General features: G+C 43.1%; 38 protein-coding genes, 2 tRNA genes, 5 rRNA genes and 1 pseudogene (2 of these 46 cut by a window edge). 30 read left to right on the top strand and 16 right to left on the bottom strand.

The features are described from left to right. Together P4S60_RS15155 and rrf (P4S60_RS15150) are read left to right on the top strand one after the other, a co-directional pair. Positions 1 to 1,016, top strand: a 23S ribosomal RNA gene (locus P4S60_RS15155) (it extends 1,868 nt beyond the left edge of the window). A 124-nt stretch (positions 1,017 to 1,140) separates the two neighbouring features. Then, positions 1,141 to 1,255 (top strand): 5S ribosomal RNA (rrf, locus tag P4S60_RS15150). 643 nt (positions 1,256 to 1,898) lie between these two features. On the opposite strand, the gene P4S60_RS15145 is transcribed toward rrf (P4S60_RS15150), so the two are convergent. From P4S60_RS15145 to hslR, 3 genes are all read right to left on the bottom strand, one after another. Then, positions 1,899 to 3,437: a phosphoenolpyruvate carboxykinase gene (locus P4S60_RS15145; RefSeq protein WP_337116484.1), complete on the bottom strand. Its 1,539-nt coding sequence runs from the start codon at positions 3,435 to 3,437 to the stop codon at positions 1,899 to 1,901. A 276-nt stretch (positions 3,438 to 3,713) separates the two neighbouring features. Further along, on the bottom strand, positions 3,714 to 4,559 hold the full coding sequence (hslO, locus tag P4S60_RS15140) for an Hsp33 family molecular chaperone HslO (protein WP_063701894.1): 846 nt from the start codon (positions 4,557 to 4,559) through the stop codon (positions 3,714 to 3,716). 12 nt (positions 4,560 to 4,571) lie between these two features. Beyond that, positions 4,572 to 4,994 carry a ribosome-associated heat shock protein Hsp15 gene (hslR, locus tag P4S60_RS15135; protein WP_105174426.1) on the bottom strand — a complete coding sequence of 141 codons (423 nt, stop codon included), beginning with the start codon at positions 4,992 to 4,994 and terminating at the stop codon, positions 4,572 to 4,574. A 207-nt stretch (positions 4,995 to 5,201) separates the two neighbouring features. On the opposite strand from hslR, the gene gspC reads away from it, so the two are divergent. The 13 genes from gspC (at position 5,202) to P4S60_RS15070 (ending at position 17,295) form a co-directional block, all read left to right on the top strand. Then, positions 5,202 to 6,143 carry a type II secretion system protein GspC gene (gene gspC / locus P4S60_RS15130; protein WP_337116483.1) on the top strand — a complete coding sequence of 314 codons (942 nt, stop codon included), beginning with the start codon at positions 5,202 to 5,204 and terminating at the stop codon, positions 6,141 to 6,143. A gap of 22 nt (positions 6,144 to 6,165) precedes the next feature. Continuing rightward, a complete protein-coding gene (gspD, locus tag P4S60_RS15125; protein ID WP_337116482.1) occupies positions 6,166 to 8,229 on the top strand; it encodes a type II secretion system secretin GspD in 2,064 nt (687 codons plus the stop codon). Further along, a complete protein-coding gene (gene gspE, locus P4S60_RS15120; protein WP_337116481.1) occupies positions 8,222 to 9,787 on the top strand; it encodes a type II secretion system ATPase GspE in 1,566 nt (521 codons plus the stop codon). The genes gspD and gspE overlap by 8 nt, the downstream gene beginning before the upstream one ends. A 2-nt stretch (positions 9,788 to 9,789) precedes the next feature. Then, entirely contained in the window at positions 9,790 to 11,025 is a 1,236-nt protein-coding gene (gene gspF / locus P4S60_RS15115; protein ID WP_337116479.1) for a type II secretion system inner membrane protein GspF, read from the top strand. A gap of 78 nt (positions 11,026 to 11,103) precedes the next feature. Continuing rightward, positions 11,104 to 11,523, top strand: a complete 420-nt coding sequence (gene gspG / locus P4S60_RS15110; protein ID WP_063701906.1) for a type II secretion system major pseudopilin GspG — start codon at positions 11,104 to 11,106, stop codon at positions 11,521 to 11,523. A gap of 55 nt (positions 11,524 to 11,578) precedes the next feature. Next, on the top strand, positions 11,579 to 12,178 hold the full coding sequence (locus P4S60_RS15105) for a prepilin-type N-terminal cleavage/methylation domain-containing protein (protein ID WP_063701909.1): 600 nt from the start codon (positions 11,579 to 11,581) through the stop codon (positions 12,176 to 12,178). Continuing rightward, positions 12,178 to 12,552, top strand: coding sequence for a type II secretion system minor pseudopilin GspI (gene gspI / locus P4S60_RS15100; protein ID WP_054554845.1), 375 nt, complete (start codon positions 12,178 to 12,180; stop codon positions 12,550 to 12,552). Before P4S60_RS15105 ends, gspI begins: the two co-directional genes overlap by 1 nt. Beyond that, positions 12,552 to 13,223 (top strand): type II secretion system minor pseudopilin GspJ, encoded by a 672-nt coding sequence (gene gspJ / locus P4S60_RS15095; RefSeq protein WP_119854194.1) that lies wholly within the window; start codon positions 12,552 to 12,554, stop codon positions 13,221 to 13,223. Before gspI ends, gspJ begins: the two co-directional genes overlap by 1 nt. Before the next feature lie 2 nt (positions 13,224 to 13,225). Continuing rightward, on the top strand, positions 13,226 to 14,221 hold the full coding sequence (gene gspK, locus P4S60_RS15090) for a type II secretion system minor pseudopilin GspK (protein WP_337116478.1): 996 nt from the start codon (positions 13,226 to 13,228) through the stop codon (positions 14,219 to 14,221). Then, positions 14,218 to 15,429: a type II secretion system protein GspL gene (gene gspL / locus P4S60_RS15085; RefSeq protein ID WP_337116477.1), complete on the top strand. Its 1,212-nt coding sequence runs from the start codon at positions 14,218 to 14,220 to the stop codon at positions 15,427 to 15,429. The genes gspK and gspL overlap by 4 nt, the downstream gene beginning before the upstream one ends. After that, entirely contained in the window at positions 15,426 to 15,899 is a 474-nt protein-coding gene (locus tag P4S60_RS15080; RefSeq protein ID WP_337116476.1) for a type II secretion system protein M, read from the top strand. The genes gspL and P4S60_RS15080 overlap by 4 nt, the downstream gene beginning before the upstream one ends. A 3-nt stretch (positions 15,900 to 15,902) precedes the next feature. Next, the gene (locus P4S60_RS15075; protein WP_337116475.1) at positions 15,903 to 16,661 is read left to right on the top strand and encodes a type II secretion system protein N; all 759 of its coding nucleotides are present in this window, start codon (positions 15,903 to 15,905) and stop codon (positions 16,659 to 16,661) included. A 19-nt stretch (positions 16,662 to 16,680) separates the two neighbouring features. Further along, positions 16,681 to 17,295 carry a YecA/YgfB family protein gene (locus P4S60_RS15070; protein ID WP_337116474.1) on the top strand — a complete coding sequence of 205 codons (615 nt, stop codon included), beginning with the start codon at positions 16,681 to 16,683 and terminating at the stop codon, positions 17,293 to 17,295. Here the strand turns inward: P4S60_RS15070 and P4S60_RS15065 are convergent. Then, positions 17,292 to 17,495 (bottom strand): hypothetical protein, encoded by a 204-nt coding sequence (locus tag P4S60_RS15065; protein ID WP_167659207.1) that lies wholly within the window; start codon positions 17,493 to 17,495, stop codon positions 17,292 to 17,294. The two genes, P4S60_RS15070 and P4S60_RS15065, sit on opposite strands and share 4 nt — an antisense overlap. Next, positions 17,495 to 17,854: a hypothetical protein gene (locus tag P4S60_RS15060; protein WP_054564062.1), complete on the bottom strand. Its 360-nt coding sequence runs from the start codon at positions 17,852 to 17,854 to the stop codon at positions 17,495 to 17,497. Before P4S60_RS15060 ends, P4S60_RS15065 begins: the two co-directional genes overlap by 1 nt. Positions 17,855 to 18,131: 277 nt before the next feature. On the opposite strand from P4S60_RS15060, the gene ccoG reads away from it, so the two are divergent. The 5 genes from ccoG to P4S60_RS15035 all read left to right on the top strand — a co-directional run bounded on the left by ccoG (position 18,132) and on the right by P4S60_RS15035 (position 22,427). Continuing rightward, positions 18,132 to 19,562, top strand: a complete 1,431-nt coding sequence (gene ccoG, locus P4S60_RS15055) for a cytochrome c oxidase accessory protein CcoG (RefSeq protein ID WP_337116473.1) — start codon at positions 18,132 to 18,134, stop codon at positions 19,560 to 19,562. A gap of 65 nt (positions 19,563 to 19,627) precedes the next feature. Further along, positions 19,628 to 20,602, top strand: a complete 975-nt coding sequence (locus P4S60_RS15050; RefSeq protein ID WP_337116472.1) for a serine/threonine protein kinase — start codon at positions 19,628 to 19,630, stop codon at positions 20,600 to 20,602. Between the two features lie 30 nt (positions 20,603 to 20,632). Next, positions 20,633 to 21,256 (top strand): thiol:disulfide interchange protein DsbA/DsbL, encoded by a 624-nt coding sequence (locus P4S60_RS15045; RefSeq protein WP_287205662.1) that lies wholly within the window; start codon positions 20,633 to 20,635, stop codon positions 21,254 to 21,256. 18 nt (positions 21,257 to 21,274) lie between these two features. Continuing rightward, positions 21,275 to 21,913 carry a thiol:disulfide interchange protein DsbA/DsbL gene (locus tag P4S60_RS15040; protein WP_063701933.1) on the top strand — a complete coding sequence of 213 codons (639 nt, stop codon included), beginning with the start codon at positions 21,275 to 21,277 and terminating at the stop codon, positions 21,911 to 21,913. A 58-nt stretch (positions 21,914 to 21,971) separates the two neighbouring features. Beyond that, positions 21,972 to 22,427, top strand: coding sequence for a DUF523 domain-containing protein (locus tag P4S60_RS15035; RefSeq protein ID WP_337116471.1), 456 nt, complete (start codon positions 21,972 to 21,974; stop codon positions 22,425 to 22,427). A gap of 2 nt (positions 22,428 to 22,429) precedes the next feature. Here P4S60_RS15035 and trmA read toward each other — a convergent pair whose 3' ends face one another. Next, positions 22,430 to 23,527 carry a tRNA (uridine(54)-C5)-methyltransferase TrmA gene (gene trmA / locus P4S60_RS15030; protein ID WP_337116470.1) on the bottom strand — a complete coding sequence of 366 codons (1,098 nt, stop codon included), beginning with the start codon at positions 23,525 to 23,527 and terminating at the stop codon, positions 22,430 to 22,432. 164 nt (positions 23,528 to 23,691) lie between these two features. On the opposite strand from trmA, the gene P4S60_RS15025 reads away from it, so the two are divergent. After that, positions 23,692 to 24,807 carry a DUF5610 domain-containing protein gene (locus P4S60_RS15025; protein WP_337116469.1) on the top strand — a complete coding sequence of 372 codons (1,116 nt, stop codon included), beginning with the start codon at positions 23,692 to 23,694 and terminating at the stop codon, positions 24,805 to 24,807. Positions 24,808 to 24,873: 66 nt separating this feature from the next. Continuing rightward, positions 24,874 to 25,667: pseudogene (gene murI, locus P4S60_RS15020) on the top strand (glutamate racemase). Here the strand turns inward: murI and P4S60_RS15015 are convergent. After that, positions 25,630 to 26,109 carry an RNA recognition motif domain-containing protein gene (locus P4S60_RS15015; RefSeq protein ID WP_105174436.1) on the bottom strand — a complete coding sequence of 160 codons (480 nt, stop codon included), beginning with the start codon at positions 26,107 to 26,109 and terminating at the stop codon, positions 25,630 to 25,632. The pseudogene murI and the gene P4S60_RS15015 overlap by 38 nt on opposite strands. A 617-nt stretch (positions 26,110 to 26,726) precedes the next feature. On the opposite strand from P4S60_RS15015, the gene P4S60_RS15010 reads away from it, so the two are divergent. The 5 genes from P4S60_RS15010 (at position 26,727) to rrf (P4S60_RS14990) (ending at position 31,954) form a co-directional block, all read left to right on the top strand. Beyond that, positions 26,727 to 28,267 (top strand): 16S ribosomal RNA (locus tag P4S60_RS15010). Between the two features lie 76 nt (positions 28,268 to 28,343). Continuing rightward, a tRNA-Ile gene (locus P4S60_RS15005) sits at positions 28,344 to 28,420 on the top strand. A gap of 44 nt (positions 28,421 to 28,464) precedes the next feature. After that, a tRNA-Ala gene (locus tag P4S60_RS15000) sits at positions 28,465 to 28,540 on the top strand. A 289-nt stretch (positions 28,541 to 28,829) separates the two neighbouring features. Next, positions 28,830 to 31,713: ribosomal RNA gene (locus tag P4S60_RS14995) — 23S ribosomal RNA — on the top strand. Positions 31,714 to 31,839: 126 nt separating this feature from the next. Further along, a 5S ribosomal RNA gene (gene rrf, locus P4S60_RS14990) occupies positions 31,840 to 31,954 on the top strand. Together the 16S, 23S and 5S rRNA genes with 2 tRNA genes alongside form the textbook arrangement of a ribosomal RNA operon. A gap of 633 nt (positions 31,955 to 32,587) precedes the next feature. Here the strand turns inward: rrf (P4S60_RS14990) and P4S60_RS14985 are convergent. The 7 genes from P4S60_RS14985 to cysG form a co-directional block, all read right to left on the bottom strand. Then, entirely contained in the window at positions 32,588 to 33,850 is a 1,263-nt protein-coding gene (locus tag P4S60_RS14985; protein WP_337116468.1) for an aromatic amino acid transport family protein, read from the bottom strand. Between the two features lie 153 nt (positions 33,851 to 34,003). After that, entirely contained in the window at positions 34,004 to 34,195 is a 192-nt protein-coding gene (locus P4S60_RS14980) for a hypothetical protein (protein WP_055022144.1), read from the bottom strand. A 172-nt stretch (positions 34,196 to 34,367) separates the two neighbouring features. Further along, on the bottom strand, positions 34,368 to 35,138 hold the full coding sequence (cysQ, locus tag P4S60_RS14975; RefSeq protein WP_337116467.1) for a 3'(2'),5'-bisphosphate nucleotidase CysQ: 771 nt from the start codon (positions 35,136 to 35,138) through the stop codon (positions 34,368 to 34,370). A 3-nt stretch (positions 35,139 to 35,141) separates the two neighbouring features. Then, a complete protein-coding gene (cysC, locus tag P4S60_RS14970; RefSeq protein ID WP_337116466.1) occupies positions 35,142 to 35,738 on the bottom strand; it encodes an adenylyl-sulfate kinase in 597 nt (198 codons plus the stop codon). 144 nt (positions 35,739 to 35,882) lie between these two features. Beyond that, complete coding sequence (gene cysN / locus P4S60_RS14965) at positions 35,883 to 37,307, bottom strand: sulfate adenylyltransferase subunit CysN (RefSeq protein ID WP_337116465.1); 1,425 nt, start codon at positions 37,305 to 37,307, stop codon at positions 35,883 to 35,885. Continuing rightward, positions 37,307 to 38,206, bottom strand: coding sequence for a sulfate adenylyltransferase subunit CysD (cysD, locus tag P4S60_RS14960; protein WP_337116464.1), 900 nt, complete (start codon positions 38,204 to 38,206; stop codon positions 37,307 to 37,309). The genes cysN and cysD overlap by 1 nt, the downstream gene beginning before the upstream one ends. A gap of 35 nt (positions 38,207 to 38,241) precedes the next feature. After that, entirely contained in the window at positions 38,242 to 39,663 is a 1,422-nt protein-coding gene (gene cysG / locus P4S60_RS14955) for a siroheme synthase CysG (RefSeq protein WP_337116463.1), read from the bottom strand. A 272-nt stretch (positions 39,664 to 39,935) separates the two neighbouring features. Here cysG and deoC point away from each other — a divergent pair, with 272 nt between their 5' ends. From deoC to P4S60_RS14940, 3 genes are read left to right on the top strand one after another with little or no spacing between them, the layout of a single operon-like run. Then, positions 39,936 to 40,679, top strand: coding sequence for a deoxyribose-phosphate aldolase (deoC, locus tag P4S60_RS14950; RefSeq protein WP_337116462.1), 744 nt, complete (start codon positions 39,936 to 39,938; stop codon positions 40,677 to 40,679). Next, positions 40,669 to 41,169: a hypothetical protein gene (locus P4S60_RS14945; protein ID WP_119854184.1), complete on the top strand. Its 501-nt coding sequence runs from the start codon at positions 40,669 to 40,671 to the stop codon at positions 41,167 to 41,169. The genes deoC and P4S60_RS14945 overlap by 11 nt, the downstream gene beginning before the upstream one ends. A 19-nt stretch (positions 41,170 to 41,188) precedes the next feature. Next, positions 41,189 to 42,037: an SPFH domain-containing protein gene (locus P4S60_RS14940; protein WP_337116461.1), complete on the top strand. Its 849-nt coding sequence runs from the start codon at positions 41,189 to 41,191 to the stop codon at positions 42,035 to 42,037. Between the two features lie 40 nt (positions 42,038 to 42,077). Here P4S60_RS14940 and P4S60_RS14935 read toward each other — a convergent pair whose 3' ends face one another. Both P4S60_RS14935 and P4S60_RS14930 read right to left on the bottom strand, forming a co-directional pair. Then, complete coding sequence (locus P4S60_RS14935; protein ID WP_337116460.1) at positions 42,078 to 43,211, bottom strand: CsgG/HfaB family protein; 1,134 nt, start codon at positions 43,209 to 43,211, stop codon at positions 42,078 to 42,080. A gap of 125 nt (positions 43,212 to 43,336) precedes the next feature. Then, a protein-coding gene (locus P4S60_RS14930) for a two-component regulator propeller domain-containing protein (RefSeq protein ID WP_337116459.1) crosses the window boundary here: on the bottom strand, positions 43,337 to 43,800 show its 3' end. Its footprint extends 3,475 nt past the window's final position; the window shows 464 of its 3,939 coding nt (coding positions 3,476–3,939); its start codon lies beyond the right edge, outside the window — the gene reads right to left on this strand; its stop codon occupies positions 43,337 to 43,339.

Raw genomic sequence — 43,800 nt, 5'->3', positions numbered from 1 at the left:
AAGCCCCGGTAAACGGCGGCCGTAACTATAACGGTCCTAAGGTAGCGAAATTCCTTGTCGGGTAAGTTCCGACCTGCACGAATGGTGTAACCATGGCCACGCTGTCTCCACCCGAGACTCAGTGAAATTGAAATCGCAGTGAAGATGCTGTGTACCCGCGGCTAGACGGAAAGACCCCGTGAACCTTTACTACAGCTTGGCACTGAACATTGAACCTACATGTGTAGGATAGGTGGGAGGCTTTGAAGCAGAAACGCTAGTTTTTGTGGAGCCGTCCTTGAAATACCACCCTTGTAGTTTTGATGTTCTAACGTTGGCCCCTTATCGGGGTTACGGACAGTGCCTGGTGGGTAGTTTGACTGGGGCGGTCTCCTCCCAAAGAGTAACGGAGGAGCACGAAGGTTGGCTAAGTACGGTCGGACATCGTACGGTTAGTGTAATGGTAGAAGCCAGCTTAACTGCGAGACAGACACGTCGAGCAGGTACGAAAGTAGGTCATAGTGATCCGGTGGTTCTGAATGGAAGGGCCATCGCTCAACGGATAAAAGGTACTCCGGGGATAACAGGCTGATACCGCCCAAGAGTTCATATCGACGGCGGTGTTTGGCACCTCGATGTCGGCTCATCACATCCTGGGGCTGAAGTCGGTCCCAAGGGTATGGCTGTTCGCCATTTAAAGTGGTACGCGAGCTGGGTTTAGAACGTCGTGAGACAGTTCGGTCCCTATCTGCCGTGGGCGTTTGAGAATTGAGAGGGGTTGCTCCTAGTACGAGAGGACCGGAGTGAACGAACCGCTGGTGTTCGGGTTGTCATGCCAATGGCATTGCCCGGTAGCTACGTTCGGAACTGATAAGCGCTGAAAGCATCTAAGCGCGAAGCAGGCCTCGAGATGAGTTCTCACTAGACTTTTAAAGTCTCTGAAGGGCCGTTGAAGACTACAACGTTGATAGGCAGGATGTGGAAGTGGTGTGAGCCATTAAGCTAACCTGTACTAATTACCCGTGAGGCTTAACCATACAACGCCAAACGCGTTTTATGACAGCGTAACAGACAGAAGTTAAGTTACTAAAGTAGACATTTACTTGATATCAGAATTCCGAATTTTAGTTAATTGCCAAGGCGATTAACAAACCAAATTTGCTTGGTGACAATAGCGTTTTGGACCCACCTGACCCCATGCCGAACTCAGTAGTGAAACGAAACAGCGCCGATGATAGTGTGGCATTTGCCATGTGAAAGTAGGACATCGCCAGGCTCCAAATAAGAGAAAGCCCGATTCGAAAGAGTCGGGCTTTTTTGCGTTTAAGCTATCAGCTTTCACCCAGGTAGGTTGGGTAGAGCGCGACGAAACCCAACGAGTTAGCGAGTTGCTAGTTAGCAAGGGTAAAGTCGAACAGTGGGGTTGTTTAGTACAGAGTCACCCTCAGCAACAACCCCCTGTAGGAGGCATTTCAGTGCCGAATAGACAAGAGACATCAGACGTCAGATAATAGATGTTAGTTGATCTACCGGGTTGCTAGGTAACTAAGTCACCCTCAGCAACAACCCCCGTAGGAGGCACTTCAGTGCCGAATTCAGACCATAACAAACACATTCACGACTAAAACCATACCTACAAGTACACTTTACCTAGAGCCTAGAGCCTAGAGCCTAGAGCCTAGAGCCTAGAGCCTGAGGGAGACGCAGCACCAAACAACCCCATTGCAAGGCTGATAGCTCTGTGTTGGGTTTCACTTAGCTCTACCCAACCTACGCCAGACCTTAAAACTTTACTCTTTCTAACTAACTAGCTAACTTGCTAACTTTACTCTCGCAACTTGTAACTCATCAACTCATCAACCAAAAACAAAAACGCCAGCATTTAGCTGGCGTTTTCTAATCTGAAGGTAAGCTTGTTATTAAGCTTTTGGACCTGCTGATTTGATTGCTTCTGAAACATCGTATTTAGCGAAGTTTTCAGTGAAGTCAGAGGCTAGTTTGTTTGCGTATTCTGCGTACTTCTCTTTATCTTCCCATGTGTTGATTGGGTTAAGAAGTTGGCTGTCTACACCTGGAACTGCCACTGGTACATCTAGATTTAGAACGTCGATGTGTTGCGTTTCAACATCAGCAAGTTTACCTGATACGATTGCGTCAACAACAGCACGTGTTGTTGGGATATCGAAACGTTGACCAGTACCGTAAGGGCCACCTGTCCAACCTGTGTTCACTAGGTATACTTTAGCGCCAAATTCACGTACACGCTTCATTAGAAGCTCTGCGTAAACGCCAGCAGGACGTGGGAAGAACGGAGCACCGAAACATGTTGAGAATGTAGACTCGATGTCGCTTGTTGAACCGATTTCAGTTGAACCTACTTTCGCCGTGTAACCGCTTAAGAAGTGGTATGCAGCTGCTTCTTCAGTTAATACTGAAACTGGAGGTAATACACCGCTCACATCGCATGTTAAGAATACAACGGCTTTTGGCTCGCCAGCACGGTTTTCTACTTTACGTTTTTCAACGTGCTCTAGAGGGTAAGCTGCGCGGCTATTTTGTGTAAGGCTTGTATCATGGAAATCTGGTACACGGTTTTCGTCAAGTACCACGTTTTCTAAGATTGTACCAAAGCGAATTGCATTCCAAATAACTGGTTCGTTCTTTTGCGAAAGATCGATACATTTAGCATAACAACCACCTTCGATGTTAAATACGCTACCTGGTGCCCAACCGTGCTCGTCATCACCGATAAGGAAACGAGTAGGGTCTGCAGATAATGTTGTTTTACCTGTACCAGATAGACCGAAGAATAATGCTGTATCGCCTGCTTCACCTACGTTTGCAGAGCAGTGCATTGGTAATACACCTTTTGCAGGAAGTAGAAAGTTCTGTACAGAGAACATTGATTTCTTCATTTCGCCAGCGTAGCGCATACCAGCTAGTAGTACTTTACGTTGTGCGAAGTTGATGATTACTGTGCCGTCACTGTTAGTGCCATCACGCTCTGGGTCACATACAAATGACGGTACGTTCATTACCTGCCACTCAGGGAAGTCTGAAGTATTGTATGTTTGTGGTTCGATAAACATGTTTTTGGCAAAAATATGGTGCCATGCAGTTTCTGTCGTTACAACAACTGGTAAATAGTGCTCAGGATCAGCGCCAACTTCTAGGTGAGAGATGAAGTGGTCGTTGCTTTTCACGTGTTCTTCAACACGTGCCCATAACGCATCAAACTTGTCTGCATCGAATGGGCGGTTTACGTTGCCCCATTGGATTTCGTTTTCAGTGCTTGGCTCTTGAACAATAAAACGATCTTTTGGAGAGCGGCCAGTGCGTACACCGGTTTTAGCAACAAAAGCACCATTAGCGGCTAGAGTCCCTTCGCCACGACGAATAGCGTGTTCGACAAGTTCAGCTGCTGTAAGATCAACAAAACTAGTAGCGTTTGCAGTCATGTTTATACCTAAATTGTGAGAGATTGAACGGGATAGCTCTGGGGTTCTTAGTTTTCCCTTTTGCTAAAATAATAGTAACAGAAGGATTAGGGATATTCGAGTGCCTGAAGGGCTTAAAAAGGCATATATTTGGCAAAAAACATGAATAATTTCAATGATACCGGTGTCATAAAATGACGCATTTTCATGACACCGGTATCATTAATTTTGAAATTTTTTTAATAAAAAAGCCGCACTGATGGCGGCTTTTAATATAATAACATTTATTATGATGTATTAATTAAATATGGCTTTAATATCTTGCTCATTGAAGATGTAATCTTTTAAGCAATAATGACAGCTAATTTTTACTTCACCATTGGCTTGTACATCAGCTAGTAATTCGTCTTGACCAACATTCACCAACGCAGCAATTGTTTTGTCTCGGCTACAGCCACAGCGGAAACTAATAGACTGTGGCTCGAATAACTGAGGATTATCTTCATGGTACAGTCGAGTTAACACAGTGTTTGCATCTAAACCTAGTAACTCTTCATCTTTAATTGTGTTGCTAATCGCTTCTAGATGAGTGAAGTCTTCTACCGACTTTTCTTTATTAACCGGTAATACTTGTAAGAATAAGCCAGCTGCTTTTGCTGTGTCTGCTGTTACTTCTGTTGCAAACCAAAGACGTGTTTTTAACTGTTCCGATTGCTCAAAATAGTTTTCAAGGCATTTATCTAAGCTATCATGCTCTAACGGTACAATACCTTGGTATCGTTCACCCTTAGTTGGCGTAATTGTAATAACCATATAGCCATTACCAATTAAGTCTTTTATTGAGCTTCCTGTCACTTCACCTTGTAGACGTGCGATGCCTCGCATGTTTTGTTTATCGTCACCATTAATTACGGCATATTTAACTGGGCCATCGCCTTGTAGTTGAACGGCGATTTCACCTTCAAACTTTAATGTGGCCGTTAATAAGCAAGTAGCAACAAGCAATTCACCTAATAGGGTTTGCACTGGTGCTGGGTAATTATGGTTTGCGATCATCTCTTGATAAGTATTTTCAATTTGTACGAGTTCACCACGTACATCGAGCTGATCAAATATATAACGATGAAGTAAATCTTGTTGCATGAGTTGCATTACCTAACTTGATTTCATTTTTAACAGTTCACGTCTTTGCTTTTTATCTGGTTTACGATCAGGGTGTGGAGCAAAGAAGCTGTTGTTCTTACGGGCGATAGCATTTGCTTCGCGTTTCTCAATACTTGCTTGAGTTTCTTGGTATAAGGTTTGTGCAATGGGGGCGCCTTGACGTTTTTCAAGGATCTTTTCAATTGTCACCACCTTTTCGTCGACCCCTTGTAGCAGTTTTACCACTGCACCCAGTTCGACTATTTTGCTGGGTTTAGTACGTTGACCATTATAATGTACTTTGCCGCCTTGCACCATGTCTCGTGCTATTGAACGGGTTTTATAAAAGCGTGCAGCCCATAACCATTTATCAAGGCGCACGCTTAATTCGTCTTGTTTGTCTTGCGACTTATTAGTGTTACCTTTTGACACAATTGTGCTCTTTTAAAGCTGCTTATATATAGGCAAAATTTACCATGAAACTTAATCATAAATAAACAGTCGTAGTAATTCCTTGCAGCCCACTTTTCGTCGAATTTACCTCATTTACAAAGTTTAATATAAGCGCGCTTGTTGAATGAAAAATGAAAAGGTACTATAGGCCAGCTATCAAGCAGTAAATTAAAAAAAGAATTAGAGTTTATGGATCAACACTTACAACAAGTTAAACAGTTTTTGAACGGCTTACCTCATGCCAAGCTAAGTGCATTTGTAGTGCTGTTAGTTGTTGTTTACATTGCTTTTTTGTCATCTAGATTGTTTTGGCTGGTGTGGCCTGAACCCGACTCAAAGGCGTTGCCCTCCACGGGCGTCAATACCCTAGCTAAACGCGCTGAGACAGTCAGTTCTCGCCAAATAATTGAGCAAAATCTATTCGGCAAAGTCGTTGTCGAAACTAAAAAACCCGCGGCAAAACAAAACCAAGTTATTAACAACGCCCCTGAAACACGTTTAAGTATTAATCTAACCGGTATTGTTGCCGTAAGCCAAAATGACCAAGCGGGTCTTGCAATTATTGAGTCGCAAGGTAAGCAAGAGACGTATGTGGTGGATGATGCAATTTCTGGAACACGTGCCAAGCTTGCTCAGGTTCTGCCTGACCGAGTGATTTTAGATGTTAGTGGGCGTTTTGAAACCTTAATGCTTGATGGTCTCGATTTTACAAAAACAGTTTCTATGCCTGTGTTGGCAGAGCGTGAAGAGTCAGGGTTAACTGAAGGCCCGCAGCTTGATGAGAATAATGAAATTAATGCGACCGAAGATGAAGAAGTAAAAGAAGCGCTTATCGAAACGCGTGAGGAAGTATTAGACGATCCCGGTAAATTATTTGACTATATTCGCGTCTCTCAAGCGATGGTTGATGGTGAGTTAGTAGGGTATCGCTTAAGCCCAGGTAAAGATCCTGCTTTATTTAAGCAGATGGGATTAATGAATAATGATTTAGCTATTGCGATTAATGGCTATCAATTAAATGATTTGAAACAGGCAATGTCAGCAATCAACGAATTACGTAATAGTACTGACGCAAGTATCACTATCGAACGCGATGGTGAGCAAATTGATGTTCAATTTAGCCTGCAATAACTAGCTTTGGAGTTTTTATAGAATGGTTCACGCGCTACACCTCACAAAAATCAAAAAAGGGTTAGCAAAATATGCAGCGCTTTTTTTATTAACAGGATTATCGCTTTCAGTATCTGCTGTTGAATATGCGGCTAACTTTAAAGGCACTGATATTAATGAGTTTATTAATATCGTTGGTAAGAATTTAAATAAAACCGTGATTATTGACCCGAATGTGCGCGGCAAAGTAAACGTGCGCAGCTACGAGTTAATGGATGAAAAGCTTTATTATCAGTTCTTTTTAAATGTACTTGAGGTTTATGGTTATTCAGCTGTTGAAATGGATAACGGTATTCTTAAAATTGAAAAAAGTGCAGATGCGAAAAAATCAAACGTGCCACTGATCACCGAAGATAATCAAGCCAGTGGCGATATGATGGTGACACGTGTTGTACGTGTTAAAAACGTAAGTGTGCAAGAGCTAGGTCCATTAGTACGTCAATTTAGCGATCAAAAAGATGGTGGTCATGTTGCCAACTTTAATGCTGCTAACGTAATGATGTTAACGGGTCATGCTGCTTCAGTTAACCGCTTAGTCGAGATTATTCGCTCGGTTGACCAAGCTGGTGACAAGCGTGTTGATATCGTAAAGCTTAAATTTGCCACAGCGGATGATGTGGTGTCTGTTGTTGAGAACATCTACAAAGATAGTGGCAAGGGCAGCATTCCTGAGTTTTTGATTCCTAAAGTAGTCGCAGATGGCCGAACTAACAGTGTTATTGTCAGTGGTGAAGCGCAAGCACGTACTCGTGCTGTTGAATTGATCAGTCGCTTAGACGGTGAATTAGAAAACCAAGGTAACACTAAGGTTATCTACCTTAATTATGCAAAAGCAGAGGACCTTGTAAAAGTATTACAGGGCGTAAGTAAAACTCTGGCAGAAGATGCACAAGGTGGCGCGACTAAAACACGTACGCGTAGTAAAGGCGAAACCAGTATCGAAGCGCATCCTGATTCAAACTCGCTCGTTATTACTGCACAACCAGATACTATGCGCTCGCTTGAGCAAGTCATTGAGCGTCTTGATGTTCGTCGCGCGCAAGTACTTGTCGAAGCTATTATCGTTGAGGTATTAGAAGCTGACGGTATCAACTTAGGCTTGCAGTGGATTTCAGAGCAAGGCGGGATGATGCAGTTCAACAACGGCACAACAGTGCCTGTTGGTTCGTTAGCTGTTGCAGCTGAACAAGCGCGTGATAAAACGATTGAAGGCACTGTAGTTGGTACTGAAACTGGCACTGTGACAAGCACCACTGAAACACAAGAAGGTGACTTAACAGCACTTGCTTCACTGCTAGGCGGTATTAACGGTCTAGCAATGGGTATTGTGAAAAACGACTGGGGTGCAATTATCCAAGCCGTTTCAACCGATACTAACTCTAATATTCTTGCAACCCCGTCTGTAACGACCATGGATAACGAAGAAGCATCAATGATTGTTGGTCAAGAAGTACCTATTATCACTGGTTCGCAAACAGGCTCAAATAACGCCAACCCATTCCAAACAGTTGAGCGTCAAGAAGTAGGTGTGAAGCTAAAAGTAACACCACAAATTAATGATGGCTCAGCAGTTCAATTAACGATTGAGCAAGAAGTTTCAAGCGTAAGTGGTGCTACAGCGGTTGATATTTCAGTAAACAAACGTGCAATTAAAACTACGGTTATGGCTGATGATGGCGGCATGGTTGTACTAGGCGGCTTGATTGATGAAGACGTGCAAGAAAGTGTGTCTAAAGTGCCATTGTTAGGTGATATTCCGGTACTTGGTCATTTATTCCGTTCAACCAGCACCAGTAAGCGTAAACGTAACCTGATTGTCTTTATTCGTCCTACCATTGTGCGCGATGGCATTAGCATGAATAAATTAAGCCACTCGAAATATAACTTTATTCGTGGCGAACAACAAAAACAAAAAGAAGATGGTATTGATTTAATGCCGTTGACGGATGCACCAATCCTTCCTGAATGGAATGACGCCTTGGTATTACCGCCAACGTACGAAGAATACCTGAAACAACAAAACGCGAATGAGCGCAACGATGACTAATGCAATTACAGAAATCAATGACGAGCTAGCATCCGACACGCCAGCAAATCATGATGAGCTGCTAACAAGTGATGATCTTGTTAGCTTGCCGACTAAGCGTTTGCCGTTTTCGTACGCGCGTCGTACCGGTGTGCTGTTAGGTAAAGATCAAGATAACTGGACTGTATACTACCGTGGTGAGTTAGACGTTGATGCTTTACTAGAGGTGCGTCGTATCGCAGGTCATGGATTTGCGTTAGAGCAATTGCCTGACGATAAGTTTGAGCTATTACTTGAAGCCTCATACCAGCGAGATAGCTCTGAAACACAGCAAATGATGGAAGATATCGGTAACGAGGTCGATTTGTTCTCGCTTGCAGATGAATTACCGCAAACGGAAGATCTCCTTGCTGGTGATGACGATGCACCAATCATCAAGCTGATCAACGCGATGCTGAGCGAAGCAATTAAAGAAGGTGCTTCAGATATTCATATCGAAACCTTTGAGCAAGAGCTGGTGATTCGCTTTAGGGTTGATGGCGTACTAAAAGAAGTATTAAAGCCGAACCGTAAACTCGCTTCATTGTTAGTGTCGCGTATTAAGGTTATGGCAAAGCTAGATATTGCTGAGAAACGTATCCCGCAGGATGGTCGTATTAGTTTACGTATTGCTGGTCGTGCTGTTGATGTGCGTGTATCGACGATGCCATCAAGCTTTGGTGAGCGAGTCGTACTGCGTTTATTAGATAAGAACAACGCACGCCTGAACCTTGAAGATTTAGGTATGACGGAGCGTAACCGTGAATTGTTCGCTGATTTAATCAGTAAGCCGCACGGTATTATCTTAGTAACCGGTCCAACAGGTTCAGGTAAAAGTACCACCTTGTATGCGGGTATGAGCCAAATCAACTCTCGGGATCGCAATATTCTTACTGTTGAAGATCCAATCGAGTACGAGATCCCAGGTATTGGTCAAACTCAGGTAAATACCAAAGTTGATATGACCTTTGCCCGAGGCTTACGTGCCATTCTTCGTCAAGACCCTGACGTCGTAATGGTTGGTGAGATCCGTGACCTTGAAACAGCGCAAATTGGTGTGCAAGCGTCATTAACTGGTCACTTGGTTATGTCGACACTGCATACGAATACAGCGGCCGGTGCTATTACGCGTATGGAAGACATGGGCGTAGAGCCTTTCTTGCTTTCATCGTCGTTATTAGGTGTATTGTCACAACGTCTAGTGCGTACATTATGTAATAGCTGTAAAGAAGGCCACGTTGCTGATGAGCGTGAGTGCCAGCTACTGGGTGTAAACCCTGCTGAGCCGCCAACAATTTATCGTGCAGTTGGTTGTGAAGAGTGTAACTTCAATGGTTATCGCGGTCGAACAGGTATTCATGAGTTACTCGTTGTGGATGAAACAATTCGCGAAATGATCCACAACGGTAAAGGCGAGCAAAGTGTTGAGAAATACATTCGCAAACACAGCCCGAGTATTCGCCAAGATGGCTGTAATCGTGTCTTAGCAGGTCGCACAACCTTAGAAGAAGTCTTGCGTGTAACACGTGAGGAAGGTTAATCATGGCAGCATTTGAGTACCGTGCCCTTGATGGTAAAGGTAAAGAGAAAAAAGGCATTCTTGAAGCCGATACGGTAAAGCAAATACGCCAAACATTGCGCGATCAAGGTCTCATGCCTTTAGAAGTTGTCGGCGCGGCTGAAGGCGAAAAGCAAACAAAAGGGGCGAAGAGCTCTTTATTTGGAAGCTTCTTCAAGCCAAAAATTTCGACTTCTGATTTGGCGTTGATCACCCGTCAACTAGCAACTTTGATCCAGTCAGCTTTACCGGTTGAAGGGGCTGTCATGGCGGTGGCCGAGCAGTGTGAAAAGCCGCGTTTAAAGCGTATGCTGATGGCTGTACGTTCAAAGGTTGTCGAAGGTTATACCTTAGCGGATGGTATGAGCGAGTTTCCGCATGTATTTGATGATTTATATCGTGCCATGGTGGCAGCTGGTGAAAAATCGGGTCACCTAGACCAAGTTTTAAATCGTTTAGCAGATTATACGGAACAACGTCAGCATATGCGTAGTCAAATCACACAGGCGATGGTGTATCCGACCATTCTTGTGGTGTTTGCTATTGCGATTGTCTCTGTATTATTAGGTACCGTGGTGCCAAAAATCTTGAAGACCTTTGAAAAGTCGAAACAAGTATTACCATGGACCACCGAATGGGTAATGGCTGCGAGTAATTTTGTACAAAATTACTGGTTTATAAGTTTAGTCATTATAACCGTGTTAGCAGTGGCCATTAAGCAAGCGCTTAAGCAGCCGCATATTCGTTACTGGTATGACGAAAAAGTGCTTCATTTACCGGGTATTGGTAAGGTTGCACGGGGTGTTAATACGGCACGTTTTGCGCGTACTTTAAGTATTTTATCGTCAAGCTCAGTGCCGCTACTTGAAGGGATGCGTATTTCAGGTGGTGTACTGGTTAACGAGAAAATGAAAAAGTCGGTGCAAGATGCGGCAACGCGCGTAAGTGAAGGGGCGAGTCTACGTGCCGCACTTCAGCAAACCAAACTTTTCCCACCTATGATGCTACATATGATAGCCAGTGGTGAAAAATCAGGTGAACTTGAGCAGATGCTTGAGCGTGCGGCTAATAACCAAGATCGTGAGTTTGAGAGCATGGTAAACGTGTCTCTGAAACTATTAGAGCCCGCGATGATTGCTTCAATGGCGGTAATTGTATTGTTTATTGTTATGGCAATACTCCAGCCGATTATGGCAATGAATAAGGCTGTAGGTCTTTAAATTAGGGAACACTAGAGCAATTAGCAGCTAACACTGCCGCTCTATAATAAATTTTTGAAGAAAGTTAGAGGTATTTTTGTGAACAAACAGTCAGGTTTCTCATTACTAGAAGTCATGGTAGTACTGGTTATCATCGGTATGATCATGTCAATTGTGGCGCCAAATATCATGGGTCAGCAAGAAGAAGCTGCAATCGATAAAGCACATTTAGATATTCAACAGATTGAAGATGCGTTAAGCCTATACAAGCTTAAAAACAAAGCGTATCCAACCACAGAGCAAGGCTTAGAAGCGTTAGTAACTAAAACGAGCATTGAGCCGATTCCAAAGCGTTTCCCTGACGGTGGTTTCCTTGAGAAGTTACCAGAAGATCCATGGGGTAACCCTTATCAGCTGATCAGCCCGGGAGAAGTAGGCAAAATCGATATTTTCTCAATGGGTCCTGATGGTGAAGCGGGTACTGATGATGACATCGGTAACTGGGATGAAGAAAAGTAATAATGCCTAAATTCAGCCAACTGAACAAAGCTTATACACAGCAAGGCTTACTATTATGGTAAGCCTTGGTCGTTTGCGTTTAGCTGGCCGTGCTAAGCACGCCAAAGGGTTTAGCCTCATCGAAATTTTAATGGTGCTCGTGGTGATTGGTTTTGTCACCAAAATGGTTGCCTATAGCTTTGATGGTGGTGCAGAAGAAGAGCTAGAAAAACAAGCGCTCAGATTACATACCACAATTAATATGGCGTCTGAGTTTGCGATTTTAAATCAGGTTGAGCTGGGTTTTCATCTTGACCAAGATACCTTTGAATTTTTAGTTTTTGACGGTGATAAGTGGGTTACGTTTGACCGTGAAAAACTGTTTGCCCCGATTAAGGTTGATGAGCGCTTTAAGCTTACGCTTAACCTTGATGATTTAGCCTGGGCACAAGATAACTTGCTAGAGCAGTCAAACTGGCGAGAGTTAATGAGCGGTGGTGACGAAGACAGCCTACTTGAGCTACAAAAGCTCAAAATACCGCAAGTACTTATTTTATCTTCTGGCGAAGTCAGTGCATTTCAATTGGTTTACGAGCTTAAAGATGAGCGTGAACCGCAGTATTTTATCGAGGGCGAATTTATGGCTCCGGTAAAGTTTCGAATGGAGCCTGAATAATGAATAAGTCAGCAGGTTTTACTTTACTCGAAGTGATGGTTGCATTGGCTATTTGTGCGATGGCTGGTATTGCTGCAATGCAAGCAACCGGTGAGCACATCAATCATCTTTCGTCGATTGAAGAACAAACTTATGCCTCTTGGGTCGCTGAAAACGTGATGGTTGAACAACGTGCCAAAGGCGATAAATGGACAGGTAAAAGTGGTGTTAAAGGTACTGAAACACTCGCTGGCTTTGAATGGTATTGGCGTCAGGACGTGGTTCCTACTGCTGATAAAACCTTTGTAAAGGTAACCATCAACGTGTTCGCTGATGAAAAGCTTGAGTACCCAGTATATGAGCTTTCTACTTATTTAAATAAAGGTGATAAGTAGTGAAGCAACGCGGTTTTACTTTACTTGAAGTCATTATCGCCATGGGTATTTTAGCCTTTGTGGTGCTATCGACCCATCAAATTCTAGATTCGACGACTAAAGCGAAAGATGCCTCAGATGAAACGATTGCTGAGTTGAATGGGTTACAAACCTTGTTTCGATTAATGGATCAAGACTTTAGTCAAATGACTAAACGTCAGGTGCGTAACGAAGCCGGTGATTTTCAAGAAACGTATATCTTGGCTGGGCGCTATGTTCTTGATAGTCAGTACGATGGTATTGGTTTTGTACGTGATGGTTGGGTTAACCCAATCAATTTATTGCCGCGTTCTGAACTGCAAGCGGTTGGTTATCGCGTTATAGATGACAAACTTGAACGTGTTTACCGTGTCTATGTTGACCAATTAGATAACATGGAGCCGCGCTCACAAGTAATTTTAGAAAACATCGAAGATCTAAAATTTGAATTCTTAGATGATAAAGATGAGTGGCAAGAACAGTGGCAAATTAAGGCGCTGCCAAAAGCAGTCGCAGTCACCATTCAAAAAATGGAGCAAGAGCCAATTCGTCGCGTATTCCTCGTGCCTGGAGAGGGCAAAGTGACGGCTCAAACAAATGATAGCAATCGCGGTTCAAGTGGTAATAGTGATGATGACGGAACAGGTGGCTAGTGATGACCGTTATTAAACGCTCAAAAGGTGCAGCGCTTGTTATTGTGTTATTTATTGTGGCGCTTGCGGCTATGCTCGCCGTTGAAATGAGCGCTAATTTAATGGTGCAAGTGCAGCGAAGTAGTAACATTCAAAATCATCAACAGGCAAAATGGTATGGCTTTGCAGCTGAAGAGTTGGCCATTAAAGCGTTGAAACAAACAAAAAAAGATGATCCGGATAAAACCCATCTTGGGCAAATTTGGGCACAACAAGGTGGCGTACCTTATCCTGTTGATAATGGTACCTTGAGTGGCACAATCACTGACTTACAGGCATGTTTGAACTTAAATGCACTGCATGTAAAGCCCGATCAACAAACAGATCCTAATAATAAAACGAATCCAGCACATAAGGCATTGTTGGCGTTATTAGAAAATATTGAAGACTTGCCTACGGACGAGTCTGAAGAAGCGATGGCCGATAGCGTGTTTGATTGGTTAGATGCTGATAGCATTACCTATCGCTCAGGTGCTGAAGAAGATGAGTATTTATCACGAAAATACCCATACATGACCGCAAATAGTTATTTTGCCTCAACTTCAGAGCTTCGTTTAGTAAAAGGCTTTAACCCACTTGTAATGGAAAAAATCTTACCATTTGTGTGTGTCATTCCAGGTAGTGAATTATTACAAATAAACGTGAATACTCTGCCTGTAGAAAGCGCCATTATATTAAGCTCGCTTATTGATGGCTTAAGTCTTTCAGGGGCTGAAGCAGTATTATCATCACGCCCTCAAGATGGCTATGATGATTTAGAAGCATTTTTTGAAGAGGTTAATCAACAAGGCGCACAAAATGTGAAAGCCGTTGAAGGCCTATTCAGTATCAACAGTGAATATTTTAAACTACAAACGCAGGCTGAATTTGCAGAACTGCGTTTTTCGATGACCACCTTACTCCATGCCACTAATGGTACAGTAACGATACTGGCGCGAAAATTTGGAGGCGTACAGTGACAGAAATATTGTTGATCCGTACGGGTCAAACATTAAAAGACAGCCTTAATTGGCTAATTTACTCACCAACAGAACAAGAAATTATTGCCAGCGGCGAAATCGCCAATGCATCACAACTTGGTGAGCTCACAGAAAAAGCGCAATCACGGGAAGTAGTCGCGTTATTACCAAGTGATCAAGTACAACTAAAAACAGTCGCTTTGCCAACAAAGTGGAGTCGCAAGCTAGAGCAAGCACTTCCTTACATGCTAGAAGAAGAAATAGCGTGTGATGTTGATGATTTATTCATAGCGATTGCAGAGCCAACACTCATTGATGAGAAGCATGCGATTAATATCGCGATGACCGACCGTGAATGGTTCGAGCAATGGTTAGCTGAATTTAATGAGCATGGTATTGAAGTCTACAAAGTTCTGCCGGATGCTTTATTGTTACCTGATGTTGAGGATAACACTCAGTTACGCGCTATTGAGCTGAATGGTCAATGGTTATGTAAGCATGGTAATTGGCATATTGCTGCTGTAGAAACAAATTGGCTCGCTGGTTATTTAACTGCATTAGGCAATCCACGTGTGGCACACTTTAGTCCTGCAACGGGTTTTCCTGATACGGTTGAGCTAACTGCTCAGACGGATCAATACGATTTACCACTAGCCTTATTTGCCAAACAATTACCTGAGGTGAAATTCAACCTTCGCCAAGGTGTTTATCAGCTTAAGAAAAAGTCAGCAATTTGGTGGGGCTATTGGCAAAAAGCCGCTATTGCAGCAGGTGTGGCATTAGTATGCAGTGTCGGTGTTAAGTCGCTAGAGCTTTATAAGTTAAATAGCCAGCTTGAAGCGGCAAAAGCCGAAGTGGTTGCAAATTATCAGCGTGCGTTTCCTGACAAAAAAGTACGTCCGCAGCTTATCCGTAGTCAAATTCGTAGTGAGCTTGCTTTATTAGAAGGTGGCAGTACAGCTGGTTTCTTGGATTTAACTAATGATCTGGTGTCAATTTTTAGTGAAGTTAAAGACTTCACACCGGAAACGTCGCGTTATGACCAAGGTCGTAACGAGTTACGTATTCGTGCACGAGGCAAAGATTTCCAGTCATTCAGTAAAGTAAAAGCAATTTTAGAACAGCGTGGCTTAACCGTTGATCAAGGCTCGCTGAACAATGATGGTGATTATGTCGTTGGTGAAATTAAGTTACGAGGTGCGGCATGAAAAATCAAATAATCAATTATTGGCGCTCGTTAAAAGAACACGAGCAGCAACTTGTGATGGTTGCAGGTGTTGTGTTCGTTATTTTTGTGCTGGTTATGGGGGTCTTTCGTCCACTTAACGCTGCTATCGAAAAAGCAGAGCAAGACACAATAAAACAGCAAGAGCTGCTAGCCTGGGTTGATGAAAGTATTGTTAAACTTAAAGCGAGTGGTAACGCGCGTAATACGAGCAGCCGTAGCTTAAGCCAAATCGTTAATAGCACCCGCAATCGTTATCAAATTATCATTAGCAAAATGCAGCCAAATGACAATTCACTTCGTTTAACCATTGACTCTGTTGAGTTTAATAACCTCGTTGAATGGCTTGATGAACTGGTTAATTCACATGGCGTGCTAATCGAGAATTTAGATTTAAGTAAAGATGACAAATCAGGCTTTGTGCGTGTAAGTCGTTTGGTACTAGAGAAGTAAACGATGAAAAGAGTTATTTTATTAATCACAGTGTTTGTGATGTGTTTTTTGGTGTTTACGCTGGTAAAAACACCCGCTGCCGTTGCACTTGATTTTGCGAAGCCGCATTTACCAAAGCAATTACAATTAGGTAAAGCCAGTGGCACGCTATGGGACGGTCGCATTATGCAGGTACGTTTTGATGGTGAGCAATTAAATAATGTGCGCTGGCAGTTATCGGGCTGGTCACTGTTCACAGGTAAATTAGTGGGTACGGTACGCTTTGGGGATCCTCGTGATAAAGCGGATATTTCAGGCCATGCTGATTTTTCATATGGTCTCTTTAACCAAGCTATCACTGTGAAAAAGACGATGTTACGCTTAACGGTTGAGCGTGCTATGGAGCGTTTACAACTTCCTTTGCCGGTTAGTGCGCAAGGTCGTGTGATTGTTGATTTAGACGAATACAGTTCAGGTGAGCCTTATTGTGAAAGCCTCAGCGGCGAAATCGCGAGCCCGAACATTGATGTGAAAGGAATGAACAACTGGTTTAGCATTGGCCCTCTGAGCGGTCGTTTAAGCTGTAAATCCGGTGATGTGGCAGTACTTGTTGACCCAGAAAACCGTTTAGGGCTTGAAGCTGATGCAGTATTAAAAGCAAATCTAGATTTTAAAGTATCTGGCTATATTAAACCTGAAGCAAGCTTGCCAAAAGAAGTGCATGATGCTGCGAAGTTCCTTGGTCGCCCTGATAACGAAGGCCGTTATCCGCTTAACTTTTAAATTGGACTAGTCGAACAGTATGCAATTACCTGAGTTTTCAAAGCAGCAAAGCGAGCTTTTAAGTCAGTTTTTAGCACAGCATCAAGATGCGCTTACTTTGGCGCAAACCCAAGGCTACTTGTTTGCCGTGATCTGTGCACCTGAGCCGCTTGATGTTCACCAGTGGTTAGACGAAGTTGCCCCCGGCTCAGATGGGCAAATGGATGAGCAAGTGCTGTTTGCATTTATGGCCTTGTATCAACAAATCAGCGAGCAAGTATTTGAAACGGGTTTTGCATTACCTGTGAGCCTACAGCTGAGTTCACAGGGGCAACAATACCTAGATATTCAAGAATGTCAGCATTGGAGCCAAGGCTTTATGCATGGGGCGCAAGGCTACGTTAACAAGCTATTAAGTGCACCACAGTTAGCTGATGAGCTTAAAGAAGCCTTAGCTAGTGCACTGCAAAGCTTAGGGTTTTTTACGCTCGAAATGAGTGAAATTGCAGCCCTTGCAACTGATAATGGTTTATCTGAAGGGCAACTATGCCAGCAGCAGTATGAAGTGATGAATGAATTCGCCGCTGGCTTTGCTGAGCTCATTGAAGTCGTTGCTGTCAATAGCCAGCTATATAATGATGAGGGCTGGAACTAACCCAGCTCTAACAGAATGTCTGTGCAACCTTTGGAACAGCGGACAACGCCTTTACCAGGCTGATCAGTCTTCAAATCTAAGGTGAGGGCGCCTTTACAAACTTCGCAGTACAAGGTTTGTCCTTTGCCCAGCTTTTTTAGCATATTGCGTTGCTTTGCAAACGAGTCGCTGGTTTTTTTGTTTAATGCAGAAAAGTCCATTACTTGTTTAACCTTTCTTCAAGCGCATTCGAGACGATACTGCATACGCGGTTTAAGCGTTCGCCATAAAAATACAAGTTAATATCTTTTTCACGGCAGTAGTGTAAGTGAAAAACTTGTAGTTTATCGTCAGTGGTAAATGTCTCTTCAATATACTCAAGCTCTGAATTAGATAAATTCAGCTGTGACTTAATATTATTCTTAGCCATATTTGCCGCAGGACTTCGGTTGACTTTACTGGCATCAGAAATAAGGCTAACGCCTTCACCTAGTAACCTTTCTCTTGGCTCTTTGATCAAAGGATGATCAATCGTGAAAAGTGCTAAAATAATAAGCACTAAAATAAGAAATTTTTTCATAGCACAATAATCTTTGATCTAAATAAATACGGTATAAGTGCAAGTTTAATAAAATGGTTGTTTTAAAAGCAAGCAGATAAGATTAAATAATTAAAACGTCGTATTTTCGATCAATCCCTGAAATTTTCTATAGATTGAGTATAATGCTCTATAGATTTAAAGTTTCAGAAATCTTTGAACGTAATGAGATGTATTCTGATTTGCTTATTGGCACAGAGAATCTCTTACTGCAAACATATGTTTGAGTATTATTTCCTAGTGGCGTTGAGGAATTTTAATGGATAAACAGATTAAGGTTAAAAATATCCCAACGGAAGTAAAAATCCAGAAACCGGAAAATGCTTCCCTCGATGATAGATTTAATCCACGTAACCGTATTTATGTTAGAGCTGTAACAGGTTTACACCAATTGCTAAGACAGCGAATTGGTTTTGTCGGCATGCTTGCATTTATGTTACTACCTTGGATTAACTTCCACGGCCAACAAGCTGTATTGTTTGATTTGGTAGGGCAAAAGTTTAACATTTTTGGTTTAACGCTTTGGCCACAAGATCTGACTATCCTTGCTTTCATTTTAATGTTGGCGGCGTTTGCATTGTTCTTGGTGACGACCTTCTATGGTCGGGTCTGGTGTGGTTATACCTGTCCGCAAACCGTTTGGACCTTCATTTTTATTTGGTTTGAAGAAAAATTCGAAGGCAGCGCAAATCAGCGTAAGAAACTAGATCAACGTCCGATGGACTTTGATAAGTTTTGGCGTAAAAGTGCTAAACACGGTAGTTGGTGGTTATTTTCACTTTATACCGCATTTACTTTTGTTGGTTATTTCACGCCTATCCGCCAGCTTTTGCCTGATCTGTTTACGCTTGATGCAACAGCCTATTCGTATATTTGTTTAGCCGTATTTGCAGTATGTACGTATGGTAATGCGGGTTGGATGCGCGAGATTATGTGTTTACACATTTGTCCTTATTCTCGCTTTCAATCAGCGATGTTCGATAAAGATACATTTACCGTGAGCTATGACGAAGCGCGTGGTGAAAACCGTGGTCCACGTTCACGCAAGCAAGATCCAAAAGAAATGGGTTTAGGTGATTGTATAGATTGTAACTTATGTGTGCAGGTGTGCCCAACGGGGATCGATATTCGTAACGGTTTACAATACGAGTGCATTAACTGTGGTGCATGTATTGATGCATGTGATGGGGTGATGGACAAAATGAATTACCCGCGTGGACTTATTTCCTACACCACAGAACGTAATTTAGAAACGCCAGACAACAAAACACATGCACTGCGTCCTAAGTTAATTGGCTATCTAGTTATCTTAGTGGTGTTAACGGGTGCGCTGGTGGCAAATATTGCGATGCGCAAACCGATGGACTTAGATATCATCCGTGACCGTAACCAGTTATACCGTGTTGACTTTAATGGCATGGTTGAAAATACCTATACATTAAAAGTTATCAACAAAGCGCAACATGATCAGACCTTTAATATTCGTGTAGAAGGACTCGATAACTTTCAATACATTGGTAAGCAAACATTCACCGTACCTTCTGGTGAATCTTACAATGTGCCATTGTCATTAGTGGTTGACCCTTATGATTTGAAAAAGCCAATGACGAAGTTTGAGTTTGTACTTTCTGTCGATGGTGAGCCAGATGTGCAGATTTCGCAGCCGAGTAACTTCTTTAAGGCGCGATAATTAAGTACACTGAGCAAATGAATAAAAAGCGGGATTTTCCCGCTTTTTTTATATGATGAGACATTATGAGTAAATTTAGTTTTGTAGACCTTACACCCGATTCAATTTTAGATGCAGTTGAAAGTATCGGTGTTTATGCTGAATCAGGTCTGCTGGCCTTAAATAGCTACGAGAACCGTGTTTATCAATTTAAAGCAGAAGATGGCCATCGTTATGTTGTTAAGTTTTACCGACCAGAGCGTTGGAGTAAAGCACAAATATTAGAAGAGCATGCCTTTGCATTTGAGCTTGCCGAGGCTGAAGTGCCAGTTGTTGCGCCTGTCATTATCGAAGGGCAAAGCTTATTTGAGCATAATGGTTATTTGTTTACGTTATTCCCAAGTGTGGGCGGGCGCATTTTTGAAGTTGATAATTTAGATCAACTCGATGTACTTGGCCGCTTAATTGGGCGAATGCACCAAGTAGCTAAGGCAAAGCCATTTGAACATAGGCCTGTAATCAGTTGCGAAGAATATCTTCAGACAGCTAAAGTTCAGTTACAGGCAAGTAACTTGGTGCCAATGACATTAGAGAACGCCTTCTATACAATTTTAGATTTGGTAATCAAAGAAACCACACAACAGTATAAAAATGTTGAAACTATCCGCCTGCACGGTGACTGCCATGCCGGTAATATACTGTGGTCTGGTGATGCGTTAATGTTTGTTGATTTAGACGACAGTCGACAAGGGCCTGCTATTCAAGATCTTTGGATGATGCTCAGTGGCGATCGTAACAACCAACTGTTACAGTTAGACACCTTAGTGGCTGCTTATGAAGAATTTTGTGACTTTGATCACAGCCAATTAAAGTTAATTGAGCCACTCAGAGCGATGCGCATGGTTCATTATATGGGCTGGCTTGCAAAAAGATGGGATGATCCTGCGTTCCCACGGAACTTTTCTTGGTTTGCTGAAGACAAATACTGGGAGCAGCAAATACTAGCGTTAAAAGAACAGCTTGCAGCGCTACAGGAAGCACCATTAAAATTATTACCATAAATTTTTAAAGTTAAGAAAGACGAGAGAACAATGTTTAAAAAATTAAAGTTAAGTCTACTCATTTTATGTTTACCTTTTGCGGCACTTGCTGCTGATTTTGAAGCAGGTAATCAATACGAAGTATTAAAAGTTGAGAAAAGTGCAACACCTCAAGTAACCGAGTTCTTTTCGTTTTATTGTCCACATTGTTTTCAATTTGAGCCAGTTGCAAAAGCGCTTGCGTCTAAATTGCCAGAAGGCACAGAGTTTGTAAAAAGCCATGTTAACTTTTTAGGTGGTGTATCTAAGCAAACTCAAAGTAACTTAAGTTATGCCTACTTAATTGCTAAGCAGCATGGCAAAGCAGAGCAAGTTGCTGACCAAATTTTTAATAGCATCCACAGACAACGCGCTTTACTTAAAGACATGAAAGACGTTAAAGCATTACTTGCGACCAATGGTATTAGCAACGATGTGTTTGATGCTGAAATTGCAAGCATGCCAGTAATCAGCGCTGAAAAAGCGATGCAAGATAAACAGCAAAAATATTCAGAGATGGGCGCCTTAACGGGTGTACCAACTTTTATCGTCAATGATAAATATAAAATTAATTTAAATACCATCAAGAGCCAGCAGATGCTTGATGAGTTAGTGGAATTTTTATTAAAACAATAATTTCGGAGTAATGAAGTAATGATCAAATTAGTAAAAGCTGTATTAATGGCAGCCACGCTAGGTTTAGCGGCAAATGCCTCAGCAGCGCAATATGAAGAAGGTAAGCATTATGAAACGATTGATGCGCGCGCTTCTAAAAAGCCAGAAGTAAAAGAGTTCTTCTCATTCTATTGCCCGCACTGTAATACATTTGAGCCTATCGTTGCTGATCTTAAAACGATGCTTAAAGAGGGTGTTAAGTTTAAAAAGAGCCACGTAAATTTTGTTGGCCCTCGCGATCCAGAAATCCAAACTGTTTTAGCACAGGGTTATGCAACTGCAACGGTATTACCAAATAGCGATAAGTTAGTTGCAGCTGTGTTTGATCATATTCACACTAAGCGTGCACGTATTAATGAACTGGCAGACATGAAAGACATCTTCGTTGCACAAGGTGTAACAGCAGAAGACTTTGATAAGTACTACAACAGTTTTTCTGTGCGCACGATGGCGTCTAAAATGACTCGTGATCAAGAATACTATCAACAAAAAGGTGCGTTAAAAGGCGTTCCAACCTTTATTGTTAACGGTAAATACCGTTTAATCTTAGGTGCGGATTCAGGTATTAGCGATGCGAAGAGCATGGCAGACTTAATTAATTACCTAGCTGATAAATAAGCTCAATTAAATTTAATTAAAAGCTCCGTTCGCGGAGCTTTTTTGTCGGTAAAGAAAAATGCAAAAACTATTAGTTTCAAGCTGTTTGTTAGGAAACCCTGTTCGTTATGATGGGCAATCGCAAAATTTACTTCATCCAGGCTTAGAAACCCTTAAACAGCAGGGAAGGTTAGTGGCATTTTGTCCTGAAGTGGCTGGTGGCTTACCGACACCAAGGCCGCCTGCAGAAATTAAAGCGGGCAGAGTACTTACCAAAGATGCGCAAGATGTCACAGTACAATTTGCTTATGGCGCCGAACAAGCACTTAAGCTTTGCAAAAAGCAGGGTATTCATTTTGCATTATTAAAAGAATCAAGCCCATCATGTGGTCGCAATACTATTTATGATGGTAGTCATTCAGGAAAGAAAATATCAGGGATGGGGTTAACTGCAAAACTGTTAACCGACAACAATATAGCGGTATTCAGCGAGCAGCAGTTGCCAGCGCTTTTAGCTGCGCTGGCAGAGAAATAATTTTATTTGCGTTGCAAAAACACACCTGATTCGATGTGGTGGGTGTAAGGGAATTGATCAAAAATCGCAAAGCGTTTTACTTCATGGGTTTTGCATAAGTGATCAAGGTCACGCTCTAGGGTATCGGGATTACACGAGATATAAATAATGTTGTCGTAGTTGGCAACTAAGTCACATGTCAGTGTGTCCATGCCTGCGCGTGGTGGATCTACCAAGATTGTTTGGCAGTTATAGCTTTTCAGATCTATGCCATCTAAACGCGAGAAGGTACGTTCGCCTTTCATCGCTTGAGTGAACTCTTCACTCGACATACGAATAATATCTAAGTTCTCAACTTTGTTCTGTGCGATATTGTATTGCGCGGAGTAAACCGATGATTTTGATATCTCAGTGGCTAATACGCGATCGAATGAACCGGCAAGGGCAATAGAAAAGTTTCCATTTCCACAATATAGCTCAAGTAAATCATTGCTAAGTGGTTGGCAAAGCGCTTGTGCCCACTCGAGCATTTTGATGTTCACTTTCGCATTTGGCTGCGTAAAGCTATTTTCGACTTGTTGATAAATAAGCTCTTTACCGTTTACATTAAGACGCTCGATAACATATTCATTACCAATCACTTCTTTTTGCTTACGAGCACGACCAATAAAATCAATTTTAAACTGTGTGCTCAGTTTTGCCTTAAGCTCTTTAATTGCTTGCAGCCAATGCTCATCTAATTGTTTGTGATATAACAAGCTAACAAGAATTTCGCCACTTAAACTTGATAGGTAATCGATTTGAAATAGCTTACGGCGCAGAACTTCGCTACCTTTTAAGTTTTCGATCATGGCTTGCATAACTTCACCTACTAAAGGTGCAGCAGGGTCAAACTCATCAACGCGGATTTTTTCTTTAGTTTGTTGATCAAACATGATGTGAAACAGGTCTTCACCTTCATGCCATACTCGAAACTCTGCACGTTGGCGGTAATGAATAGGATCAGAGCCAAACACTTCTAATTTTTCGACACCAAAACGTCGAAACTGTGAGGTGATGCGCTGCTCTTTCTCACTCAATTGTGCATCGTATTGAGTTGTATCAATTTTTATAACCGCCATGGCTGATTACCTTTTATCTCTTAGCTTTATAACGGCGCTATTGTAGGGAGCGCTGAGGATTTGTCTAGTTTTGTTATTTATTTTAGTGTCGTTTTTTTATACAAAAAACTTAAGTTCTGTGGTTTTTGGCCGATAATGAGTTAACCATAACATGGAGTCGGATCATGAAAATTGGCAACCTAGGCTATATGCCTAATACAAATGTGAATAAATACAATGGCAAGCAGGCATTGCAACAGCCTACCATTCAAAATCGTCAAGATAGTTATCAACAACGCGGTCGTGAGCTCGCGGCAAAAGTTCTTGATGATAAACTTGCAGAGGCATTAGGCCTACCTAAAGCCGAAGAGAAAAAAGATAAACCGCTGTTCGACTTTGAAGAGATCGTAAAAAACGTTCTCGACTTTGTTGGCGGTGCACTTCGTAAAGCAAAAGCTGATGGCGCTGATGATGAAAAACTTAAAGGCATGCTAGGTGATGCACGCAAAGGTGTGCAAATGGGCATCGACGATGCGTATGATGAGCTTAAAGAGTCAGGTATTCTTAACGATGACATCGAAGAGGGCATCGAAAAGTCTAAAGAAGGTATCTACAAAGGTATTGATGAATTAGAGGAAGACTTGTTCAACCCTAAACCGAATGCGGTTTCAGTAAGCCAAGCTCAGTATATTAGTTTAAGTAATAACGCTGAATACACCTTCACCACCGCTGAAGGTGATGAAGTGAGTATTAGTTTTGCAGATGCATATCAAAGTAAGTCAGCAAGCAGCTATAGCAAAAATGGTGATAACGAGGCCTTTGTCAGTGAATCGTCTCAATCTCGTGACTTATCATTCTCGATGACAGTCAATGGCGATCTAAATGAGCAAGAGCAGCAAGCTATCAATGAACTGATGGAAGACTTACAAAGTGTCAGTGAGACATTCTTCTCTGGTTCATTAGAAGATGCCTTTGAACAAGCTAAAGAGTTGAACTTAGGCAACGAGCAACTTGTTGGCTTTACGATGGATCTGAAACAAACCAAAACAGTGGCAGCTATTAAAGGCTATGAAGAATATAAACCAGCCCCTGAAAAAGAAGTTGCTGAGAAAATTGCGCCATTTAATGACGACTTGAAGCAGGCGTTTAATAAAGCAGGCGATATTGGTTTGCAAAATGAACTAGCTGGCATCTTACAATGGTTAAACCAAGATAAAGAAGAAGTCAGTAAGCTGGTGGATTATACCAAAGCCATGTTTGAGCAAATGAATAAGCTACGTTCGGCAACAGAAGAAGCGTAGTCCTTTCTTTCTTTTTATTAAGCCACATGGCAAACTGCTGACCTTTGATGATCCGAGGTAAGCAGTTTGTCAGTTCATATAATGGTGTTTGATTCAGGTATAGGTGGAACAACCGTACTAGAACAGATCCAAGCTGTGATCCCTGATGCTGATTATAGCTATTTTATGGATAATGCTTTATTGCCTTACGGCGCACAAAGCCAGCAAACGATCATCGCTCGTCTTTTTGCACTACTAAAGTTTATAGAAACAGCAAACTTACACGTAGATATCCTAGTTATTGCCTGTAATACCGCTTCTACCTCTGCACTAGAAACTATTCGCCCTTATACAAACATCGAAGTTGTTGGTGTTGTACCTGCGATAAAGCCTGCGTGCGCTATTAGTAAGAGTAAACATATTGGCTTATTGGCGACGCCATCGACGACTAAGAGTTGCTACACTGCAAACTTAATTAGTACTCATAGCCAAGGCACACAAGTTAGCTTATATGGATCAACGGCGCTGGTGGAAATTGCTGAAACACTATTTCATACGCAGAAAATCAATAAAGCAAAGCTTGAGAAAGTATTGAGTGATTTAGCGATAGCAGAAGATATAGATGTATTAGTTCTTGGTTGTACGCACTTCCCATTACTCGCCAGCGCGATTAGTGACTACTTCAAACGACAGGTACTACTCATTGATTCTGGTAAAGCTATTGCTAAGCGCGTTGAGAGTTTGATTACTTTACGAGGCTTTACTTTTACAACCGATAAAAAAAGCCGCTGCATTACTATGCAACGGCTCCTATAGGTCATTCGCAATTACGCGTTGAGCTGATTACGCTGACTGATCAGATTCCTCACGGAAACCATTAGCCTCGTTCTCTTGTTTTTGTTTTGCTTCACGCACTTTTAAAGTACGTTGTTGGAACTCGCTATCATTTAATTGATTGATTGCGTTATCTGCATCCGCTTCTGCCATTTCAACAAAACCAAAGCCACGACGTTTACCTGTATTTTTATCTTTTAATAAACGTACGTTGAAAACTTTGCCTTGCTCTTCAAATAAAGCACGAACAACACCTTCATTAGCACGATAAGGTAGGTTGCCAACATAAAGTGTTTTTGTTTTTACTTCGGCCTCCTCACTTGACGTTGATGAAAGTGCTGCAATAACTAAAGCACCAATTAATAAGCCTGCACCAAATAGTAATGCTGGGTCCAAAGCCAAGCTTGCAAATGCAAACTTAACAACCACAAAACCTAAAACAGCAAGAATAACTGAGAAAAGAAAAGATTTTTGATCGGGTAATTTCATTTTGATCTACCAATAAACAAGAAATAAACATTAATTTAACATTGTGAACTTGCTATCTTAACGAGTTAAATGAACATAGCAATGAAATTTGCATTAAATTATGAATATTGGCTTAAAAAACAGCCATAATAGCGACCGTTTTTGCTGTTTTCGGTAAATTTAGTTCGCTTTTTGAGCGAACAGTAAAAAGATCGAAAAAAAGTGTTGATCTGTTTTTGGATCTCCCTATAATGCGACCCCACTGACACGGCGGGCAGCAACGAAAGACGCTGAACAACGTAGCAGAGAGTTAAGTGAAACTTCGGTTTCAAATAATCGAAAGAAAGTTTGAAATTAAGTGTTGACTCGAAAATTTAAGGATGTATTATACGCATCCCTAGCGACAACGTCGCAACGTTCTTTAACAATATAAAGCAATCATCTGTGTGGGCACTCGTACAGGTTGAGTTCTAACAGCGAAGCTTAGTTTACTAAGCGACGCAAACAAATTTAGAGTCTCAATTGAACTGAGTGACCAACGGAAACAAGTTTACTTGTTTCAGCACAGTCAATTCGATATCGAAAGATATCAAAATTCAGAATTCATTGAGCACGAAACTTCGGTTTCAAAAAACTTTTAATTGAAGAGTTTGATCATGGCTCAGATTGAACGCTGGCGGCAGGCCTAACACATGCAAGTCGAGCGGTAACAGAGAGTAGCTTGCTACTCTGCTGACGAGCGGCGGACGGGTGAGTAATGCTTGGGAATATGCCTTATGGTGGGGGACAACAGTTGGAAACGACTGCTAATACCGCATGATGTCTACGGACCAAAGTGGGGGACCTTCGGGCCTCACGCCATAAGATTAGCCCAAGTGGGATTAGCTAGTTGGTGAGGTAATGGCTCACCAAGGCGACGATCCCTAGCTGGTTTGAGAGGATGATCAGCCACACTGGGACTGAGACACGGCCCAGACTCCTACGGGAGGCAGCAGTGGGGAATATTGCACAATGGGCGCAAGCCTGATGCAGCCATGCCGCGTGTGTGAAGAAGGCCTTCGGGTTGTAAAGCACTTTCAGTAAGGAGGAAAGGTTAAGTGTTAATAGCACTTAGCTGTGACGTTACTTACAGAAGAAGCACCGGCTAACTCCGTGCCAGCAGCCGCGGTAATACGGAGGGTGCGAGCGTTAATCGGAATTACTGGGCGTAAAGCGTACGCAGGCGGTTTGTTAAGCGAGATGTGAAAGCCCCGGGCTCAACCTGGGAACTGCATTTCGAACTGGCAAACTAGAGTGTGATAGAGGGTGGTAGAATTTCAGGTGTAGCGGTGAAATGCGTAGAGATCTGAAGGAATACCGATGGCGAAGGCAGCCACCTGGGTCAACACTGACGCTCATGTACGAAAGCGTGGGGAGCAAACAGGATTAGATACCCTGGTAGTCCACGCCGTAAACGATGTCTACTAGAAGCTCGGTCCCTCGGGACTGTTTTTCAAAGCTAACGCATTAAGTAGACCGCCTGGGGAGTACGGCCGCAAGGTTAAAACTCAAATGAATTGACGGGGGCCCGCACAAGCGGTGGAGCATGTGGTTTAATTCGATGCAACGCGAAGAACCTTACCTACACTTGACATACAGAGAACTTACCAGAGATGGTTTGGTGCCTTCGGGAACTCTGATACAGGTGCTGCATGGCTGTCGTCAGCTCGTGTTGTGAGATGTTGGGTTAAGTCCCGCAACGAGCGCAACCCCTATCCTTAGTTGCCAGCGATTCGGTCGGGAACTCTAAGGAGACTGCCGGTGATAAACCGGAGGAAGGTGGGGACGACGTCAAGTCATCATGGCCCTTACGTGTAGGGCTACACACGTGCTACAATGGCGCATACAGAGTGCTGCGAACCTGCGAGGGTAAGCGAATCACTTAAAGTGCGTCGTAGTCCGGATTGGAGTCTGCAACTCGACTCCATGAAGTCGGAATCGCTAGTAATCGCGTATCAGAATGACGCGGTGAATACGTTCCCGGGCCTTGTACACACCGCCCGTCACACCATGGGAGTGGGTTGCTCCAGAAGTGGATAGTCTAACCTTCGGGAGGACGTTCACCACGGAGTGATTCATGACTGGGGTGAAGTCGTAACAAGGTAGCCCTAGGGGAACCTGGGGCTGGATCACCTCCTTATACGATTTAGAACTTATTTGTTCGTAGTGTCCACACAGATGATTGTTAATTGTAAAGAGAACAACACTTATTGTTTGGGTCTGTAGCTCAGTTGGTTAGAGCGCACCCCTGATAAGGGTGAGGTCGGTAGTTCAAATCTACTCAGACCCACCACTTCTTATGAAGTGGCAAATTAAGCAATAAGTACCAGCATATGTGGGGCTATAGCTCAGCTGGGAGAGCGCCTGCCTTGCACGCAGGAGGTCAGCAGTTCGATCCTGCTTAGCTCCACCACTTTTACTCCTCAAAAATAAACATTCTTAATCAGGTAATAAACTGCTTGAGAATAGAGTGTGTTTAATTTTGAGAAGTTTATTCTCTTGCTCTTTAAAAATTTGGAAAGCTGATATTAAAATTCTTATAGATAACATTGTTATTTATAAAGAGTTTTCAAAAGTAAAAATATGCCAGTTAATCAGCAATGATTAATCGGTATCTACTTTAGTATTCTCATCATTATTTGATGAATTAACTTCTGGCGAAGTTAACAGCTGTCACTAACAAAGACCCGTTTGGGTTGTATGGTTAAGTGACTAAGCGTACACGGTGGATGCCTTGGCAGTTGGAGGCGATGAAGGACGTATTAACTTGCGATAAGCCTAGTCAAGCTAGTAAAAAGCGCTTGAGACTAGGATTTCCGAATGGGGAAACCCACCTGCTTGCAGGTATCGTTAACTGAATACATAGGTTAACGAGGCGAACGCGGAGAACTGAAACATCTAAGTACCCGTAGGAACAGAAATCAACCGAGATTCCGGAAGTAGCGGCGAGCGAAACCGGACCAGCCCTTAAGCTTATTATGTGTTAGTGGAACATTCTGGAAAGTTTGACGATACAGGGTGATAGTCCCGTACACGAAAATGCATCTTAAGTGAAATCGAGTAGGTCGGAGCACGTGAAACTTTGACTGAATATAGGTGGACCATCATCTAAGGCTAAATACTCCCAACTGACCGATAGTGAACCAGTACCGTGAGGGAAAGGCGAAAAGAACCCCTGTGAGGGGAGTGAAATAGAACCTGAAACCGTGTACGTACAAGCAGTAGGAGCCCTTCGAGGGTGACTGCGTACCTTTTGTATAATGGGTCAGCGACTTATATTTTGTAGCGAGGTTAACCGATTAGGGTAGCCGTAGGGAAACCGAGTCTTAACTGGGCGTTGAGTTGCAAGGTATAGACCCGAAACCCGGTGATCTAGCCATGGGCAGGTTGAAGGTTGAGTAACATCAACTGGAGGACCGAACCCACTAACGTTGAAAAGTTAGGGGATGACCTGTGGCTAGGAGTGAAAGGCTAATCAAACCGGGAGATAGCTGGTTCTCCCCGAAATCTATTTAGGTAGAGCCTCGGACGAATACTTACGGGGGTAGAGCACTGTTAAGGCTAGGGGGTCATCCCGACTTACCAACCCTTTGCAAACTCCGAATACCGTAAAGTACTATCCGGGAGACACACGGCGGGTGCTAACGTCCGTCGTGAAGAGGGAAACAACCCAGACCGCCAGCTAAGGTCCCAAAGTCATAGTTAAGTGGGAAACGATGTGGAAAGGCCCAGACAGCCAGGAGGTTGGCTTAGAAGCAGCCATCCTTTAAAGAAAGCGTAATAGCTCACTGGTCGAGTCGGTCTGCGCGGAAGATGTAACGGGGCTAAACTATGCACCGAAGCTGCGGATTCAAAATTTATTTTGAGTGGTAGGGGAGCGTTCTGTAAGCCGTTGAAGGTGTACCGGGAGGTATGCTGGAGGTATCAGAAGTGCGAATGCTGACATGAGTAACGATAATGCGGGTGAAAAACCCGCACGCCGGAAGACCAAGGGTTCCTATCCCATGTTAATCAGGGTAGGGTAAGTCGACCCCTAAGGCGAGGCCGAAAGGCGTAGTCGATGGGAAACGGGTTAATATTCCCGTACTTGGTATAATTGCGATGGGGGGACGGAGCAGGCTAAACAAGCATGGCGTTGGTTGTCCATGTGAAAGTGAGTAGGTTGAGAGTTTAGGAAAATCCGGACTCTTAAGACTGAGACACGAGACGAGCCACTAAGGTGGTGAAGTTGTTGATGCCATACTTCCAGGAAAAGCCTCTAAGCTTCAGATTATACCGAATCGTACCCCAAACCGACACAGGTGGTCAGGTAGAGAATACTAAGGCGCTTGAGAGAACTCGGGTGAAGGAACTAGGCAAAATCGTACCGTAACTTCGGGAGAAGGTACGCTCCTATCTGTGATGAGACTTGCTCTCTAAGCGGACGGGAGCCGCAGTGACCAGGTGGCTGGGACTGTTTATTAAAAACACAGCACTGTGCAAAATCGCAAGATGACGTATACGGTGTGACACCTGCCCGGTGCCGGAAGGTTAATTGATGGGGTTAGTTTTCGGACGAAGCTCTTGATCGAAGCCCCGGTAAACGGCGGCCGTAACTATAACGGTCCTAAGGTAGCGAAATTCCTTGTCGGGTAAGTTCCGACCTGCACGAATGGTGTAACCATGGCCACGCTGTCTCCACCCGAGACTCAGTGAAATTGAAATCGCAGTGAAGATGCTGTGTACCCGCGGCTAGACGGAAAGACCCCGTGAACCTTTACTACAGCTTGGCACTGAACATTGAACCTACATGTGTAGGATAGGTGGGAGGCTTTGAAGCAGAAACGCTAGTTTTTGTGGAGCCGTCCTTGAAATACCACCCTTGTAGTTTTGATGTTCTAACGTCGGCCCCTTATCGGGGTTACGGACAGTGCCTGGTGGGTAGTTTGACTGGGGCGGTCTCCTCCCAAAGAGTAACGGAGGAGCACGAAGGTTGGCTAAGTACGGTCGGACATCGTACGGTTAGTGTAATGGTAGAAGCCAGCTTAACTGCGAGACAGACACGTCGAGCAGGTACGAAAGTAGGTCATAGTGATCCGGTGGTTCTGAATGGAAGGGCCATCGCTCAACGGATAAAAGGTACTCCGGGGATAACAGGCTGATACCGCCCAAGAGTTCATATCGACGGCGGTGTTTGGCACCTCGATGTCGGCTCATCACATCCTGGGGCTGAAGTCGGTCCCAAGGGTATGGCTGTTCGCCATTTAAAGTGGTACGCGAGCTGGGTTTAGAACGTCGTGAGACAGTTCGGTCCCTATCTGCCGTGGGCGTTTGAGAATTGAGAGGGGTTGCTCCTAGTACGAGAGGACCGGAGTGAACGAACCGCTGGTGTTCGGGTTGTCATGCCAATGGCATTGCCCGGTAGCTACGTTCGGAACTGATAAGCGCTGAAAGCATCTAAGCGCGAAGCAGGCCTCGAGATGAGTTCTCACTAGACTTTTAAAGTCTCTGAAGGGCCGTTGAAGACTACAACGTTGATAGGCAGGATGTGGAAGTGGTGTGAGCCATTAAGCTAACCTGTACTAATTACCCGTGAGGCTTAACCATACAACGCCAAACGCGTTTTATGACAGCGTAACGAACAGAAGTTAAGTTACTAAAGTAGACATTTACTTGATATCAGAATTCCAGATTTATTAATTTGCTCAAAAGAGCGAATTAAAACCAAATTTGCTTGGTGACAATAGCGTTTTGGACCCACCTGACCCCATGCCGAACTCAGTAGTGAAACGAAACAGCGCCGATGATAGTGTGGCATTTGCCATGTGAAAGTAGGACATCGCCAGGCTCCAAATAAGAGAAAGCCCGATTCGAAAGAGTCGGGCTTTTTTGCGTCTGGAGCTGTCAGCTTTCAGCCGTCATACGTCAGTTGAAATACAGAGACATCAGATGTCAGATATTAGAGGTCAGTTGAACTGCGGGGTTGTTTAGTAAAGAGTCACCCGCAGCAACACCCCCTGTAGGAGGCACTTCAGTGCCGAATAGTCAATAGACATCAGACGTCAGATAATAGATGTTAGTTGATCTACCGGGTTGCTAGGTAACTGAGTCACCCTCAGCAACAAACCCCCGTAGGAGGCACTTCAGTGCCGAATTCAGACCATAACAAACACATTCACGACTAAAACCATACCTACAAGTACACTTTACCTAGAACCTAGAACCTAGAGCCAGAGCCAGAGCCAGAGGGAGGCGCAGCAGCAAACACCTCCACCGCGCAGCTGATCGCTGACGGCTGAAAGCTGATAGCTCTGTGTTGGGTTTCTCTGCGCTCTACCCAACCTACGCCAGACCTTCAAACTTTACTCTTTCAACTTTCCCCTCGCTAACTAGCAACTCGCTAACTCCACTCCCACATTTCGCGTAACAAAAAAGCCCAGCCGGTTTCCCGGCTGGGCTTCTATATCTAGCAATAATGAGATTACTTAATCATGTTGTAGATAAGTGCAAACACAGCTAGAGCGCCAATTGTAAGTACGAACAATGTGCTCAAACGATTTCTGTATTTGTGTAAGCTAGGCACCTTATATACGGCAATCATTGGCATGATGAAGAGGATCATGGCAATGATAGGGCCTGATAGCTGATCCATCATGTCTAAAATACTTGGGTTGATCACTGAGCAATACCAAATAGCAAAGAACATGATAACAGTGCCAATCTTATCAACGAGTTTAGGGTTCATATGGGCTTGCTTACTAACAAGGCCGTTGAAGCTTTCACGGGCACCTAAGAAGTGGCCTAAGAATGAAGACGTAATCGCGATAAAGGCAACTAATGGCCCTAGAGTAGCAATAAACGAGTTATCAGTGATATTGGCAAGGAATGACAAGATAGACACGTTATCAGCTTTTGCTTGTACCATTTGTTCTGTAGATAGTGACAGTACGCACGAGAATACAAACAGTAAAACAAACACAATTAATAATAAGCTGGTGCGCTTTAGAATTGCTTCTGACTTCATTTTGGCATTATTGCCGTAGTGAGCGCGCTGTACATGCACAAAGCTTGATATTGCTGCAGCATGGCTAAATGAGAATACAATGATAGGTATTGATAACCAAAGTGTTTTCATGAATCCTGAAAACTCAGGGACTGATACATCTGGCATTTGCCAGCTTGGGATCAGGTAAATAGATAAGAAGAACAAGATAGCGACGAGAGGATAAACAAGAATTGCAAAAGCACGTAACATCAATGCTTCGCCACCAAGCATTAAACTGATCATACCGCCAACGAGCACACCAGATAACAGTACGCGTGGTGGTGATTCCATACCTAATTGATTAACGATAAAGCTATCAACAGTGTTGGTTAAACCAACTCCGTAAATAAGTAAGATAGGGAAGATAGAGAGAAAATACAGTAAAGAGATTAAGCGCCCGGCGTTAATGCCAAAGTGTTCTTCTACTACATCGGTAAAGTCTGCTTCAGGCTTTTTTGATGATAAAACAAATCGGGCTAAGCCTCTGTGAGCTAAGTAAGTCATCGGAAAGGCAAGGCATGCCATGATAATTAAAGGCCAAAATCCGCCGATACCGATATTAATTGGTAAGAATAAAATCCCCGCACCGACTGCGGTGCCAAATAAACTTAAAACCCATTGGGTGTCATGAAGGTTCCATTTTGAGTTACTACTTGTTGTCGATGCATCATACGGCATAGCATCTTGATGTGTGTTCATTAGCACTCCACTATTAGAATAATAATTGTCGCGCAGCATATAGAAAAGCGACTAAGAATGCATGTTTTAGCGTTGTATTTAGATAACTATGCTGTAAGGAGAGACTTACAAAGGAAGAGAGCTGGGCTTATTTAGAAAGCCCAGTTGTGGTATTTATTCTGCGGCTGCAAGTGCGCGAGCTTTAATGTCTGCGGCAAATGCTAAACCTTTCTTAAAACGTGCTTCAGCTGCAGTGATTTCACTTTCATCGCCATTGGCGGCAAGCACTCCTTGTGAAAGGGCTTTATATAGTGCGCTAATTTGGGCTTCATAGCCGGCTTCAATTGCTTTTTCAACAGTCGTCATGGTTATTCCTTTAATAGTTTGAGAGAGCAAAATACTATAGGAGCAAAGGCTTATTGGCTAGGTTAAACTGATTGTAAAATAAGGAGCATTAAAGGGGCTAGAGTTAAGATGGCAAGATAGATGCTGGGTTTCGCTACGCTCTACCCAGTCTACGATATTTAACGGAACGCTTTTAGTTCTGTATTGCCGATACGACAAAAAACGGATTCAGATACTCTTCTTTACTGTTATACAGTAGTGGGCTGCCATCGAGTTTGCTAACCGTTGCGCCAGCTATTTCGGCAATCGCATGACCTGCTCCAGTATCCCACTCACAGGTTGGGCCAAGGCGTGGGTAAATATCTGCACTGCCTTCGGCAACAAGACAAAGTTTTAGTGAGCTGCCCTTTGAAACCATTTCTACATCTTCAAACTGTTTTACGAATTCAGCTAAATCAGGAGATGGGTGTGAACGGCTGCCGACAACACGGATAAGCCCTTTATTTGGCTTACGGGTTACCTTAAGTTCAATGCGCTCATCACCTTTATCTTTAAAGGCACCAATTGCTTCTGCAGCAATATACGACACACCTAATGCCGGTGCATCGACAACCGCTAATACCGGTTTACCTTTTTCTATCAAGGCAATGTTCACGGTGAATTCGCCATTCTTTTTGATGAACTCTTTGGTGCCATCAATTGGGTCTACTAACCAGTAGCGTTGCCAAGTTTGACGGATATCCCAGCTAATATCAGCGCTTTCTTCGCTTAGAATTGGTACATCAGGGGTGAGGTGTTGTAAGCCATTCACAATCACTTTGTGAGCTGCTAGGTCGGCGTCGGTCACTGGGCTTTCATCAGCTTTGTACTCAACATTAAAGTCCTTTTCGTAAATCCCCATTATTGCACTGCCGGCTTGGCGTGCGAGGAGTAAGATTTCTTCTAGCAGTTCCGTTTGATTCATGACTTAACCTATAATTTGCTGTTGTTTTAAATACGCTACCAGCTCTTGCACCGATTGGTCTAGGGTGTTTTTGCTAGTATCGATTTTAATTTCTGGCGATGTAGGGATTTGATAGACTGAGTCGATACCAGTGAAGTGCTTAATTTCACCTGCTCGTGCTTTTTTATAAAGCCCTTTAGGGTCGCGTGTTTCACACACGTCGAGCGGGGTATCTAAAAATACCTCAATAAACTCACCATCCTCTACTAAGTTTCTTACCATATCGCGTTCGCTTTGGAATGGCGAAATAAATGCGGTTAATACAACAAGACCGGCATCGACCATTAGCTTTGCAGTTTCACCGACGCGGCGAATGTTTTCCACGCGGTCTTCATCTGTAAAGCCAAGATCTTTACACAAGCCATGACGCACATTGTCACCATCGAGTAGATAGGTGTGAACGCCTAGCTGGTTTAATGCGCTTTCTAGTGCGTTCGCAACTGTGCTTTTGCCTGAACCTGAAAAGCCAGTGAACCATAAAATGGCAGGCTTATGCTTTTTTTGCTCACTACGCTGTGATTTGCTAATGGCGTAATTATGCCAAACGATATTTTCATCCATTGTCTTTACTCCAATCATTGAGAAACCAAAGCTCTCAAAATAAAGAAATAGATTTAAAGGGGTGAGAGTGTGGTAATCAAATATAAATAGTAATGCTGGCTTAAAAACGGTTGTTGTCTTATAGCCAGCATTGTCTTACCTAGCCTATTTAAGTTGGCTTATATCAAGCGCTTGCCAATGAGGGAAGTGCTTGCGTACTAAAGCGTTAAACTCAACTTCAAAGTCGCTAAAGCTACTTTGCTGTTCTTCAGTGCTAAGTAATTGCTCAATCATACCTGCCGCAACGGTTAGGTTTGATAGGCGGTCAATTAGGATAAACGCACCTGTTTCATGGTTGTTGTGGTACTCATCAGCCAAAATTGTTTCTGTAAGCTCTAAGGTTACAATCGCAATTTCGTTAAGTTGTAATGAGTCTGCTTGACCATGCTCAAGGGTATTTACATCAATAGTGTGATCGATTTTTCTTACCACTGCCGAGGTATTTTTGCTGCCTAACTTAAAGTTATAGCTTTTACCTAATACAAGCGGCGCTTCATGCATCCACACTAATTTAGCTTGAATACGGTTTGTTACAGCAGCTTTTGAAGCGGCTGGTACAATTACATCACCACGACTGATATCAATTTCGTCGTTTAACGTTAGAGTGATTGCTTGACCTGCTTCAGCGGTATCTAAGTTGCCATCGAAAGTTACAATCTCTTTAATGCTTGAGCTTTTACCTGATGGTAACACTTTCACTGCATCACCCACGCTAAGTTTGCCAGACGTTAAAGTACCTTGGAAACCACGGAAGTCTAGGTTTGGGCGTACTACATATTGCACCGGAAGACGCGCTTCAAAACCGTTATCAATTTCAGCCGCTGGTGAGTCTTCAAGTAACTCCAGCAGTGGCTTTTCTGTGTAATAAGGTGTGTGCTCTGAGCGTGTAACTACATTGTCACCTTTCAGCGCTGACATCGGCACAAATTTGATATTAGTAACGTTTAGTTGCTCTGCAAACTTAAGGTAGTCAGCTTTGATTTTCTCATATACGGTTTCATCGAAATCGACGATATCCATCTTGTTGATAGCAACAACAAACTGCTTGATACCTAACGAGTCACAGATAAAGCTATGACGCTTAGTTTGTACTTGTACGCCATAACGCGCATCAACTAAGATAATCGCCACATCACTGGTTGATGCGCCGGTCACCATGTTGCGCGTGTACTGCTCATGTCCTGGCGTATCAGCAATAATGAATTTACGTTTTGCTGTAGAGAAGTAACGATAAGCAACGTCAATGGTAATACCTTGTTCACGCTCTGCTTGAAGACCATCTACAAGAAGTGCTAAATCAAGCTCTTCACCCGCATTACCAACTTTTTCATTGTCTTTATGCAGGGCTGCAAGTTGGTCTTCATAAATTTGGTGACTGTCATGTAAAAGGCGGCCAATCAGCGTAGATTTACCGTCATCCACACTACCACAGGTCAGCATGCGTAAAAGGCTTTTGTCTTGTTGACGCGCAAGGTAGGCGTCGATGCCTAACTCTCTTACTTCATTAATCGTGTCGTTTGTTTTAGACATTAGAAATAGCCCTCACGTTTTTTCTTTTCCATTGAACCAGCAGAGTCGTGATCAATCACGCGGCCTTCACGCTCAGAAGAGGTTGAAAGCAGCATTTCTTCAATAATTTCAGTTAAGGTACCTGCCGTTGATTCCACAGCGCCCGTTAGCGGGTAACAACCAAGAGTACGAAAACGTACCGACTTCATTTGCGGTACTTCGCCTTCTTCTAATGGCATACGCTCATCATCAACCATGATTAGCGTGCCGTTACGCTCAACGACAGGGCGTTCTTTGGCAAGGTAAAGTGGAACCATTTCAATGTTTTCTTGGTAGATATACTGCCAAATATCCAGCTCAGTCCAGTTAGATAACGGGAATACACGAATGCTTTCACCCGGATTAACTTGGCTGTTGTACGTATTCCAAAGCTCTGGACGTTGGTTTTTTGGATCCCATCTGTGGTGTTTGTCACGGAATGAGTAAACACGCTCTTTAGCTCGTGATTTCTCTTCGTCACGACGAGCACCACCAAATGCAGCATCAAAGCCGTATTTATCTAGCGCTTGCTTTAAGCCTTGCGTTTTCATGATGTCGGTGTGCTTTGCTGAGCCGTGCACAAATGGATTGATATCAATCTCTAACCCTTCAGGGTTTTTGTGGACGATTAAATCAAAACCATAGTCTTTAGCTAGGCGGTCACGAAACGCGATCATTTCCTTAAACTTCCAATTGGTATCAACGTGTAAAAGTGGAAATGGAATTTTTGCTGGATAAAACGCTTTACGTGCTAAGTGTAATAACACTGATGAATCTTTACCAATTGAGTAAAGCATCACCGGGTTTTCAAACTCAGCAGCAACTTCACGCATGATTTTGATACTTTCAGCTTCTAATTGCTGAAGGTGTGTTAAAGCCATTGTTAGTCGTCCTACTAAAATGATTAAAAGTTAAATTAAGCTACGCCAGTAATTGGCTGGGCAAAGCTGCTGGTTTGTTCTGTTTGACCAAACCATGCAAGCTGATGGTGCAATGATGCAACTTCGCCAATAATTAATAAGGCGGGTGAAATAATGCTATGGCGCGAAATCAAGTCGGCCAGCTCACCTAATTGCCCTGTTACCACACGTTGTTCTTTACGTGTGCCGTTTTCGATAATGGCAACCGGTGTGTCTGCACCGCGGCCATGTTTTAATAGTTGTGCTTGAATATGCGGTGATTTAATCACTCCCATATAAATCGCTAAGGTCTGATTTGGCTTGGCGAGTGATTGCCAATCCAATTCTTGACCATCTTTTTTACAGTGACCTGTCACAAACTGAATGGCTTGTGCGTGATCTCTGTGAGTAAGAGGAATACCGGCATAAGCGCTACAACCTGCAGCAGCAGTAATACCCGGTACGATTTGGTAACGTACTTTATTCGCGGCTAGCACTTGTACTTCTTCACCACCACGACCATAAATAAACGGGTCGCCACCTTTAATACGGCATACTTTTTTGCCTTGCTTGGCAAAATCAACCAGCATCTGGTTGGTATCTTCTTGCGCCACACTGTGATCGCCTAAACGTTTACCTACGCAAACTAGGTCTGCATCACGGCGTACTAAATCCATAATTTCATCAGAAACCAAGTAGTCATATACCACCACATCAGCTTGTTGCATTAATTGCAGTGCTTTTAGTGTTAATAACTCAGGGTCACCAGGGCCTGCACCCACAACATACACTTCGCCTTCAGGCTCTGGTTTGGCATCTAACAATTGCTCTAACTGCGCTGTGGCAGCTTCGGTATTACCCGCTTGCACTTTGCTTACGACGGATGAATCAAATACGCCTTCCCAAAACTGGCGGCGATCAGCAAAGTGTTTAAAGCGTTGTTTTACTTTGTCGCGAAAGCTACCAACTAATGTAGCGAGTGGACCAATATGCTGTGGAATAAGCGTTTCGAGTTTTTCACGTAAACGACGTGCTAATACCGGTGCTGTGCCTGCGCTTGAAATTGCAATTGTGATCGGGTCACGGTCAACAATGGACGGAAAAATGAAGCTGCATTTAGGTTGATCATCCACCACGTTAACGAAAATATTGCGCGCATTCGCAAGTTCAAAAACATCTTTGTTAACGCTGTCGATATCTGTCGCGGCAATTACCAGCATTTGCTGATCTAAATACTGTTCTTTGAAAAAGTCGTTAATGAGTGTTACATCTCCTTGCTCAGCAAGTTCTCGCAGTTCATCACAAAATTCAGGGGCGACTAGTGTCACATGAGCACGTGCCTTTAAAAACGCACGGCATTTACGTAACGCGACATCTCCACCGCCGACTACCAGCACAGGTTTGTCGTCTAATTTGGTAAAGATTGGTAAATATTGCACTTTGTTCTCACCCCTAAAACACATCAACGAAACTGCTTATTGCAGGCAAGCAGAATATAGTGCTCTAAAAAAAGTAAAAAATAATTAAAACCAAGTTTATATAACTAAAAGTTATACCAGGTGGTTTGTTTTGGCTTAAGACTTAGTTAACAAGGGATTGCGACGAGTTACAAGTAAATTAGCTGCCTTATGGTGATTAGTTATGATTTATAGCCGAATGATAAAAATTTGCTACTATAGGTCACTAATATGGCAACACAAAAATAAGAGCAATGACTAAAATACAAACAATTGCTGCCCAAGCGGTGGCACTGATGGACTTAACAACTCTGAATGATAGCGACACAACAGAAACCATTAATAACTTGGTTGCTAGTATTGAGCCTAAGTTAGGCATTCCTGCAGCGGTTTGTGTATATAGCCAGTTTGTCAGTGACGCTAAGCTTGCACTCGCTGAGCGCGAACTACAGCAAGTCAAGGTGGCTACCGTCACTAACTTTCCTAGTGGGGAGCAACCATTAGAGGAAGTGCTAAATGAAACCTTGTTTGCCATTGAACGCGGTGCTGATGAAATTGATTTAGTGATCCCCTATAAAGCACTAATCGCCGGTGATGAGCGCAAAGTTTTTGAGTATGTCAAAGCGTCAAAAGAGGCATGTGGCAGCCAAGCGCAACTTAAAGTTATTATCGAAAGTGGCGAATTAAGCGATGATCTCATTGCAACAGCAACTAAGCTGGCAATTGATGGTGGCGCTGATTTTGTTAAAACCAGTACCGGTAAAGTGGCTGTCAATGCAACGCTAGCTGCAACTGACATCATGTTAAATACCATAAAAGCGAGTGGTAAAAAGGTCGGTTTTAAAGCGGCGGGCGGGGTCAGAACAGTCACCGATGCTGCTGAGTATTTAGCCCTCGCTGAATCAATTATGGGTGAAGCGTACTTACAACCCGAGCTATTTCGTTTTGGCGCTTCTGGGTTATTAAAAGATGTGTATGCAACATTAAATGAATCGTGAAAGTGAACAAGAGAAAATAGCGCTCGAGCATGGCGCAGCAAAACTGTTTTTACGCTGTTACGAAAAGCAGTTTGGCGTAAGCATGCGTAATATTTGGCATAACACGCCGAGTAAACCAGACGTGAGTTGTTATAAAGGTGATGAACGGCTCGATATTGAAGTCGCGCATTTATATGCCAGTGAAACAGAAGCAATGGCGGTGTTAGGTCGGCCGCTGTCTATCTCCATGCAACGCGATCTTGCTGAAATGGCTTTAGCCCCCAGTAACGAGCGTTTGCACTGTGCTTTGCATCGCTTGCTGGCACAAAAAGCCAAAAAACATTACGAGTCTACGCAGCCTTGGTTATTAATTCGCAATGCCAGTACTATATGGCATTTCGATGATTTTAAGTCAGTACTTACTCACCTTGATGTGCCTAAGCACCATCCATTTCAACAAATTTGGTTGTTATGTGATTTTTATCGTGGTGAGTTATTACAAATTTTATAATGGAATGAGATAACAAAAAATGAAATTTAAACGTTCAGGGACGCAAACACTTCTATCGAGTGTTTTTCCAAGTTTAGCAGTAGCAGGGTTAGTTGCTGTATCGCTCACTGCGTGTACTAACCCAAGTACACCCGCGGGTGAAGAAGGTTACGTATTTGAAAAGCCGCGCGTGTTTGGCGAAGGTGGTTATCAAGGCACTATGATTGGCCCTGCTAACTACGGCATGTCACTGTGGCGTAATCAGGTAATTAATATTGATATGCGCCCGAACACGTATACTGAAACATTTAAGATTTTAGCTAACGATGACTTAAATATTAGTTTTGATTTTCATGCGGTCATTTCAATAGAAAGCGGCTCTGTCAGAGCGGTGGTTGAGCAATACGGTGGTGAAGATTGGTATCCGCGATTTGTTCGTGAAACATTTAGAACTTATGTGCGTGACATAGTGCAGCAATATGATAGCGGTGTGCTAAAAACCAATCGCGAGAAAATAGCTGCAGAAGTAACAGCCCGCTTAAAAGCGTATTTAGAACCAACGCCATTTAAACTCGCTAATGTCGTGGTGGGAAATATTAACTATCCGGCCATCGTTGCTAATGCTGTTGAGAAAAAATTAGCAGCACAACAATTGCTGTCTGAAAAAGAAACGCAAAAAGAAATTGCACGAAAAGATGCTGAGATACGTGTAGAAGAAGCGAAAGGTATTGCACAGGCGCAAAAAATTATTAATGCCACTTTGACGCCAAACTATCTACAACATGAAGCTATTAATGCGCAGTTAAAGATGGCTGAGTCACCTAACCATACAACTGTTTATATTCCTGTTGGTAACAATGGTGTACCACTGGTGAAAGGCACAAACTAAGATTTTCAACAGCCAGTGCTAGCACTGGCTGTTAGTTTGCTTAGTTAAATTTAAACATACTGCCAAGACTTTCTAAACTTGATTTGTTCGTTTTGGCAATACACCCTGAATCATCAAGAGATTTTTTTGTCGTCTCATCAGCAAGACCTGTCACTTTGAGCTTATTTTCTTGCTGATACTCAGTGAGCGCAAGCACCGTTGCTTGATCGTACTCTACGTCTTCTATTTCATATTCTTCGTAGTGAGGCTGCCTTTTCAAATAACCCAAACAAACCAAGTTCAGGCGTGACATCGCTAAGTCTGTTTTTTCATAGTAAGGCATTCTGTGATTTGGAACGCTAACCGATGCGACTGGGGCTTTAGCAGGAGCGGCAGCTGCGGTTACTTTTAGTGGTGCAGGGGCTGTATGGCCTGCAGCAATGGTGTTATCGCTATTATAGCGATAATAAGTTGTTGGCACTTTTGATTCTAAAAACTCAACGGCTTTTACGATCACTTCACGCAGTGCTTTTTCTTTTGGCGTGTTTGACCAGCTACTTAAGTTACCACCAACAAGTGCACCACCAAAATTGGTAGCAGCTGATGTAAAGTCAAAATCTTTGCTGCCACCTTCAACGCTGGTAGCGGCGAGAATACGAGAAGTTCGCGTGTCGATTAAACGTAAATCTATTGCCATGTGTGAACTTGAAAAGCCCGCCGATACAGAGCTAAATACATCGCCGATAAATCCGCCGCTGCCGACACGAGTACCTGAGTTGTCATCATCGAACTCTGTGACTGCGGCAACTACAACAATTTCGGCTCCCTCTATTTCACCATACGCAGCACCTGATGCTGCACTCACGCGGCCTGATACAGCAAGGTCTTGTTCTGATAATACGGCATCGAGTGCTTGTCGCTCTAAAACAATAAAGCGATTGGTACTGACTAATGCGGTTGTGAGTTGATCAGCCATCCCTTCACCAATTTCTTTACGCCACCAATGCGAATCATTGGATTTGTCAGTAAAGCGGGCAACAGCGATACGAGCTTTAGGACCATTGTATTGTTGCTTGGCAACTTCGTTTATATCAGGGCTGTTGTTATTGCTGGTGGTTGTCGAAGTACTCTGGCATGCAGCCAGTGCCGCAGCAAGTAACGTAATCGAAATCGCTTTGTGTGTTTTGGTGAGCATATGACTTTCCTTAACTTATATCTCATGCAGTAAATAACGCCGCACTATGGGCTTTGTTGTTATTGACGTTTGTATGGATAAGCTATAAAAATCAGTGTGTTATTAATAGCACTCAGGCGAAAACTTTATTCACTGATGCGAAATTCGGCATGTTTTTGATGTTTTTCTCGATACTGTTTTGGTGACAAGCCAACATAGTTCTTAAAGCTTCGGGCAAAATAGCTTTGCGAGCTAAATCCGGTTTGTTCTGCGATTTGACCAATTGCTAACGCGCTATCGATTAGCTGTTTTTTTGCAAACTCTAAGCGAGTATTGCGCAAATAATCAGAAGGCGTTTGTGAGTACAAGGCTTTCATTTTTAGTTGCAGCGCACGGGGACTTAAACATAACGCAGAGGCTAGCTGCTCAACCGAGAAGCTTTCATCTTGGTAGTGTGCTTGTACTGTCTGCTTAAGCTTTTCAGTGAAGGAATAATCTTTATTTTGTACTGTTACAGCGGCTGTATCACTATTCAGAGGAGCTGCCAGTTGTGCTGTTAGGTGCTGGTTTAAAATTTGTCTCAGATTAAGCAGTCCTTTTACTCTGCTCA

This window comes from Pseudoalteromonas sp. Hal040 (assembly GCF_037162425.1).
GTDB lineage: Bacteria > Pseudomonadota > Gammaproteobacteria > Enterobacterales > Alteromonadaceae > Pseudoalteromonas > Pseudoalteromonas gelatinilytica.
Note: the sequence above shows the minus strand (reverse complement) of the source record. Positions and strands in the feature narration are given on the sequence as shown.

Coding starts and splice junctions, on each gene's coding strand:
- P4S60_RS15015 (WP_105174436.1), bottom strand. CDS start 26,109: ATGAAATTACCCGATCAAAAATCTTTTCTTTTCTCAGTTATTCTTGCT.
- P4S60_RS15060 (WP_054564062.1), bottom strand. CDS start 17,854: ATGAAAAAATTTCTTATTTTAGTGCTTATTATTTTAGCACTTTTCACG.
- P4S60_RS15025 (WP_337116469.1), top strand. CDS start 23,692: ATGAAAATTGGCAACCTAGGCTATATGCCTAATACAAATGTGAATAAA.
- P4S60_RS15070 (WP_337116474.1), top strand. CDS start 16,681: ATGCAATTACCTGAGTTTTCAAAGCAGCAAAGCGAGCTTTTAAGTCAG.
- P4S60_RS15080 (WP_337116476.1), top strand. CDS start 15,426: ATGAAAAATCAAATAATCAATTATTGGCGCTCGTTAAAAGAACACGAG.
- gspE (WP_337116481.1), top strand. CDS start 8,222: ATGACTAATGCAATTACAGAAATCAATGACGAGCTAGCATCCGACACG.
- deoC (WP_337116462.1), top strand. CDS start 39,936: ATGACTAAAATACAAACAATTGCTGCCCAAGCGGTGGCACTGATGGAC.
- trmA (WP_337116470.1), bottom strand. CDS start 23,527: ATGGCGGTTATAAAAATTGATACAACTCAATACGATGCACAATTGAGT.
- P4S60_RS15145 (WP_337116484.1), bottom strand. CDS start 3,437: ATGACTGCAAACGCTACTAGTTTTGTTGATCTTACAGCAGCTGAACTT.
- gspF (WP_337116479.1), top strand. CDS start 9,790: ATGGCAGCATTTGAGTACCGTGCCCTTGATGGTAAAGGTAAAGAGAAA.
- P4S60_RS14940 (WP_337116461.1), top strand. CDS start 41,189: ATGAAATTTAAACGTTCAGGGACGCAAACACTTCTATCGAGTGTTTTT.
- P4S60_RS15065 (WP_167659207.1), bottom strand. CDS start 17,495: ATGGACTTTTCTGCATTAAACAAAAAAACCAGCGACTCGTTTGCAAAG.
- P4S60_RS15050 (WP_337116472.1), top strand. CDS start 19,628: ATGAGTAAATTTAGTTTTGTAGACCTTACACCCGATTCAATTTTAGAT.
- P4S60_RS15105 (WP_063701909.1), top strand. CDS start 11,579: ATGGTAAGCCTTGGTCGTTTGCGTTTAGCTGGCCGTGCTAAGCACGCC.
- cysQ (WP_337116467.1), bottom strand. CDS start 35,138: ATGAATCAAACGGAACTGCTAGAAGAAATCTTACTCCTCGCACGCCAA.
- gspD (WP_337116482.1), top strand. CDS start 6,166: ATGGTTCACGCGCTACACCTCACAAAAATCAAAAAAGGGTTAGCAAAA.
- P4S60_RS15035 (WP_337116471.1), top strand. CDS start 21,972: ATGCAAAAACTATTAGTTTCAAGCTGTTTGTTAGGAAACCCTGTTCGT.
- gspK (WP_337116478.1), top strand. CDS start 13,226: ATGACCGTTATTAAACGCTCAAAAGGTGCAGCGCTTGTTATTGTGTTA.
- P4S60_RS15045 (WP_287205662.1), top strand. CDS start 20,633: ATGTTTAAAAAATTAAAGTTAAGTCTACTCATTTTATGTTTACCTTTT.
- P4S60_RS14945 (WP_119854184.1), top strand. CDS start 40,669: ATGAATCGTGAAAGTGAACAAGAGAAAATAGCGCTCGAGCATGGCGCA.
- P4S60_RS14980 (WP_055022144.1), bottom strand. CDS start 34,195: ATGACGACTGTTGAAAAAGCAATTGAAGCCGGCTATGAAGCCCAAATT.
- cysN (WP_337116465.1), bottom strand. CDS start 37,307: ATGTCTAAAACAAACGACACGATTAATGAAGTAAGAGAGTTAGGCATC.
- gspC (WP_337116483.1), top strand. CDS start 5,202: ATGGATCAACACTTACAACAAGTTAAACAGTTTTTGAACGGCTTACCT.
- hslO (WP_063701894.1), bottom strand. CDS start 4,559: ATGCAACAAGATTTACTTCATCGTTATATATTTGATCAGCTCGATGTA.
- P4S60_RS14985 (WP_337116468.1), bottom strand. CDS start 33,850: ATGAACACACATCAAGATGCTATGCCGTATGATGCATCGACAACAAGT.
- P4S60_RS14935 (WP_337116460.1), bottom strand. CDS start 43,211: ATGCTCACCAAAACACACAAAGCGATTTCGATTACGTTACTTGCTGCG.
- gspI (WP_054554845.1), top strand. CDS start 12,178: ATGAATAAGTCAGCAGGTTTTACTTTACTCGAAGTGATGGTTGCATTG.
- cysD (WP_337116464.1), bottom strand. CDS start 38,206: ATGGCTTTAACACACCTTCAGCAATTAGAAGCTGAAAGTATCAAAATC.
- P4S60_RS15075 (WP_337116475.1), top strand. CDS start 15,903: ATGAAAAGAGTTATTTTATTAATCACAGTGTTTGTGATGTGTTTTTTG.
- ccoG (WP_337116473.1), top strand. CDS start 18,132: ATGGATAAACAGATTAAGGTTAAAAATATCCCAACGGAAGTAAAAATC.
- P4S60_RS15040 (WP_063701933.1), top strand. CDS start 21,275: ATGATCAAATTAGTAAAAGCTGTATTAATGGCAGCCACGCTAGGTTTA.
- cysC (WP_337116466.1), bottom strand. CDS start 35,738: ATGGATGAAAATATCGTTTGGCATAATTACGCCATTAGCAAATCACAG.